The 57,484-nt window shown below is 64.9% G+C and carries 47 protein-coding genes (1 of these 47 cut by a window edge); 19 read left to right on the forward strand and 28 right to left on the reverse strand.

The genetic code is table 11. From position 1 onward, the window contains the following. Positions 1-80: 80 nt before the first annotated feature. Positions 81-680 carry an HPP family protein gene (locus Q5H93_RS12795; protein WP_305006931.1) on the reverse strand — a complete coding sequence of 200 codons (600 nt, stop codon included), beginning with the start codon at positions 678-680 and terminating at the stop codon, positions 81-83. Positions 681-779: 99 nt separating this feature from the next. After that, a complete protein-coding gene (locus tag Q5H93_RS12800; RefSeq protein WP_305006932.1) occupies positions 780-1,214 on the reverse strand; it encodes a hypothetical protein in 435 nt (144 codons plus the stop codon). 598 nt (positions 1,215-1,812) lie between these two features. On the opposite strand from Q5H93_RS12800, the gene Q5H93_RS12805 reads away from it, so the two are divergent. After that, positions 1,813-2,121 (forward strand): DUF7677 family protein, encoded by a 309-nt coding sequence (locus tag Q5H93_RS12805; protein WP_305006933.1) that lies wholly within the window; start codon positions 1,813-1,815, stop codon positions 2,119-2,121. A 96-nt stretch (positions 2,122-2,217) separates the two neighbouring features. Here Q5H93_RS12805 and Q5H93_RS12810 read toward each other — a convergent pair whose 3' ends face one another. The 3 genes from Q5H93_RS12810 to Q5H93_RS12820 form a co-directional block, all read right to left on the reverse strand. Next, the gene (locus tag Q5H93_RS12810) at positions 2,218-2,721 is read right to left on the reverse strand and encodes a hypothetical protein (RefSeq protein ID WP_305006934.1); all 504 of its coding nucleotides are present in this window, start codon (positions 2,719-2,721) and stop codon (positions 2,218-2,220) included. Between the two features lie 15 nt (positions 2,722-2,736). After that, a complete protein-coding gene (locus Q5H93_RS12815) occupies positions 2,737-3,237 on the reverse strand; it encodes a hypothetical protein (protein ID WP_305006935.1) in 501 nt (166 codons plus the stop codon). Positions 3,238-3,467: 230 nt separating this feature from the next. Next, on the reverse strand, positions 3,468-5,666 hold the full coding sequence (locus tag Q5H93_RS12820) for a TonB-dependent receptor (protein ID WP_305006936.1): 2,199 nt from the start codon (positions 5,664-5,666) through the stop codon (positions 3,468-3,470). 197 nt (positions 5,667-5,863) lie between these two features. On the opposite strand from Q5H93_RS12820, the gene Q5H93_RS12825 reads away from it, so the two are divergent. The 4 genes from Q5H93_RS12825 to Q5H93_RS12840 all read left to right on the forward strand — a co-directional run bounded on the left by Q5H93_RS12825 (position 5,864) and on the right by Q5H93_RS12840 (position 10,386). Further along, the gene (locus Q5H93_RS12825) at positions 5,864-6,322 is read left to right on the forward strand and encodes a DUF6530 family protein (protein ID WP_305006937.1); all 459 of its coding nucleotides are present in this window, start codon (positions 5,864-5,866) and stop codon (positions 6,320-6,322) included. A gap of 71 nt (positions 6,323-6,393) precedes the next feature. Then, positions 6,394-7,848, forward strand: a complete 1,455-nt coding sequence (locus Q5H93_RS12830; protein WP_305006938.1) for a class I adenylate-forming enzyme family protein — start codon at positions 6,394-6,396, stop codon at positions 7,846-7,848. A gap of 21 nt (positions 7,849-7,869) precedes the next feature. Then, a complete protein-coding gene (locus Q5H93_RS12835; RefSeq protein WP_305006939.1) occupies positions 7,870-8,964 on the forward strand; it encodes a DUF3419 family protein in 1,095 nt (364 codons plus the stop codon). A gap of 231 nt (positions 8,965-9,195) precedes the next feature. Next, a complete protein-coding gene (locus Q5H93_RS12840; protein ID WP_305006941.1) occupies positions 9,196-10,386 on the forward strand; it encodes a phosphotransferase in 1,191 nt (396 codons plus the stop codon). 270 nt (positions 10,387-10,656) lie between these two features. On the opposite strand, the gene Q5H93_RS12845 is transcribed toward Q5H93_RS12840, so the two are convergent. The 4 genes from Q5H93_RS12845 to Q5H93_RS12860 are packed head-to-tail and all read right to left on the reverse strand — an operon-like array spanning position 10,657 to position 15,203. Continuing rightward, on the reverse strand, positions 10,657-11,733 hold the full coding sequence (locus tag Q5H93_RS12845) for a hypothetical protein (protein ID WP_305006942.1): 1,077 nt from the start codon (positions 11,731-11,733) through the stop codon (positions 10,657-10,659). Next, the gene (locus Q5H93_RS12850; RefSeq protein WP_305006943.1) at positions 11,726-13,393 is read right to left on the reverse strand and encodes a PEP-utilizing enzyme; all 1,668 of its coding nucleotides are present in this window, start codon (positions 13,391-13,393) and stop codon (positions 11,726-11,728) included. Before Q5H93_RS12850 ends, Q5H93_RS12845 begins: the two co-directional genes overlap by 8 nt. A 15-nt stretch (positions 13,394-13,408) precedes the next feature. Beyond that, a complete protein-coding gene (locus Q5H93_RS12855) occupies positions 13,409-14,317 on the reverse strand; it encodes a PEP/pyruvate-binding domain-containing protein (RefSeq protein WP_305006944.1) in 909 nt (302 codons plus the stop codon). A 4-nt stretch (positions 14,318-14,321) separates the two neighbouring features. Then, positions 14,322-15,203 carry a UbiA prenyltransferase family protein gene (locus Q5H93_RS12860; RefSeq protein ID WP_305006945.1) on the reverse strand — a complete coding sequence of 294 codons (882 nt, stop codon included), beginning with the start codon at positions 15,201-15,203 and terminating at the stop codon, positions 14,322-14,324. A 479-nt stretch (positions 15,204-15,682) separates the two neighbouring features. On the opposite strand from Q5H93_RS12860, the gene Q5H93_RS12865 reads away from it, so the two are divergent. Together Q5H93_RS12865 and Q5H93_RS12870 are read left to right on the forward strand one after the other, a co-directional pair. Next, positions 15,683-16,993, forward strand: coding sequence for a PAS domain-containing protein (locus Q5H93_RS12865; RefSeq protein WP_305006946.1), 1,311 nt, complete (start codon positions 15,683-15,685; stop codon positions 16,991-16,993). A gap of 49 nt (positions 16,994-17,042) precedes the next feature. Continuing rightward, a complete protein-coding gene (locus Q5H93_RS12870) occupies positions 17,043-17,399 on the forward strand; it encodes a hypothetical protein (RefSeq protein WP_305006947.1) in 357 nt (118 codons plus the stop codon). A 145-nt stretch (positions 17,400-17,544) separates the two neighbouring features. On the opposite strand, the gene Q5H93_RS12875 is transcribed toward Q5H93_RS12870, so the two are convergent. After that, on the reverse strand, positions 17,545-18,315 hold the full coding sequence (locus Q5H93_RS12875; protein WP_305007197.1) for a TatD family hydrolase: 771 nt from the start codon (positions 18,313-18,315) through the stop codon (positions 17,545-17,547). A 156-nt stretch (positions 18,316-18,471) separates the two neighbouring features. Between Q5H93_RS12875 and Q5H93_RS12880 the strand changes: the two genes are divergently transcribed. Further along, positions 18,472-18,861, forward strand: a complete 390-nt coding sequence (locus Q5H93_RS12880) for a BlaI/MecI/CopY family transcriptional regulator (protein ID WP_305006948.1) — start codon at positions 18,472-18,474, stop codon at positions 18,859-18,861. Then, a complete protein-coding gene (locus tag Q5H93_RS12885) occupies positions 18,851-20,326 on the forward strand; it encodes a POTRA domain-containing protein (RefSeq protein WP_305006950.1) in 1,476 nt (491 codons plus the stop codon). Before Q5H93_RS12880 ends, Q5H93_RS12885 begins: the two co-directional genes overlap by 11 nt. Before the next feature lie 81 nt (positions 20,327-20,407). Here the strand turns inward: Q5H93_RS12885 and Q5H93_RS12890 are convergent, their stop codons facing one another. From Q5H93_RS12890 to Q5H93_RS12905, 4 genes are read right to left on the reverse strand one after another with little or no spacing between them, the layout of a single operon-like run. Further along, positions 20,408-21,508 (reverse strand): glycosyltransferase, encoded by a 1,101-nt coding sequence (locus Q5H93_RS12890; RefSeq protein WP_305006951.1) that lies wholly within the window; start codon positions 21,506-21,508, stop codon positions 20,408-20,410. A gap of 3 nt (positions 21,509-21,511) precedes the next feature. Continuing rightward, the gene (locus tag Q5H93_RS12895) at positions 21,512-22,300 is read right to left on the reverse strand and encodes a polysaccharide deacetylase family protein (protein ID WP_305006952.1); all 789 of its coding nucleotides are present in this window, start codon (positions 22,298-22,300) and stop codon (positions 21,512-21,514) included. After that, positions 22,297-22,854: a hypothetical protein gene (locus tag Q5H93_RS12900; protein WP_305006953.1), complete on the reverse strand. Its 558-nt coding sequence runs from the start codon at positions 22,852-22,854 to the stop codon at positions 22,297-22,299. Before Q5H93_RS12900 ends, Q5H93_RS12895 begins: the two co-directional genes overlap by 4 nt. Before the next feature lie 18 nt (positions 22,855-22,872). Then, entirely contained in the window at positions 22,873-24,033 is a 1,161-nt protein-coding gene (locus tag Q5H93_RS12905) for a glycosyltransferase family 4 protein (protein ID WP_305006954.1), read from the reverse strand. A 290-nt stretch (positions 24,034-24,323) separates the two neighbouring features. Between Q5H93_RS12905 and Q5H93_RS12910 the strand changes: the two genes are divergently transcribed. Beyond that, positions 24,324-25,409: a GumC domain-containing protein gene (locus Q5H93_RS12910; RefSeq protein ID WP_305006955.1), complete on the forward strand. Its 1,086-nt coding sequence runs from the start codon at positions 24,324-24,326 to the stop codon at positions 25,407-25,409. Next, on the forward strand, positions 25,406-26,872 hold the full coding sequence (locus tag Q5H93_RS12915; RefSeq protein WP_305006956.1) for an O-antigen ligase family protein: 1,467 nt from the start codon (positions 25,406-25,408) through the stop codon (positions 26,870-26,872). The genes Q5H93_RS12910 and Q5H93_RS12915 overlap by 4 nt, the downstream gene beginning before the upstream one ends. Positions 26,873-26,877: 5 nt before the next feature. Here Q5H93_RS12915 and Q5H93_RS12920 read toward each other — a convergent pair whose 3' ends face one another. The 5 genes from Q5H93_RS12920 to Q5H93_RS12940 form a co-directional block, all read right to left on the reverse strand. Then, positions 26,878-28,188: a PP2C family protein-serine/threonine phosphatase gene (locus Q5H93_RS12920; RefSeq protein WP_305006957.1), complete on the reverse strand. Its 1,311-nt coding sequence runs from the start codon at positions 28,186-28,188 to the stop codon at positions 26,878-26,880. Between the two features lie 123 nt (positions 28,189-28,311). After that, positions 28,312-29,445: an ABC transporter permease gene (locus Q5H93_RS12925; protein WP_369811017.1), complete on the reverse strand. Its 1,134-nt coding sequence runs from the start codon at positions 29,443-29,445 to the stop codon at positions 28,312-28,314. Beyond that, entirely contained in the window at positions 29,446-29,703 is a 258-nt protein-coding gene (locus tag Q5H93_RS12930) for a hypothetical protein (protein ID WP_305006959.1), read from the reverse strand. It lies immediately after the preceding gene. A 57-nt stretch (positions 29,704-29,760) separates the two neighbouring features. Next, positions 29,761-31,308, reverse strand: coding sequence for a carboxylesterase/lipase family protein (locus Q5H93_RS12935; protein WP_305006960.1), 1,548 nt, complete (start codon positions 31,306-31,308; stop codon positions 29,761-29,763). A gap of 97 nt (positions 31,309-31,405) precedes the next feature. Further along, positions 31,406-31,945 (reverse strand): c-type cytochrome, encoded by a 540-nt coding sequence (locus tag Q5H93_RS12940; RefSeq protein WP_305006961.1) that lies wholly within the window; start codon positions 31,943-31,945, stop codon positions 31,406-31,408. Between the two features lie 153 nt (positions 31,946-32,098). Between Q5H93_RS12940 and Q5H93_RS12945 the strand changes: the two genes are divergently transcribed. Both Q5H93_RS12945 and Q5H93_RS12950 read left to right on the forward strand, forming a co-directional pair. Next, positions 32,099-33,247 carry an acyltransferase family protein gene (locus tag Q5H93_RS12945; protein ID WP_305006962.1) on the forward strand — a complete coding sequence of 383 codons (1,149 nt, stop codon included), beginning with the start codon at positions 32,099-32,101 and terminating at the stop codon, positions 33,245-33,247. A gap of 73 nt (positions 33,248-33,320) precedes the next feature. After that, on the forward strand, positions 33,321-33,863 hold the full coding sequence (locus Q5H93_RS12950) for a dihydrofolate reductase family protein (RefSeq protein WP_305006963.1): 543 nt from the start codon (positions 33,321-33,323) through the stop codon (positions 33,861-33,863). Positions 33,864-33,865: 2 nt separating this feature from the next. Here the strand turns inward: Q5H93_RS12950 and Q5H93_RS12955 are convergent, their stop codons facing one another. Further along, positions 33,866-34,909 (reverse strand): glycosyltransferase, encoded by a 1,044-nt coding sequence (locus Q5H93_RS12955; RefSeq protein WP_305006965.1) that lies wholly within the window; start codon positions 34,907-34,909, stop codon positions 33,866-33,868. A gap of 185 nt (positions 34,910-35,094) precedes the next feature. Further along, entirely contained in the window at positions 35,095-36,030 is a 936-nt protein-coding gene (locus tag Q5H93_RS12960) for a lysylphosphatidylglycerol synthase domain-containing protein (protein ID WP_305006966.1), read from the reverse strand. Positions 36,031-36,111: 81 nt separating this feature from the next. Here Q5H93_RS12960 and ruvC point away from each other — a divergent pair, with 81 nt between their 5' ends. Then, the gene (gene ruvC, locus Q5H93_RS12965; RefSeq protein WP_305006967.1) at positions 36,112-36,762 is read left to right on the forward strand and encodes a crossover junction endodeoxyribonuclease RuvC; all 651 of its coding nucleotides are present in this window, start codon (positions 36,112-36,114) and stop codon (positions 36,760-36,762) included. A gap of 141 nt (positions 36,763-36,903) precedes the next feature. On the opposite strand, the gene Q5H93_RS12970 is transcribed toward ruvC, so the two are convergent. From Q5H93_RS12970 to Q5H93_RS12980, 3 genes are all read right to left on the reverse strand, one after another. Continuing rightward, positions 36,904-38,646: a T9SS type A sorting domain-containing protein gene (locus Q5H93_RS12970; protein ID WP_305006968.1), complete on the reverse strand. Its 1,743-nt coding sequence runs from the start codon at positions 38,644-38,646 to the stop codon at positions 36,904-36,906. 435 nt (positions 38,647-39,081) lie between these two features. Beyond that, positions 39,082-39,336, reverse strand: a complete 255-nt coding sequence (locus Q5H93_RS12975; protein WP_305006969.1) for a hypothetical protein — start codon at positions 39,334-39,336, stop codon at positions 39,082-39,084. A gap of 171 nt (positions 39,337-39,507) precedes the next feature. Beyond that, positions 39,508-40,485 (reverse strand): hypothetical protein, encoded by a 978-nt coding sequence (locus tag Q5H93_RS12980; protein WP_305006970.1) that lies wholly within the window; start codon positions 40,483-40,485, stop codon positions 39,508-39,510. Between the two features lie 615 nt (positions 40,486-41,100). Between Q5H93_RS12980 and Q5H93_RS12985 the strand changes: the two genes are divergently transcribed. Beyond that, on the forward strand, positions 41,101-48,507 hold the full coding sequence (locus Q5H93_RS12985; RefSeq protein ID WP_305006971.1) for a beta strand repeat-containing protein: 7,407 nt from the start codon (positions 41,101-41,103) through the stop codon (positions 48,505-48,507). 129 nt (positions 48,508-48,636) lie between these two features. Here the strand turns inward: Q5H93_RS12985 and Q5H93_RS12990 are convergent, their stop codons facing one another. After that, the gene (locus tag Q5H93_RS12990; RefSeq protein ID WP_305006972.1) at positions 48,637-49,428 is read right to left on the reverse strand and encodes a PhzF family phenazine biosynthesis protein; all 792 of its coding nucleotides are present in this window, start codon (positions 49,426-49,428) and stop codon (positions 48,637-48,639) included. 208 nt (positions 49,429-49,636) lie between these two features. Here Q5H93_RS12990 and Q5H93_RS12995 point away from each other — a divergent pair, with 208 nt between their 5' ends. The 3 genes from Q5H93_RS12995 (at position 49,637) to Q5H93_RS13005 (ending at position 52,769) form a co-directional block, all read left to right on the forward strand. After that, complete coding sequence (locus Q5H93_RS12995) at positions 49,637-50,206, forward strand: RNA polymerase sigma factor (protein ID WP_305006973.1); 570 nt, start codon at positions 49,637-49,639, stop codon at positions 50,204-50,206. After that, a complete protein-coding gene (locus Q5H93_RS13000; protein ID WP_305006974.1) occupies positions 50,203-51,978 on the forward strand; it encodes an outer membrane beta-barrel protein in 1,776 nt (591 codons plus the stop codon). Before Q5H93_RS12995 ends, Q5H93_RS13000 begins: the two co-directional genes overlap by 4 nt. Positions 51,979-52,070: 92 nt before the next feature. Continuing rightward, a complete protein-coding gene (locus tag Q5H93_RS13005) occupies positions 52,071-52,769 on the forward strand; it encodes a hypothetical protein (protein ID WP_305006975.1) in 699 nt (232 codons plus the stop codon). A gap of 77 nt (positions 52,770-52,846) precedes the next feature. On the opposite strand, the gene hutI is transcribed toward Q5H93_RS13005, so the two are convergent. Next, entirely contained in the window at positions 52,847-54,118 is a 1,272-nt protein-coding gene (gene hutI, locus Q5H93_RS13010) for an imidazolonepropionase (RefSeq protein ID WP_305006976.1), read from the reverse strand. 456 nt (positions 54,119-54,574) lie between these two features. Between hutI and Q5H93_RS13015 the strand changes: the two genes are divergently transcribed. Further along, on the forward strand, positions 54,575-56,113 hold the full coding sequence (locus tag Q5H93_RS13015) for a T9SS type A sorting domain-containing protein (RefSeq protein WP_305006977.1): 1,539 nt from the start codon (positions 54,575-54,577) through the stop codon (positions 56,111-56,113). A 144-nt stretch (positions 56,114-56,257) separates the two neighbouring features. On the opposite strand, the gene Q5H93_RS13020 is transcribed toward Q5H93_RS13015, so the two are convergent. Beyond that, positions 56,258-56,689 carry a BLUF domain-containing protein gene (locus tag Q5H93_RS13020; protein WP_305006978.1) on the reverse strand — a complete coding sequence of 144 codons (432 nt, stop codon included), beginning with the start codon at positions 56,687-56,689 and terminating at the stop codon, positions 56,258-56,260. A 163-nt stretch (positions 56,690-56,852) separates the two neighbouring features. Beyond that, positions 56,853-57,484: the end of a glycosyltransferase family 39 protein gene (locus Q5H93_RS13025; RefSeq protein WP_305006979.1), read on the reverse strand. The gene runs 928 nt beyond the window's last position; the window shows 632 of its 1,560 coding nt (coding positions 929-1,560); the start codon falls outside the window, past its right edge — the gene reads right to left on this strand; the stop codon is at positions 56,853-56,855.

Raw genomic sequence — 57,484 nt, forward strand, 5'->3', positions numbered from 1 at the left:
TCCCAACTCCCAACTCCCAACTCCCAACTCCCAACTCCCAACTCCCAACTCCCAACTCCCAACTCCCAACTCCCAACAACTTACACTCCGGGGGGATTCTGCCTTGCGTAGCGGCGCCAGATTTTATACCAGTGCCGGTTGAGGGGATATTGGCGGGTGGGCGAGATGTTATTAAATACCAGGGCTACCAATAATAGGATGCAGACGCCGGCCAGCACGGGCATGAGGACGTAGCCGTAGCCGAGGGCTTTGAGTTGGGCCGAGCCGACGTTGGCGATGAGGGCGGTGGCGCCGCCGGGCGGGTGCAGGGTTTTGGTGATTTGCATGGCCACGATGGAGAGCGACACGGCCAGGGCGGCGGCCAGCCAGAGCTCCTGCCCTATCAGCTTGTAGATGGTGACGCCGATGAGGGCGCTGAGGACGTGGCCGCCGAGCAGGTTGCGGGGCTGGGCCAGGGGGCTGTTGATGGCGCCGTAGATGAGCACGGCGGAGGCGCCGAAGGAGCCGACGAGCAGCAGGGTATCCTGCGGGCCGAAGAGGTAGCGGCTGAGCAGGCCGATGGCGGCCAGGCCGGTGAAGGCGCCGAGGAAGGTGAAGAGGTGCTCGCGGGCGTCGAAGAGGGTTTCGGCGTAGATGACGAGGCGCACGCGGCGGGCGTGGTGGCGGAGGCGTTTTTTCATGTGGTTGTAGCGCGAACTTTAGCTACCGCTGACCTGCGGTTGTAGTTCGCGTCCCAGAACAACTTTAACGGCGTGGGGACGCGAACTACAAAGTTCGCGCTACCATCGCGCTACCGGCTGCTGGCGGAGCCAGGCGCGGGCTTCGGTTTCGCTGAGGCAGGGGTGGTAGGGCAGGCCCATCTGCCGTGCCCGGGCCAGCACGGGCACGGTGGAAAGGCGGGCAAATACCTCGGCGGGCAGCACGGCGGCCACCTGCGCGAAGCCGCTGAAGCGGGCCTGGCGGGGCAGCCATTCCTGGGTGAGCCAGTGCTTGGCAGCTTCGGCGAAGGGAGCGGCGCGGAGCTCATCGTTGAGCAGCTGGGGGGCGCGGGTGTGGCGCTGGGCCCAAGCCAGCTGCTCGAACACGGCCTGCACGCCAGCCAGCTCGCGGGGGCCGGGCTGCCACTGCAGGCACAGCAGGCCGCCGGGCTCGTGAGTGAGGCGGGCCAGGGCATTAGTGAAGAGGATGGCGGGGACGGTGGGGGGCACAAGCATGGCACGATGCACTAGGAGGACGAACAAACGAGAGCGTAAGGGCGTGCATCATGGACGGGGGGCTGGGCCTGGGAGGATATACCCCAAAGGTGGGCGGAGGGGGCAGCCGGCGACAAGTGAAACCGGCAGAGGGGGCAGGTTTGGCGACGGAGAGGGGGAGTTTGGGGACGGGTGGCGGGGAGTGGGAAAGGAGCTTCGGTCCGGCGGGGCGGGGGCTACGGGTAAACATGATTTTCCGGGCACCGTTCGGCAGTCGATTAGGAGCTCCCGGGAACGGAATAGTGCAAGCCGGAAATCAATTTGGAGCTTTCGAGGGATGATTGAGAGGTTGCCGGAGGTGATTAGGAGCAGGGCGGATATAGTTTGGAGGCTGCCAAAACCGCCTTGGAGGGGTCGGCAACGTATTTTCAGCAGCAGTTAAGGCACTTGGAGGTTTAGGAAATGAGGCTGGGAGGGGCCGGGGTGGGTAGCGGGGGCGGCGGGGAGAAAAAAGGCGGGGATTTTGTATAAAGGCAGGATGAGGCTTTCGCTGTTTTTGTACTTTTGCAAGCCAGCTGACTTTTGAGGGCGGTGGGTGATGACGAAGTAGATTTGCCGTATGAAACTGAGCTCTTCGGTCAGCGGCGCGTTGCGCACCTTTGCGTACTTCATGGCGAGCGGCACCCATGAGCTGCTCAGGGGCATTGAGTACCTGGACCTGTATGGGGAGGAGCCCAGCGCCATCGAGCAAGCGTTTGCTATTTATGCCAACGTGCTGGAGTTGGATGCAGAAGGCGAAGTACTTAATGCGGCCTATGCCGAGCAACGGGCCACCCAGTATATCCGCGCCTACTGCGACCCGGAAGTTGTGGTAGAGCCGCCGTTTGAAGATTGGGAGCTGGCCCTGCACCCGCCACTGCGCGCCTAGCCGCTACCCGGCAGCGGGCGGGGCAGTGAAGCGCGCTCCACGCAAAAAGCCCCGGCTCGTGGTGGAACCGGGGCTTTTTCTGCGGCGCGGCATGGCCTACTTGGTGAGGTTGAACTGGCCTTCGCTGATGGTTTTGCTGGTGACGGGGGTGCCTCGGTCGTCGGCCCGCAGCGAGAAGGTGCCGACTACGCTGGTGGGCGAGATGCTGGTGATGGTGACGGTGCCGCTGCCCTGGCTGGGGCCGCTGGCGGCGTAGATGCCGGTGGTGCCGTTGCCGACCACGGTGTACATGCCCATGTTGATGGCGGTGCCGCTGGCGGGGGCGTTGAGGCTGTAGGTGCCCACGGCCTGGGGCACGTTGATGCCGATGGAGCGGGTGACGCCGCTGGCCGTGTGGCTGCCGGAGATGGACACCATGTTGGTGGTGGCGACGACGTAGAAGAGCGGCTGCGTGGCGGTGTAGGTGGTGCCGCCCTCGGTCCAGCGCAGGCCGGCGGCGGGGGTGGCGGGGGTAGCGGGCGCGGGGTCGTCTTTCTTATCGGACGAACAGGCGGCCAGCGTGAGGAGCAGGCCCAGGGCGGGGAGGCGGAGGAAGTTCATACGGCACGAAAAGGCTTAGCGCTTGATATTGAACTTGCCGTTGGTGAGGGCTTTGGTGGCGCCGGCGGGCGCGAAGGCTTCGCCGGTGAAGGTGAAGGTGCCCACGATTTCGGTGGCCGTGACGCTGGTGACGACGACGCTGCCCGAGCCATAGGAGCCCGAGGCGACGTAGCTGGTGGTGGTGCTGCCGATGGTGGTGGCGTAGCTGGCCAGGGTGCCGGTGGTGCCATTGGCGCCTACGGCGTAGGTGCCGGCGGTGGCGGGCACGTTGATGGTGACGTTGTAGGTGTCGTTGTTGGGGGCTTTGTACTGGCCGAGCAGGGCCATGGCGCCCCCGGCTACCGATTTGACCACCGTGGTGGAGGCGTAGTTGGTGCCGTCGGTGGTCCAAGTGAAGCCGTTGGTGGGGGTAGTTGGGGTGGGGTCGTCTTTCTTATCGGACGAGCAGGCGCCGAGCGCGACGAGGGCGGCCAAAGCCAGCGGACGTACGACGGAGGAGAAACGAAGGGGCAGCATAATAAGAGAAAAAAGATAGGTGAAACAGGCACTTAGCAGCCGTGCTGTTAAGTTTGACAAAGGTAGATGTGGCCCCAAGGGCCCTACCATACCCACCAGCCCGCATTTTTGGGTCCGTGCCAGCCCGGAGGTGGCGGTCATGCTGAACGCAGTGAAGCATCCTCTCGCGTTCGAACGAAATCGTTGAGGCGTGAGAGGATGCTTCACTGCGTTCAGCATGACAGTTCTGCTTAGTCGGGCGCGGTTTCCAGGTCCACCTTGGCCTTTTTGTTAATGGAAATGAACACGCCCACGAACAGCATCTGGGGCACGGGGGCCGTGACGGCCACGCGGTTCCAGTGGCCGCTGGCGTCGGGGGCGTCGGCGTAGCGGTAGCCGAAGATGTTGCGGCGGCCGAGCACGTTGGAGGCCGAGACGTGGATGATGGTGAACTGGCCGAAGAGCGTGGTGAGGTAGCTGGCGTTGAGGCTCAGGTCGTGGAAGGCGGGGGTGCGGCCCTGGTTGTAGGCGGCGGTGTTCAAGTCATTGTAGCGGCGGGGGCTGCCGTAGCTGTAAGTGGCGCTGAACTGGGTGTGGAGCTTCTGGGCCCAGTATTTGGCCACGACGCTCAGGTTGTGGGCGGCGGCAAAGGTGGGCACGGCCGCGGTAGGGTCGGCGCGGTATTGGCGGCGGGTGTCGAGCAGGCCGTAGCTGACCCAGTAATCGACTTTACGGAAGGTGGTTTTGTCGCGCCAGAACAGGTCGAGGCCCTGGGCGTAGCCGGCGCCGGCGTTGCGGTAGGCGGTGGGGTTATAGGGGTTTTGCGGGTCGAAGGTGACGAGGTTGCGGTAGGTTTTGCGGTAGATTTCGGCGCGCAGGGTGCGGTTGTGGGCGATGCGCTGGTAGGTGAGCAGGAGGTGTTCGGACTGCTCGAATTTCAGGTTCGAGGTGAAGCGGAGAAGGTCGTTGGTGGGGGTTTGGTAGAAGCGGCCCCAGGCGGCGGAGAGCTGGCTGGCGGCGCCGGTTTGGTAGGCCAGGGCCAGGCGGGGGGCCAGGCTGCCTTGATTTAGCAAGGAAGAATATTCGGCGCGCAGGCCGGCGCGGGCGGCCAGGCGGCGGGCGGGCACGAGGTCGCTTTCGAGGAAGGCGGCGGCGCGCTGCTCGTCGAAGCCGAGGTGGCGGGGGGCGGCTTCGGGGGTGGCGCGGTACTGCTGGCGGTAGTGCTGGGCGTAGGCCTCGGTGCCGAGCTTGAGGTTGAACCAGGTGCTGGCCGAGTCGTTGGTGAGCACGAGGCGGGCCACGGCTGACTGCTCCAGGTCGCGGATGGATTGCTGGTCGGGGCGGGTGAGGTTGTCGTCGTGGGTGAGGGCCAGGCCGGTATTCAGGCTCCAGCCGTGGCGCAGGGGGCTGCGGAAAGTGATGTTGAGGTAAGCGTTGTCGTTTTGGAGGGCCACGGGGCGGCCATTCTGGAGGTATTCGGGGTTGGCGTCGGGCTGGCGGATGGCCATCTGCTGGTGGCTCACGGTGCCGTACACTTTGAGCATGCCGGCCTGGCCGGTGCGGTGGCGCAAACTGAGCGAGCCGCCGCGGGTTTGGGGCGCTTTATCCCAGCCCTGGCCGGGCACGGCGAGGGCCACGTAGGGCGCCAGGTTGGTGTAGTCGGCGGTGAGGGCCAGGGAGGTGCGCTCCCAGCGCTTGGTGCGCGAGAGGCTGCCGCCGAGGCTCATGAGCGAGATGCCGGTCTGGGTTTCGGCGGCGAGGTCGTCGGAATTGAGGCCCACCACGGCGCTCAGGGCCTGGCCGTACTCGGCCGAGTAGCCGCCGGTGCTGAACACGGTGCCCTTGAAGAGGAAGGGCGAAAAGCGGCCGCGCGCGGGCACGGCGGGCACCGAGCCGCCGTAGGGGTTTTGCACGGGCAGGCCGTCGAGGTAGGTTTTGGTTTCGGAGGCGGCCCCGCCACGCACGAAGAGCTTGCCCTCCTCCCCCACCCGGGTGGTGCCGGGCAGGGCGTTGAGGGCGCCGGTGATGTCGCCGACCGAGCCGGCGGTGGTCACGATGTCGAGCGAGCTGAGCACGGTACCGCGCTTTTCGTCGCCGGCCTCGAAGGCGCCGGCCGTCACGACCACGTCGCCGAGCTGGGCGCGGGTGGGTTTGAGTTTGATACCCGGCATCGTGATGGGGCCCTGGCCGAGCGTGCAGGGCAGCTCCTGCGGCTCATAGCCGATGAGGGTGACGACGAGCGGCAGCGCGCCGGTCTGGTCGGTGCTGAACTCGAAATGGCCCTCGGGGTCGGTGCTGGCGCCGTCGAAAGTGGTTTTGAGGAACACGTTGACGCCAGGCAGCGGCTGGCCGCCGGCGTCGCGCACGGTGCCCGACAGGCGAGTGCTTTGGGCCAAGGCGGCGCTGGCGAGGCTAAGCAGCAGAGTGAGGATGAGTAGCGGAGTTTTCATGGCCCAAAGGTGGGCGGCGGGCCTATCGGCGGGCTACTTTTTGTTGCCGAAGCGTCGGGCGGAGCGGATGAAGCGTCATTTTTTGGCAAATATAGTAAACATATGGATTTACACTGTATATTTGTACCGGCAGCCGGGATACTGCTTACTCAGCCCCCGGCTGGTCGCGTTTTTTTCATTGTTTAATTTTTGCACTTATGAATCAACCAATCCCAACCCACCTCTCACATACTCCCCTCATCCGGGTTGAGAGTTACAATCACAAAGACGGCGCGTACCATCCTAATGACACCGATGCTAAAGGTTTGTCAATTGGATTAGCATCTTGGGACAAATCGGAAGTTTCGCTTAAAGTATGGCGCTATACTGGCGAGATGTGGAGCCGTCAAGCAGAAGAACTACCTTGGCATCGGCCGCTAGACTTATCTATTCTACTGCTTTCGTCGATTGCCCATTCCTATCGGGCAGATATACCTGCATCAAGCCTACAAGAGTCTGGCTCACCGCAGAATTTCGCCCAGCTAAAAGCTTATTTTGAGTCCAATTCACAAGAGCCAAAGCCAGGCGAGACTACAGAATTAGAAGAACTCAAAAGAAGAATCCGCGAACTACGCAACATTTTGGAACTGGCTGCTGATGCACTAGGTATCAATTAGGCCTAGTTCGCGATTGTAATTTCAAGGCCTCGGCAGAGTAAGATGCCGGGGCTTTTTTATCTGAAGGCCCGATGTCCGCCAACTTCTACGCCCACATCGCCACAACCCTGCGCGCCCAGCCAGCCACTACGCTGCTCACCTGGCCCGCCCTCACGCCCGCCGAAGCAGGCGACTACGTGCCGCCCGCCCACTATTCCGGCGCCGAAATAGCCGCCGCCGTGGCCGCCATGCGCCAGCGCCTGGCGGCCGCCGGGGTGCAGCCCGGGCAGCGGGTGCTGCTGCTGGTGCCCGTCAGCTTCGAGCTGATTGGGGCACTGCTGGGCGTGCTGGCGCACGGCGCAGTGGCGGTGCTGCCACCTGCCAAAGCCAGCCCGGGGCAGCTGCTGCGGCTGGCCCGGCGCGAGCAGTTGGCAGCAATTGTATTAGCGCGGTCGCCCGGGTTTGAGTTTTGGCTGACGAGCAAGATTTTCAGTCTGAAACTGCTGGATGCGCGGAAGCTGACCGGCCACTTTTCCGACCTGCCTCCGCAAGCAGTGTTGCCCAGCCAGCCGGCGCTCATCACCCACACCTCCGGCTCCACAGGCCAGCCCAAGCAGATTGTGCGGACGCACGCCGTGCTCAGCGCCCAGCACGCGGTGCTGAAGCAGATTTTTCCGCCCTGGCCGGGGCAGCAGGACTTTCCGCTGTTCCCGAACGTGCTGCTGCACAACTTAGCTAGCGGCGCGGCCAGCGTGTTGCCCCAGGTGCCGTGGGGCAATTTTGCCGACTTTCACCCGCCGCTGGTGGCGGCGCAGTTGCGAGATTTCGAGGTGCATACGCTCACCGGCAACGTATTCTATTTCCAAAAGCTATTACCGGAATTCCAGCAGGAGCCGGGTGGCTTCCCGGCGGTGCGGGCGCTGGGCGTGGGCGGCTCGCCGGTGCCCGAGTGGCTGGTTCACAAGCTGCAAGTAGTGTTTTCGCAGGCCACGATTTACGTCATTTACGGCTCGTCCGAAGCCGAGCCGATTGCCGTGCGGCCGCTCACGGCCCGCGCCGAAAGCCCCGCGCTGGGCTATGCCGTGGGGCCGGTGCATCCGTCGCTGGAGCTGCGGCTGGAACCTCTGGGCGAGTTGGAACTACCCGGCGGCGAGCGCCGCCCGGTGGGCGAAATCCAGGTGCGCGGGCCGCACGTGGCCAGCCCCACGCCCGGCAACTGGCTGCGCACCGGCGACTTCGGCTACCGCGCCGCCGACGGCCAGCTATACCTCACCGGGCGGGCGGGCAACGAGGCCTTGCGCTACGGCGTCCAGCACTATCAGCTGGAGCATGTGCTTCAGCATTTGCCGGGCGTGCAGCGCGTGGCGGCGCGGCCGGGGGCGGCGGGCTTTGCCGTGTACGTGCAGGGCGAGGCCACCGAAACGGCCATCCGGACGGCGCTGGCCGCCTACTTCCCGGCGGCAGTGTGCGCCGAAGTGCATTTCCGGGCCGAGCTGCCGGTGGACCACCGCCACCACTCCAAAATCCGCTACGGTGAGCTGCACTAAGAATGACAAAAGCTCCTGATTATGAATTCTGAATTCCAGAACGTCGCCCTCGACCAGCTGCGCTACTCGCTGGTGTGGGAAGGCAGCACCACGCTCTACCGGGCGCTCGACATTCAGCCCGACGACCACGTGCTCGTCATCACCGGGGCGGGCTGCAACGTGCTCAATACCCTGCTGCACCCCCCCCGGCAGGTCACGGCCATCGACCTCAACCCCGAGCAAAACCGGCTGCTGCGCCTGAAATGCCACGTCATTCAGCACCACGAGTACCCGGTGTTTCGCGGGCTGCTGGGGCTGGATGGCGCGGCTGCGGTGGCAGCGGCCTGGGCAGTTGTGCGGCCGGATTTGCCTGGGGAAGAACAAGAGTTCTGGGAGGCGTTTTTTGCCCAGCACCCCGGCGGCTTACTCGGCGCGGGGCGGCTGGAAATGTACGTCAATGCCTTTCTACCCACCCTGGCACCGGCGCTGCAAGCGCAGCTGCGGCAGCTGCTGTCTTTTGGCGATATAGCCAAGCAGCAAGCTTATTTCCAATCAGTAATTGAATCACCGGATTCCACTTTTCGCCCACAGTTCATCGAGTACTTCGACGCCGCCAACCTGAGCAAAGGCCGCGACCCACGCCTGTTTCGCTACGCGCAGGAGTCGGGCGGGGCGCTGTTTTACCGGCGTCTGCAGCGGCACCTGGGGAAGGTGTTGCTGCGCGATAATTTCTTCTCGCGCTTTTTCTTTTTTGGGCCGACGGGGCTGCCGGAAGATATTCTACCGCCCTGCTACCAAAGTGGCAGCTATGCGGCGTTGCGAGCGCAGCTGCCCAGGCTGCAAGTGGCCACGGGCGAGGCCACGGCCTACCTGTTATCGGACGCCGGCCGGCGCATTACGAAGGCCAGCTTGTCCAATATTTTCGAGTACGTGAGCGAGGCGGAGTTTGAGCGGGTTTGTCGGCAGTTGGGGGAGAATTCGGCACGGCGGCTGCGGCTGGTATTCTGGAATCTGCTGCAGATGCAGGCGCCGGGGAGTAGCGCGTCTGTTCCGTTGCTGGAAGAGTTGTCGCGGGAGTTGTCGGCGGCGGAGGCCTGCTTTTATTTCGACAGCGTGCGGGTACTGAGCTGGGCGTAGGAGCGCGGCTGGGCTAAGCAGATTTTTAAAGTCCGATTTCAGCCGTCTCATCAATTGGACTTAAGGTCTGTTTTTCAATAGTTGATGATGCAATTTATTTTCAGGCAACCTTCACCACATAATATCTGAAAAGTCCCTAAAACCAAGCTAATTTTCCGCCGCCAGGCATCGAACGGGCCAACCTCGCAGTTATTTCGGGCAGTCAAACTTCTCACTCACTCCCACCCCATCATGAAGCCCGCCGACTATTGCAGCCCCGCCTTTCTGGAAATGCTGATGCGCCGCCACGCCCCCACCCGCGGCATCCGGGTAGAGCGCGTGCGGCCGCTGGATTTGGATAGCTCGTCCAGCATTCTTTCGGCCCTCACGGCGGGCACTTCCGGGCAGCCCGTGGGCCACTTCGGCCTCGAAGTGCAGCTGCGGGCCGACGGCCAGCCGCGCACCGAGCGGCTGGTGCTCAAGCTCAAGCCCCACGGCCGCGAAATCTCGACCATGCTGGCGGGCCTGGCCCAGGCCAACGGTGGCAAGCTGGCCGCCATCTACCCGCGCTTCCAGGCCCTCACCGGCTTCGAGCATACCCACTGGCGCGAGCTACAGGCCTACGCCCAGCCCGACCCCAGCGGCCTGCTGCCCCAGGTGTGGGCCAGCTACGCCGACCCCACCACCGACACCTACCTGCTTCTACTCGAATATCTTGACGAGAGCCGCACCGTGGAGCTGCTGAACTCCGTGATGCAGCCCGAGCGCTGGACCGACGCGCACATTCGGGCGGCCCTCACGCAGGTGGCGGCCTGGCACGCGGCGCACCTCGCCCCCACCCTGGCCGCCCAGGTCAACTACGGCCTCGACGTGCCCTCGGCCAACTTTATGCAGCAGCTGGCCCCGCTGTGGTCGGCGCTGCTGGGCAATGCCGCCGCGCACTGCCCGGCGCTGTACAGCCCGGCGCGAGTGGCGCGGCTGCAACAGGCCATTGCCCATATCCCAACTTACTGGCAGCGCCTGGCGCAGCACCCCAAAACCCTTGTACACAACGACCTGAACCCGCGCAACACCTGCTTCAAGCGCGCCGCCGACGGGCAGCTGCGCTTCTGCGCTTACGACTGGGAGCTGGCCACTTACCACCTGCCGCAATACGATGTGGTAGAGCTGCTGGCCTTCGTGCTCGATGCCGACCGCTACCACCTGCGCCCCACCTACCTGGAGCACTACCGCCGCGAGCTGCACGCCCGCACCGGCCAGTTTGGCGATGCCGCGCTCTTCCGCGAAGGCTTCGAGCTGGCGGCGCTGGATTTCGGCCTGCACCGCCTGGGGATGTATATGATGGCGCACAGTCTCAGCCCATACCCGTATTTGCCGCGGGTGGTGGACAGCTTTTTTGACACTATTAAGGAGCTGGAAGTTGCGCCCCTGGCGCGAGTTTAGGCGCAGCCGTAACTCGTGCCTACTATCACGGGAGGCTGCGCCTCCCCCGTTAGCGCCGTTAGGGTTGGTAGAGCCAGCCGTTCTGTTGCGAGGCGCAGCCTCGCCCGAATGTTTGGCGCCCCTGGCGCGAGTTTAAGCGCAGCCGTAACTCGTGCCCACTATCACGGGAGGCTGTGCCTCCCCCGTTAGCGCCGTTAGGATTGTTAGAGTCAGCCGTTCTGTTGCGAGGCGCAGCCTCGCCCGAATGTTTGGCACGAGTTACGGCTACGCCTAAACTCGCGCCAGTCGCGCCAGTCGTTCAAACAGTGCATAATGCGCCGTTTCTACGGGCAAATCCTTTGTGAAGCGGAGCGAATAGTTATCAGCCCGCATGAGGCAGAAAATGGCCTCCTCATAGTATTGCTGAAAGCTGCGCATGGCGTAGGCGGCCAGCAAATCCTGCAGGCCGCGCTGCCGGAAATCGGGGTGCACCCCCACGGTCTTCACCAGCAAGGTTTTGCGCGGCAGGCGCGGGTAGTCGCGCTCAAAAACCGGCGCCACATCCGGGGGTAGATTCAGGCCGTGATAGTTGGGCTGGCACAGGCTAAGCGCCGCCAGCCGCCCGCTGGCCTGGTCCCGAAACAGCACCGACGAATGCGGGCACAGCCGCGCCGCAAAGGCCGGATTATATAGGGCATCGAATTGCGCCCGGGGCACGGCTTTGTAGGCCGGGTTCTGGCTGAAAACCTCGTGGACGAGCTGATACAGCTCGTCGGCCAGCAGTGGCCAGGTGGCGGGCGTTAGGGCAATGAAATCGAAGGGAATGCGGGTTAATTCTTCTAAGGCAGGCTGCTTTTGCTGGTAGGCCAGCGGCACGTCGACGGCCTGCAGGCGGCGGCTTTCGAAGTGCAGTTTGGGGGTGAAACCCAGGCTTGCCAGCAGGCGCGGGTAGTACGCCGGGTTCACCGGCTCGCGGTCGAACTGCTGCCAGCTGGGCGCGGGGTCCAGCCGCAGGCGGTAGCGCTGGAACGTATTGAAATGCAGCGGCCCCACGATGCTGGTTTTGCCCAGCCAGTCGGCATCGGCGGCCAGCACCGCGAAGGCTTCCGCGTTCAGCGCCGCGTCGTCCGTCGTTTCCCAGAAACCGAAATAGGCCGCCTCGCCAGCGAGCGGAAAAAGCCCGACCAGCCGCAGATTCTGGTGGTCGGTGTAGATGATGATTTCGTGCTGCGCGGCTTCTTGCTCAAACAATTGCCGCACGGCCGCGGCATCTTCGGCGGGGGCAAACGGCTGGTCGGCATACAGCCGTCGGGGTAGCTCAAAAAAGCTGGCAGGCAGCTGGCCGGTGTAGGGAATACGCTCAAGCATGGGCCAGTTCAGTTTCGACAACTACTTCTATTTCACCGCTGCTGCCGTCCATCGCCAGCTGCTGGCCCGAGCGCAGCCGCTGGCACAGCCCGGGAATGTTGATGATGGTGGGAATGCCCAATTCGCGCAGTAGAATGACGGAGTGCGACAGCGCCGAGCCGCGCTCGATGAGCACGCCCCGGCAGGTCGGAAACAGGGCGGCCCAGCCGGGGTCGGTGCGCGGGGCCACCACGATGCGGCCCGCCACGGCTAGGCTGTCGCCGGCCTCGGTGATGACAACGACCTCGCCGCTGACGCGGCCGGGGTAGCAGCCGGTGCCGCGCAGCCGGGTGTCGCTGGGGTCGGTTTCGGGCGGGCTGGCGGGACGGCCGGGTAGCGTCACGCGGCCAGGCACGGCCTGCCGGCGGTAGGCGGCAAATTCCTGCTGGCGAGCGGTTACCAGGGCCGATTGGTCGGGCCGGGCCGGGTTTTCGGCCGCTTGCCGGATTTCGGTTTCGGTGAGGTAAAACACATCCAGCGCCGTCGGCAGTTGCCCGGCGGCGGCCAGCCGCTGGCCCAGCGCCCGGTACAGCGCCCGGTACATGCCGAAAAGATGGGTGCGGTCGAGGCGCAGCTCTTCGCGGCGGGCCAGCGCCGCCTGGAGTTGCCGCAGGCTGCGCCACACGCCACCCGCGCGGCGCCACCACGGCTGCCGGCGCAGCAGGCTTTGTAATTCGGCTGTCGCGGCTTCGTGCAGGCGGCTGGTTGCAGCTGGGCTGGCAATGGGAGATTCCTGGCTCAGATAATTGTTCAGGTATCTGTAAAACAGGTTTTCATCCGTGCGCATGGTTTCGGTTTCGAGCTTCAGCTCGCCGATGCTGCGGTCGCCGTACTGGGCAAGGTATTCGTCGATTACTAGGTGTAAATCGGGTGCTAGCTCCTGAATTTGCCGGGACAAACCAGGCGGTAATTCGCGCAGCAGCGGCACCAGCTGCGGGTAGTGCGCGCGCACCTCGCGGGCCAGCGCCTGCATGGCGTGGGCGGGGCGGGCGCTGGCCAGCTCGGCGGTGGCGGCGGCAAAGTAGCGGCTCAGAAACTCGTCGGGGTCGGCCACGCCGGCCCGGCGCAGGCGGCGGGCTACGTCGCCGTTCAGCATCATCACCCGGAAATCGTTGATGATGGGCGTGGTCCACTGGTCGAGCAGCGTGCGGTCGAGCCGGGCTTTTTCGGCCAATAGCTCGGCGGCGCTTAATTTGCTCAATGGCAGTTGGTAGAAACGCTGGTACTGCTGCTCAAACTGCTCCTGAAAGGCCTGCACCCGCCGGGGCAAACTGGCAAAAGCCGCCAGCAGGCGCGTCATATTCAGGGCCAGGCGGGGCAGCAGGCGCAGCTTCTCGGGCAGGGTTTTGGCGGTGCTTTGCACGAAATCAACGGGCTCGTCGAGGCCCATCATTCGCTCCATGTCGGCCTTGTTCTGACGGAACGACGGCAGCAGCTGCAGGCCGCGGTACCAGTTATTGATGTTGTAGTAGATGCGGCCCTGCACTAGGCCCAGCAGCTGCGTCACCACCGGCTCGTGGGCGGCGATGGTGGCGGCGGGCAAGCCCAGCGTGCGCATGGTCTGGCGGTACACGGTGGCGTAGGCGCGCTGGGCGAAGCTGAAGGTCAGCGGAGTAGTCACGCCGCAATAGCTTTCCTAGATGTTGGCGTTGTCGTATACCACCACTTCGGGGATGGGCTGGGTGATGGGCCGCGTCTGCACCAGCCACAGGTGTTCGTGGTCCACCACAAACTCCACATCCTGCGGCTGGCCCAGCAAGAACTCCAGAAACGCCCCCGCCTGCCGCAATTCGGTTAGTATTCTGGCTGACAGACAGGGCTGCGCCTGCTGATTTTCGGGCACCGGCGCCAGGACCGGGGCCGCGCCGGCCAGCGGCTGCACCTGCTCGGTTTTCAGGGCAATTTTGCGGTGCACCTCGCGCCGGCTGGCTTTGTCGAAGTAAAACTCATCCGGCTCCAGCGCGCCGCCCACCAGCCCCTCGCCCAACCCCCACACGGCATGAATGGCCAACTCCTGCGGATACTCGGGGAAAGTACTGAACAGCACGCCCGCGGCCGTGGCGGCCACCTGCCGCTGCACAATCACGGCCGGCCGCGCCGCCAGGGTCAGGCCTTTCTGCCGCCGGTAGGCCAGGGCGCGGGCCGAGTAGGCGCTGGCCGCACAACGGCCCACGGCCGCCAGCACCTCGGCCAGCGAGTGCAAGCCCAGCAGCGAGTCCATGAGTCCCGGGAAGGCCGCTTGGGCGCCGTCTTCGTCGGCTACCGACGAGCGCACGGCCACGCCCGCCGCGCCCCACACCGCCAGCACCCGGCCCAGCGCCGCCTGCGTGGTCGCGGGCAATTCGAACTGCGCCAGGGCTTGCTGCCTCGCTGCCAACCCGGCTTCGTCGGTGCCCAGGCCCGTCAGCGCCGCATCGAATACCTCGGCCGGAATGACCACGAAGCCCGGCACCGGCAGCCCCAGGCGCCGCAGCCGAAACAGGCCTTCGGCCTTGCCGCCCACGGTAGTACCAGCCGGCACCGCGGCCTGGCGGGAGTCTATCAATCCATTAGTTACCATAGCCGTGAACGTGAAAAATCAAAGACAAATAACTGCACAGCATGAACAGCGACACCAGCACCTCGGCCCGCCGAAACCAGCCTTCTTCCGGCTGGCGCAGCGCCCGGCCATACACGCCCAGCGTGAGCACCAGCAGCCCGCCCAGCACCGCGTAGGGCCAGGCCGGCGCCCCCAGCAGCCGCAGCAGCCAGGCCTGCACGGCCACCCCGCCCAGCAGCACTAGCACCACGCCCGCCACCGCCCCACCTAGGCCCAGCACCTGCGAATACGACTCTACTGTGGGCCGCTCGGCGGTGGGGGCGCGGGTTTTGCGGGCCAGCTCGAAGGCGAAGCCGCCCAGCAGGCTCAGCAGCATGAGCAGCAGTAGCTTCGCGTCGCCGTGCGACACGTAGGCCAGCCACAGCCAGGCAATTACCAGCGGCATAATGAGCATGTGCGTGAGGGCATAGAGCAGCAGCCGTGCCCGCAGCCACTGCGGCGCGCCAAACTCGTAGCGCATCATCAGACTGTAGGCCAGCGCCAGCGCCCAGCCCAGCAGCGCCGCCCCACCCCGCGTGGCCGACCAGCCCAGCTCCAGCGCCGCGCCGACCCAGGCCAGGGTGCGCAGTTGCGGCAGCGTCACGAGGCCGCGCTGCAGCACGCGCTGCGGGTGGTTTTGGGCGTCGAGGGCGAAATCCTTGATTTCATCGAACACCCGCAGGCGAAAGAAAAACGAGATGGCGACGGCCATGCCCAGCCACTCGCTCCCCCCCAAGGGCCGCCCCACCCCCACCGTGCCCGCCACCGACCACACCGTGAGAAACAGCACGGCAAACAACGCCATATTGACCGGGGGGAAACGCTGGCGCAGGTAAGCCCAAAAGTTGCTCATACTCATATTGAATGCCGGTAGCCGGCTGGGTAACGGCTACGCAGTCGCAAAGAGAATACCTGACCGCAGATTTCCCAGCTCGTCTTGTGGCTACAGGGGACTTTTCCGCAAATACGCATTCGCTAGCAAAGTATTGCAATTCAATTGAAATCGAGCCATTAAAAGGACTTTTTTAAGTATCCTTTACCCAAGCCACAAGCAATTCTACTTCTGATTTCAGCCATTTTAATTTAAGTAATTTTCAATGTCTTATTTCTTAGAAAAAGTCAAATTCAGCAGCCTTCGCCCTGACGGGCACGTAATAAACCAGGGGAGAGCTGTTTTTACGGCATTCATCCTGGCCTTTCTAGCTCTTTGGAATACACTGCAGCGTTTGAATACCGGGCGGCCGGGCAATTTTACGGTTGTACTTTTACCGACTAATTTACCTTTCTACTGCGGCCGCCCCCGGCGCCTTCGCCTACCGATTAGTCTGCGTCATGCCCACTCCTGCCCTGCCCGTCGATTACCAACGTCTGTTTCATCAACTGCCCGAGAACTTTCTGCTCATCGACGCCGATGCGGCGGCCACTATTGTCGACAACACCGATGCCCACGTGGGCGTGTCGCTGAAGTCGCGAGCCGAGGTGGTGGGCAAGGCTTTTTTTGAGGCCTTTCCCTCGCCCGACCAAAACCAGGGCGACGAGATTCGCCGCTCGCACGAGCACGTGCGCCAACACCGGCAGCCCCACCAGATGCCCGTTATTCGCTACGATTTGGAGCGGCCCGGCGAGCAGGGCGGCGGCTTTGAGGAGCTGTACTGGCAGGCCACGCACTACCCCGTGCTGAACGAACAAGGTGAGCTGCAATACATTCTGCAGCGCACCCAGGACATCACCGAGCAGTACCGCGCCGCCCAGGCCGCTGAGGCTGCCAAAAAAGCCCTGGCCGAAGAGCAAGAGCGCACCCGCTTCATGCTCGAAAACCTGCCCGTGCTGGTGTGGACGGCCGGCCCCGACGGTGGCCGCGACTACTTCAACAGCCGTTGGCTGGCCTTCACCGGCCGCCCGATGGAAGCCGACCTCGGCAGCGGCTGGCTCGAAAACCTGCACCCCGACGACCAGGCCCGCGTGAGCGAAACCTGGCACCAGTCGGTGACCACCGGCGCCACTTACCAGGTAGAGTACCGCCTGCGCCGCCACGACGGCCAGTACCGCTGGATTCTGGTGCGCGCCACCCCGCGCCGCAACGCCGACAACGAAATCACGATGTGGGTGGGCGGCGCTACCGACATCCACGAGCAGCGCCAGATGGTGCAGGAGCTGCTGGAAGCCAACGAACAGCAGGGCCTGTTGTCGGAGCAGGCCTACGAGCTTTATCAGAAAGCCGAAAGCCAGCGCGAAACCTACTACAACCTGTTCATGCAGGCGCCGGCCATGATTTGTGTGCTGCGCGGGCCCGCGCACGTCTACGATTTTGTGAACCCGGTGTACCAGCAGATTTTCCCCGGGCGCCAGCTGCTGGGGTTGCCCGTGGCCGAGGCTTTGCCCGAAGTGGTGGACCAGGGTATTATCGCCATTCTCGACAAGGTGTACCAGACCGGTGAGTCGTTCTACGGCAATGAACTAAACCTCAAATTCATTCGTCCCGGCGAAAGGGAGCCTTACAACGGGTACTTTAACTTCACTTATCAGCAATTCCAGGAGCATGGCCAAGCAGCTGGTATCATGGTGTTTGCCTACGATGTAACCGAGCTGGTGGTAGCCCGCCAGGCCCTCGAAGGGCTGGCCGGCAACCCGCCCACTGCCTAAGCCCGGCGTCCGCCTTTTTTGCTTTTTTCCGCTTACCACTCCCCACCGCATGGCCCTTACCTCATTCGACTTTCAGCAAGCCCGCGTCAAGCAGGTGCTGTTCAAGTCGCGGCTGCGCTCGGTGCTCTACGGAGTACGCGAAGCGGAGCCGGAGCTTTTCTCCCTGCGCGAAAACCCGCTGGGTCAGTGGCTGCAAACGTCCGTGAAGCCCACGCTGGGCGCCCAGCCCGAGGTGTATGAAATCGAGCGCGTACTCCAGCAAATGCTGCAAACCGGCCACGATTTGGCCCGCCGCTACCAGAGCGGCTTCATCGAAGAAGCCCGCAACGGCCTCGACCAGGTGAATGCCTACGCCGACCAGATTGAGCTGCTGCTCACCGGTTTGGAACGGAGTGCTGCTGCTTGATTTTACTGGGATGAGGATGTAAAAAGAACTGTCATGCTGAACGCAGTGAAGCATCTCGTCCACGTAGCTAATCCCAGACGTTAAGGTTTACTACCACAAGCGAGATGCTTCACTGCGTTCAGCATGACAGTTCTTTTTCTTCTGCTTACCCCAAACCAAACAGCTCAAACGCATTCCGCGTCGTAGCTTCGGCCACATGCTCAGGCGTTTCGCCCAGCAGCGTGGCCACACGGTGCAGCACCAGCGGCAGGTAGGCCGGCTCGTTGCGCTTGCCGCGGTAGGGCACCGGGGCCAGATAGGGGCAGTCGGTTTCGAGCAGCAGGTGCTCCAGGCCGATGTCCGGCAGCGCCTTATCGGCACCGCCGTTTTTGAAAGTGGCTACGCCGCCGATGCCCAGCTTAAAGCCCAGCGCAATAACCTCTTCGGCTTCTTCCTTCGAGCCGGAGAAGCAGTGAAAAACCCCGCGCAAGGTGCCATCCTGGGCTTCTTTTACCAGGGCTACGGTTTCGGCGTGGGCTTCGCGGGTGTGCAGCACAATGGGCAGATTGAACTGCTTAGCCAAGCGCAGCTGAATGCGCAGGGCCTCCTGCTGCTCAGCGAATAAGGTTTTATCCCAGTACAAATCGAGCCCGGCCTCACCCACGGCGGCGAAGGGGCGGCGGCCCAGCCATTCCTCCACTTCGTAGAGCTGTTTCTCGAAATTCTTACCCACGGAGCAAGGGTGCAGCCCCATCATGGCAAAGCAAACTTCGGGCGCCCGGGCTTCGAGCGCCAGCATGGCATCGATGCTGGAATGGTCGATGTTGGGCATGACGATGGTGCGCACGCCAGCGGCAATGGCGCGGTCGAGGGCCGCGTCGCGGTCAGTTTTAAATTGCTCGGAATAGAGGTGAGCGTGCGAATCGGTGATGTGCATAGTGGTGCAAAGGTCGGCAGCCGACGACGATTTGCGCCAACCCGTCGCCGCCGCAAAGTAGATGAAGAACGAACGGCGCAACCCCAAAACGCTTTTGTCCGTTTTACAACTTAAAAATAAGTTGTGAAACTTAAAAACCCGTTTTACCTTTGCCACATGGAGGAACTAACTAAAACTGAGGAGCGCATCATGCACGTGCTCTGGAAGATGAAGAAAGCGTTTGTGAAAGACGTCATCGACCAGCTGCCCGACGACCCCAAGCCACCCTACAATACTATTTCGTCGGTGGTGCGCATTCTGGAGCGCAAGGGCTACGTGGGTTTTAAGGCCTACGGCAAGACGTATGAGTACTTTCCGCTCATCAGTAAGATGGAGTACCGGGCGGCCAGCTTCCGGCGGTTGCTGACGCAGTATTTCGATAATTCGCCCACGGCGCTGGTGTCGTTTATGGTGGAGGAAACGCTGAGCCAACGCGAGAAGCAGCAGCTGCTGGATTTACTGCATCAGTCTGAGAAACCCGATGAGCCCGCCAACGATGCCCGCTAGCCTGTTATTCTACCTGGCGGCGGCCAGCAGCTGCCTGGCCGTGTTCGGGCTGCTGTACCGGCTGCTGCTAGCCCGCCTCACCACGTTCACCCTGAACCGGGCGTATCTGTTGGGAGCACTGGCCGGCAGCTTGTTGCTGCCGTTGCTACCGCTGCCGCGCGCCTTGGCGCAGCTATTGGTGGCCGCCCCTGCTCCGGCTGGGCTGCCAGACTTTGGGCTGCTACGCCTTAGCTGGCCGGCGGCGGCGCCAGTCGTGCACGCTGCTACGCCAGCCAGCCCGACAGTGGATTGGCTATGGCTGGGTGCGTGGCTGGTGGTGGGCGTTTATGTGGTGGGAGCCTTGCGCAGGCTGCTGGTCAGCGTTCGGCACGTGCGTGCTTTGCGGGCGCTGGCGCGGCAGCATCCGCAGATGCAGCGGGCCGGCTGCACGCTGGTGCAGCTGCCGGCGCCCGACCGGCCCGCCTTCTCGTTTGGCCGCTACGTGTTTTTGTCGCCCATGCACGAGGCGCTGAGTGCGGCCGAGCGGCAACAATTGCTGGACCACGAGCAAGTACACATCCGCCAGCGGCACACCCTCGACCTGTTGCTGGCTGAAGCAGTAAGTATTGCGCTGTGGTTTAGTGGCCTGGGGGTGTATTTCCAGCGGCAGCTCAAAGTCGTGCACGAATACCTGGCCGATGCGGCGGTGGTGCGGGAGCAGGCCAGCATCGTCGGCTACGGCGAGCTGCTGGTGCGGCTGGCGGCGCAGCAGCCTGCCTTTGCCCTGGCCCACTCGCTGGCCGAAAAACCGATTTTTCTTCGAATCCAAATGCTCACCCAAAAACCTTCCTCTCTCATGCAAAAGCTCCGCTTTCTCCTGGTTTTCCCCGCCATTGCCCTGACCTGGGCGGCAACGGCCAGCATTGGCGCACCCGGCACCGAGCCGGTGACGCCGACAGCCCAAACCACTACCCCGGCCCCTAATGGCCGCATTGGCCGCATCAGCTGGCAGGGTAATACGCTGGTCTCGGCGACCGAGCTTACTAAACTCCTGGGCCTGAAGCCCGGCGACGCTTACGACTCGGCGGCCGTGGCCCAACGGCTAAACTACCGCGCCGATGGCCAGGATGTTAGCTCACGCTATATGGACCAGGGCTACCTGTTTTTCTCCGTCACGCCCAGCGTGGTGCGGCAGGCCAATGGCACCGTTGATTTAACTTTCATTCTCAGCGAAGGCCGCCCGGCGCAGCTCGGCAACATCACGATTGCGGGCAACACCAAAATCAGCAGCGCAGCCCTGCTGAAACTCATTCCGTTGCGCTCAGGCCAGCCGTTTAGCCGGGCCAGGCTGCTGGAAACGCAAGCCATTCTAGCCAAACAAGGGCAGTTTGACCCGAAAAGGACAGCCGTTAACCCGATGCCCGTAATGCGCCCGGCCCAGGCTACCGACCAGGTAGATATTGCGTTGGTTGTGGTTGAGAAGTAAAGCGGCAAAGCTGCGTTTATCCAGCTGGTGGCAAGCGCTTCGCAGCAAGGGCACTGATGTCATGTCAGTGCCCTTTCGTTTTTAGTAGCGCCGCCCTTTCCACTCCACCTGAGGCCGCAACAGGCGGTAGGCCAGCAGACTGACCGTCAGCCCCAGCGTATACAGTTCGAACAGCGGCAGCAGCGACCAGCGCAGCCGCAGCCCCGCCCGACGGTGCGCGGACATCAGCAATAGCCCCTGCACCAGCAGCTTACTCAGCCACACGCCCGCCGCCAGCGCGGGCGCCAGCCAGGCCAGCCCCGCCAGCACCGGCCAGATACCGCTGAAAAACGCCAGCTCCAGCCGCAACCTTAACGGCGCCCCCTCGATACCCGCCAGCCAGCGGCGGCGCTGCCGCAGCAGCCCCCCCCAGCTGCGCATGGGCAAGGAGTCGGCCCGGGCCGCGGCCTCGAATACCTGCCGGAAATCAAAGCCTTGCGCCAGCACCGCCCGAAACAGGGCATAATCTTCGGTAACGGAGAAGGGCAGCGCCTCGTAGCCGCCGGTGGCCTCGTAGGCGGCGCGGGTTACGAGCATGTTGTTGCCCATGGCCGTGACGGGGCGGCCGGTGTCGCTTATCATCTGCAGCAGGGCCAGCGAAAACAGCCAATCGAGGCCCTGCAGCTGGTCGAACAAGCGCGGCCCGCGCACTGCTGTAATGCCCGTGACGGTACCCACGCCCGGCGTGGCGCGGGCCAGCAGGGTTTCTATCCAATGGTCAGGCAGCTGGATATCAGCATCGGTGATGAAGAAATAGTCGGCCGTGGCGCAACGGGCCAAATGGGCCAGCACATTGGCCTTACCCCGCGCCTGGCCCATGTTTTCGGCGATGCGCACTACCTGAAACTGCCCGGCGAAACCGCGCATAGCGGCCTCGGCCACGGCAGCGGTGCGGTCGGTGCTGGCGTCGTCACCCACCCAGATTTCCATTAATTCAGCCGGGTAACTTAGCGCTCGCAGGCTGGCCAGGCAGCGTGGCAGGGCCTGCTCCTCGTTGCGCGCCGCAATGAGAATGCTCACGCGGGACAACGTCGGGGGCAGCGGAGCCACCGGGCCCGCGCCGCGTCGGCTGGCAAACCGCCACGCCGCCCCCGCCAGCGCCAGCAGCCACAAGGCACAGAAAACCAACAATACGTATTCCATTTCCTACAACGTCTCAAACCGAAAGCCCCGCCCGGCAAAATGCGCCAACACGCGGGGCAGCACGTAACGCAGCCGGGCGCTGGCCTTGCGGCTGTCGTGAAACACCACAATATCGCCGGGCCGCATGGCGGCCAGGGTCTGGCGCAGGCACTTTTCGGGGGCCAGGTCGGGGTCGTAGTCGCGCGTCAGCACCGACCACATAATGATTCGATAATCAGACTTTAGCGCTTGAATGAGCGAGCGGGTGAGCCGACCGTAGGGTGGGCGGAAGAGAGGTTGGGAATCCAAAGAAGCTGAGAATACTGAGGTTGTGGCTTGGCTTTGGGTGTTCGGTACTGGGTGTTGGGTGTTGGGGGTTGGGGGTACGGATTGCCCCAATACCGAATCCCCAACACCTAACACCCCGTCATCACTGTTATCAAACACTACCCGCAGACCCTGCTGGCACTCTGACACTTCGCTCAAATACTCTTTTCCTGTTACCTGCCAAGCACTTCGGTGGTGCTGCGTATGGTTGCCCAGCCGGTGGCCGGCGGCCAGGGCGGCGCGGGCTATTTCGGGGTAGCGGGCCACGTTGTCGCCCACGCAGAAGAAGGTAGCGCGGGCGTCGAACTGCGCCAGCTGCTCCAGCACCCAGGGCGTTTCGTCGGGGATGGGGCCGTCGTCGAAGGTGAGGTAAATAACTGGGGCACCAACTACTGCAGGGGCGGCCGTCCACTCGCAGCCGGGCAGCAGGGTGTGCAGCAGCTTGGGCGGGCGGGTCATCACTAGAGCCTCCAGCCACTTGCTCATGAGCGCACGATTCGCATGTAGGGCACGTCGGCGCCGGGCAGCGGGCCCAGCACCGAGGCCAGCACCTTGAGGAAGGCCTCGGCGGTATCGGGGCGGCCACCGGCCGGGCCCCGGCCCAGGTGGTGGTGGTAGTCGCCCTGCCACTCGCCCACCACGGTGGGGCTGCCGTGGTCGGTGCTCAGGCCCAAAGTGGCTTCGAGGGTGAAGTAGCGCGGGCGCGCTTCGGGCAGGTCGTCATCGGCTTCGTCGGGCTCTTCGCCCAGCTCCTCATCATAGACCAAGGCGGCAAAGTGCGCTTCGGTAGTGGATTGAGGGGCTGGCAGATGCACCAGCGCCGTGACGCGCCCCGCCACCTCGTGCCAGCTCAGGCGCAGGCCGCGGGGCGGCACCCGGTCGGCGGGTGCGAGGTCTTCACCGGCCTTGTCCCACACGTAGAGCAGCAGGTCGCGGGCCAGGGCGGGGTCGCTCAGTTCGCGGCGCACGGCATCGGGGCGGCGCCAGACCAGCTGGGGCAGCAGCACATGAACGAAATTGTAGGGATGCGGACGGGCCATGCGAGGGGCAAAAGTACGCTATTTCGTTTGAGCTGCCACCTCCGAAATGGCCTCCTGCACGGCTTGCCACAGCACCGCCGCGCTGGCGTCCCACGAAAAGCGCTGCACGTTGGCCAAGCCACGCTCGCGCAGCTGCTGGCGCAGCGCCGCGTCGTGCCAGAGGCGGCCCAGGCCGGCCGCAATGGCGGCGGCGTCGAAGGGGTCAGCCAGCACGGCGGCACCCGGTCCGGCCACTTCGGGCAGGCAGCTGGCGTCGGAGGTGAGCACCGGGCAGCCGCTGGCCTGCGCCTCCACAATGGGAAGGCCAAAGCCCTCCAGATAAGGCACAAACACCGTTGCCAGCGCGGCAGCGTAGAGGTCGGCCAGCTCGGCATCGCTCACCCGGCCAGTGAAATGCACGGCTGCTTGGTGCTGCATCTGCTGGTAAGCGTCAAAAATCGGCCCGGCCTTCCAGGCCCGGCGCCCCACGATGAGCAGCTGCGCTTCGGCAGCAGCCGGCCCCTGCTGCTGCTTGAATAAATCGAAGGCCTGCAGCAGCTTGTCCAGATTTTTGCGGGGATGCAGAGCCCCCACGAACAGGAAATACGACTGCCCGCCACTGAATCGGGCGCGGGTGGCGTGCTGTGCCGCCGGCGGCTGCGGCCGGAACAGTTCGGCCGGCGCGTTGTATGCTACGCTGATGCGCTCGGGCACAACACCATAGGCCTGCCCAATATCGGCCTTGGTGGCTTCCGACACAGCCACCAATCGGGCCGAGGCAGCTACAAACCGAGGCATGAAAAAATGGTAATACCTGCGCTGCAACAGGCTCATATCAAGCGGAAAATGCCTGAAAGCCAAATCGTGAATCACCGTTACGCGGGGTACGCGGGTAGCCAGCGTAGTGAAACCGTCGGGGCTCAGGAAAGCGGCCGGCCGGTGCCGGGCCAGCCACCAGGCCACCGCTCCCTCAAACCAGGCCGCGAACAGCAGCGGATGCCGGGCCGACGGATACAGCACATGCGGCACCACATTGGGGCCAAGCACGTAACGCGCATCATAGGCCCGGTCGAAAAGGAAGTGAAAGGTGACTTCCGGGTGCTGCTGCACCAGCCGACGCAACGTTTCGTGGCTGAAGCGACCAATTCCTTCCAATTGGTTGCCTGGCAGCAGAAAACGGGTATTTACGGCAATGTGCATATGAAATAAATAGTCGATAAAAGCATCACGCCAAGCATTTTATCTGGCGCGCAAACTCCCTGACGAGCTACTGCCGCAGCATAGCGGAGATACCAATGGCGGCTTCTCCGCGTTGGGGCTGCTGTAGGTGCCACAACCCGGCAGCTGGCTGGGCTGCCGGCCCCGCAAAACTACAGCAGCGGCCCGGCCACGGCGGCGGGTCGGCCCATTTCGGGTTATCTTTGCCCTGCCGTCGAACCGTCAGCTACTCATTACAAAGCGGTACGGGGCTAATTGTCTTTTCGTCATTTATGTCTGCATCTTCGTTTTCGCTGGTTGGCCTGGGGCCAATAATTAACCGTTGGAAGTCCCTGGTGGGTGGCGCGGTGGTGCTCGCCGCCATCATCAGCACCGTGGTGGCGCTCGTGCTGCCCAATGTGTACAAGTCCACCTCCGTATTTTTTCCGACTACTCCGCAGACTTCTGACCCCGACCGCCTGCTGGACGAAAGCACGGAAAACCGGCGGACGCTGGAGCTGACCGGCCGGGCCGAAGACCTCGACCGCGTTATCACCATCGGGGAGTCGCAGCCACTGGCGGAGATGATTATCAAGAAGTACAACCTCCACAAACACTATGAAATAGGGACGCCCGGCGACGATGCCTCCGACAACGCGGTGCTCTCTGAGTTCAGCAGCAACCTCAGCATTGTACACAACGAGCGCGACGCCATCGAACTGACGTTTATGGATACCGACAAGTTTTTGGCCGCCCGCATTGCCAATGATATCGTGCAGGCCATTGACTCGATGAACCAGCAACTGACGTACGAAAACCGCCGTAAAGTTCTAAACCTCTACCGCTTGCGCTACGAAACCATCAGCAATCTGTACGAGAAAAACCGCCGGGCCCTGGTGGCCGCCCGCTACCGCAAAGGCGTGTTTGGGCTGGAGATGCAAGGGCGCTACCTGGCCAAGGAGATTATCAGGGTTGAAACTGAGCTGCGCAAGGCCGAAGCCGGCGGGGGTGGCAATGTGACCGCCCTGCGGCGGGCTATGCACGGCCTCACCCGCGCCGATGGCGGCAACGTCATCAATCTGGAAAACTTTACCAACGGCGGCGACTCCGTGAGCATGCTTGCCGACCGCACCAACAACCTGCAGAACCGCCTCGTGTCGGCGCAGGCTGCCTACGAAACCGCCACGCTTAGTATTAAAGGGCAGGTTTCGAGCCTCTACGTAGTGCAGAAAGCCTATCCGGCCACCAAGAAAGTGAAGCCCGTGCGCTGGCTGATTGTGGTGGGCTCGGTGCTCATCACGCTGGTGCTGTCGGTGGTGGTGGTGTCGCTGCTGGAGCTGTTTCGCCATCAGCGGCAGCGCGGGGAGGCTGGCTCGTGAGCAGCCTGTGGCAACGGCTGCGGCGCCTGGAGGCCGAGCAGCGGTTTTTCATCGTCTTCGTCACGCTGCTGCTGCTGGGCGGCGCGGGCGCGGTTTTGCGGCACGATTTGTCGTTGCTGCTGCCGGGAGTATTGCTGGCTGGCGGCGCAATAGCCTTTCTGGAATGGCGGATTCTCTATTACCTGCTGTTTTTTTCGCTGCCGTTTTCGCTGGAAATCGGGCTGCCGGGCGGGCTGAGTATGGACGTGCCTTCCGAGCCGCTCATGTTGGTGCTCATGGCCTGCGTGGGCCTGATGCTGCTGCTGGGCAAGGGCCGGCTGCCGCAGCGCGAATGGCTGCACCCGCTGATGATAGTGCTGGCGCTCATGCTGCTGTGGGCAGCCGTAGACACGCTCTTCTCGGTTGATATCACCAAGTCAGTCAAGTACCTGCTGGCCAAAACCTGGTACATTATGCCGTTTTTGCTGGGGACGCTGCTGCTGGTGCGCCGCCCGGCGCAGGTGTGGCAGCTGGTGGCCGTGTACGTTACGAGCACTTGCCTGGGGGTGCTGTATGTGGTCAGCCGCCATGCCGGGCGTGGGTTCAACTTCGACGAAATCAACTGGTCGCTTAAGCCGTTTTTTCACAACCACGTCATCTACGCCACGCTGCTGGCCACCCTCATCCCCTACGTGCTATATGCCTATCGGGCAACCCCTAACAAAGTCGTTCGCCTGGCCTGGATAGTAGCGTTGCTGGTGCTGCTGTTCGGGCTGTTCACGTCCTACACGCGGGCTTCCATGCTGTCGCTGCCGATTATCGCCATCTACTACGGGGTGCTGCGCCTGCGCCTGACCAAAGCACTGTTGCTGAGCGCGGGACTGGCGGCGGGCAGTGCCGCCACCTATTTCATGCACAACGATAGGTATATGCTGTACGCGCCGGAGTTTGAGAAGGTGATTTTCAACGGCAAGAACTTCAGCCGCCACCTTGAGGCGACCTACAACATGCAGGACGTATCGGGCATGGAGCGGGTGTACCGCTGGGTGGCCGCAGCGCGCATGATTGCCGACAAGCCCTTGGTAGGAAGCGGCCCTTCGACCTTTTACCCCGAGTATAAAAACTACACCGTCAGAAGTTTCCGGACTTACGTAAGCAACAACCCCGAGAAATCAACCTCGCACAACTACTTCCTGCTGCAGCTGGCCGAGCAGGGCATTCCAGGGTTTGTACTGTTTGTGGTGCTGGTAGCTTTCACGCTGCTCACGGCCGAGCGGCTTTACCACCAAACGGCCCGGCATCCGGCCCTGCGCCGCGTGGTGCTGGCGGTTACGCTGTCGCTGGTAGTTATTCTTTTCCACCTGCTGCTCAACGAGCTCATCGAAGTCGATAAAATCGGCGCCCTGTTCTTTGTGGGGCTGGCCCTGCTGATTCGTCTGGAAAGCTGGGTAATAGAAGCCAACCAGCTAACGAATAAGGAGTAACCCGCTTACTTAAACCAGCAGCTCAGAATGGTAATGTCGTCGGCAAACTTATCACCGTTGACGTTGAACTTCTTACACGCTTCCAGTAGCTGCTGATTGAGCTCGGCCAGGGGCAGGTGGCGGTGGCTTTGCAACACCCGTAGCACGCCTTCTTCGCCAAACTCATTGCCGTGGGCGTCGAATATCTCGGTTAGGCCATCGGTGTACAGCAGCAGCAGCGACTGCGGCTCGATGACCACCTCCCCTACCATCAGCATCGGCAAATCTTCCATGATGCCGAGGATGATGGTGCCGTGGCTGAGCTGTTGGACGGTGCCGTCGGGGCCCAGCAGCATGGGGTCGTTGTGCCCGGCATTCACGTATTGCAGGCGGCGGGTGCGGCGGTTGTAAACGCCCAGAAAAGCGGTGATAAACTTCTCACCGTTCGCATTTTCAAACAGCAACGTGTTTAGCTCCGTTACCACCGCCGTGAGCTCGCCGCCCTGGCGCAGCATGGTGCGCAGGCCGGCCTGGAAGTTCGACATCAGCAGCGAGGCGGGCACGCCCTTGCCGCTCACGTCGGCTACGCAGAGCAGCAGGCGGTCGGCGTCGATTTCAACCACGTCGTAGTAGTCGCCGCCGATTTCGGCGTGGGGGCGGTACTCCTTCTCAATCAGCAGGTCGGTATCGTTGGGCAGGCGCTGGGGAAACAGCCGGTTCTGCACGTCCTGGGCAATTTCGATTTCCTTGCGCACCGCCGCATCGCGGATGCTCTGGTCCTGCAGGCGGCGGTTTTCGATGGCTCCTAGCAGGGTATTAGCCAGCGCCGTCAGAAATTTTATCAGCTTCTGGCGGTCGTAGTTGCGGCGCAGGCCGCCAATGAACACGTAGCCCGCCACCTGCTGCTGGCGCAGCACCGGAATCAGCATCTCGTAGCGCTCCCAGTCGGGGCCGAGGTTAAAATCCTCGATGGAGCGCTCCTCGTCGATGTGCCCGGCAGCCACCGCAGCCGGCAGCTGCAGGTGTTGCAGCTCGTCTTCGGGGCGGCCGAGGGCCATTTTGGCCTGAAAAGTGTCGCCCTGCCGCACGAACAGCAGCAGGTGCTCGACGGCACGCTGGCCCTCCAGGGTGAAGTGCAGCATGCGGTAGAGCACCTCCACACTGTGGTGGCTGGCGGTCATGTGCTGAGCCAGGCCGAGCACCGTTTCCAGTTCGAAATCCTTGATGATGAGGTCGCGGCGCAGCTGCTTCAGCTGCTCGTCGCGCGCAGCCAGCGCCTGCGCCCCGGTGAGGTCGGCGGGCTTATCGGGGGTAATAGGAGCAGTGGCGTGCGGCATGCAATCAAGGGCGGACTTGGTAGAGAGAGGACAAGGTAGCAAATAGCTGGGTGAAATACCGGTTAATTTTTATCGCCGCTCCCCATTTGCCTCACCTCAATCAAACTCAAAGATGGCGCGAATTTACCCGATTATCGTCGTTTTCGGGTCGTAGGCGTCGCGCAGGCCGTTGCCGAGCAGGTTAAAGCTCAGCACCAGCAGCGAGATAGCCAGACTGGGCCACAGCGTGAGCCACAGGCCCGCCTCGGTGCCGAGCAGGTCGTAGCCTTCCTTCACCATCAGGCCCCAGCTGGGCGCGGGCGGCTGCACCCCCAGACCCAGAAAACTCAAGCCCGCTTCGAGCAAAATGGCGGCGGCAAAATTACTCGTGGCCAGCACGATGAGCGGACCGCGCAGGTTGGGCAACAGGTGCCGGACGATGAGGCGGCCGGTGGGCAAGCCCAGCACCCGCCCGGCCTCCACGAAGGTGGCCGAGCGTAGGCTGAGCATCTGGCCGCGCACCACGCGGGCCACGTCCACCCACATGGTGAGGCCCACGGCTACGAAGCTTACCCACACGCCTTTGCTGTCGAGCGCCAATGAAATGGCGATGACCAGCATGATGCCGGGAATGCTCCACACCACGGTCATCAAGCCCAGCAGCAGGGCGTCGATTTTGCCGCCGAAGTACCCCGCCAGCGCCCCGATGGCCATGCCCAGCACCATCGAAATAAGCACCGCCACCAACCCGATACCCAGCGAGATGCGCGTGCCCAGCAGCAGGCGGCTCAGCTCGTCGCGGCCGGCTTTGTCGGTACCCAGCCAGTAGGTAAAATAACGGGCGACGGGAGTGGCAAGCTCACTTTCGGGGAAGCGCTGCTCGGCCAGAACTGGGCTGCCGGGAGGGGACCATAGCTGGTAGGTAGCAGTGGCGATTTTCACCGAACCAAAATGAAGCACCGGAATTTCTTCGGCCGTTGGCTCCTGGCCGTGCAGCCAGGTGCTGAAAATGTTAGAAGCCGGGCGTAACGAATCGGGCAGGGACCGCCGCATCAGCCGCACCCGCAAACCCGGTGGCTGCTTCTGCAGCTGCACAAAGCCGTGGTTGGCATTGGGCGAATTATCCGGCAACACCCAGTAGCCCAGCAGCGCCACCAGCGCGCACAGCGCGATGAACACCGCCCCGGCCACGGCGGGCCGGTTCTGGAGCAGGCGCTGGCGCACGTAGTAGCCGGGGGACCGGGCGGGTGCGGGGGCAACGGGGGCCACGGTCGCCATCTAGCGGGTGTTGTGCTGGAGCAGGCCTTCCTTCGAGGCCAGGTAGGCGGCGTCGCGGGCGATGGCGCCGAAGGAGGTGGTTTCGTAGGCCAGCTCGGTGTCGGGGTCGGGCCAGTAGCTGCGCACGAGGCCCTGCTCCAGCAGGCCGCGGAGGAGGTTTTCGAGCTCGGGGGCGGGCAGGCCGGTTTTGTCGAGCAGGGTGCGGAAGGGGGTTACGAAGTACAGCTCGTCGAGCAGGTCGTATTCGGCGTCGGTCACGGGAAGGTAAGGCAGCGGGGTGCGATGCTGTCGGCGCAAAGGTAGCGGCGCGGCCCGCTAGCGCCAGTAGCCTTGCATGGGAAAGCTGGCGTCTTCGTAGGGCGCTTTGCTTAACTCGGTCTGGCTGTCGGCTTTGAAGACCATCAGCATTGGGCGGGCGGGCGTGTACATGGGCCAGTCGGGGCCGGGCCGGCCGCTGCGGATGAAGCTAACCCAGTGCGCGTGCATCAGCGCGGCCAGGGCGGGGTTGGCGGCTTTGCCGGGGGCGGTGGAAGGCGCGGCGGTGGCTTCGGCCGAGCTGCCCCGGGGTGCATTCCACACAAAAGCCAGCTCCTGGGCGTGGATGGGTCGGGTGGTGGCGTCGGCGTAGTCGAAGCGGTAGAGCCAGGTGGGCAGGCCCTGCGCGGCCAGCTGCCGGGCTAAGCGGTAGGTGGCGAGGCGGTAGAGGTAGTCGGTAAGGGTGGTGTTCCAGGCGTCCAGCGCGTCAGGAATAGTCTTTTGGCGCTGCTGGTAGGCCTGCCACACCAGCGGGCCGTTGTGAGTGCCGAATACTTTATCGAGCGCGGCGGCGTTGGGCGTGGCCAGGATGGAGCCCGCGCCGCTAAACAGCCGCGCCTCCTCCAGATTGGTGCCCAGCAGCACCCGCACGGGCGGCGCCTGCCGGCGCAGCAGCTCCAGCGGCGGCGCCGGGATGGTGCGGCCGTCGAGCACCGGGCCGAAGACCTGCAAGCCGCCCGCGCCGCTGGTAAACCGGGCCTGCGCCCGCACCAGCGAGTCGGCGGGCAGGGTGAGCAGGCGCTGGGCGGGCCCGCCCAGCGCCTGCAGCAGCTGCCGCGCCACCGCGCCGGCGGTGGCGGTGTCGCGGATGGCCTGCACGGCGCCGCTTTCCAGGATTACCTGCTGAAACAAGCCTTTGGCGGCGGGCGTGGCCAGCAGGGCGCCCACCAGCTTGGCCCCGGCCGACTCGCCCATCACCGTCACGCGGCGCGGGTCGCCGCCGAAAGCGCTGATGTTGGCGTGCACCCAGCGCAGGGCGGCCACGGCGTCGAGCAGGCCGCAGTTGCCGGCTTGCTCGTAGCCTTTGCCCAGCGTGGCGCCCAGTTGCAGGAAGCCCAGGCTGCCGAGGCGGTAGTTGAAGCTGACCACCACGATGCTATCGCGGGCGGCGAAGGTCCAGCTGTCGTGGTCCTGGCCCGAGCCGCCGGTGAAGGCGCCGCCGTGCACCCACACTACCACCGGGTGCTGCTGGCGGCCGTTGTTTTGGGGCGCCCACACGTTGAGATAGAGGCAGTCTTCGGCGCCCTGCGTGCCGGTGGGACCGGCCTGGGTGGCCCGGGGACCGAATTTTATGGCGGCCAGCACGGCGCTATGCGGGCGGGGCGGCTGCGGCGGGCGGAAGCGCAGGGCGCCCATCGGCGGCTGGGCGTAAGGAATGCCCCTAAACACGTGCAACGGGCCCTCCTGCAGGCCCTGCACCGGGCCCTGCTTGGTGTCCACTATCCAGTTGGGGCCCTGAGCGTGGGCCGATAAGCTGGCACCGGGCCAGGTTAGCAGGAAACACAGCACCAGGGCCCAACGCGGGGCCGCGGCTTGCAAAAAACGCATAAGCAGAAAGTAACAACCCGAGGCAAACAACACCGCCGACCAGCCGCGCCAAGCCGCAAGCTAATCGGCTGGTAAAAGTAGTGCCGCCCGCCGGGTGCTAGTCCACGACTACGCCTTCCGCACTGGCTATTGCCATCCCCCCTTCCTGCGAGGCCACGTAGGCAATAATAGCCATGATTTCCTCGTCGGTCAGGTTGAAGCTGGGCATCTGCTGCTTCTGGTACTCCTCGAATAGCTTCACGGCGTAGGCATCGCCGCCGGCCACCATTTTGCTGGAGTTTTTTACCCAGGGAATAAGCCAGGCGATGGGGCGCCGCCTTGTGATGCCCGCCAGGGCCGGGCCTACCACTTTGTCGTTCACGGCGTGGCACTGGGCGCAGTTGCCTTTGAACAGGGCATCGCCCGCATCTACTACTGCCGCATCGGCCGCACTCAGGATGGCCCGCGAAGGGTATAAAGAAGGTGTGCCACACCACCCGGCTACCGTATCAGAAGGTGTTTCCGTGACATCGTGCTTCGCCGCTGGCTGTGAGGCAAACCCTACGAGGCTAACCGCATTAAGCAGCGTGTAGCCGAGCAAGACGACGATGGCGGCCATGCCCGCCGACAAGGCAAATCCGGTGGAGTTAGTAGCCATCGTGCACAAGGGGTTGAGAGTTGACACTAAACTACTACCTAACCGGCCAGCCTCTGGTTTGGTTGGCATCCAATGGCTTTTCAAGGCCGTTTTTTTGCCAGTTGCCGCAGTGGCGGCGCGTACCTTTGGCTTTTGGCTTTGCTTTCCTGAATTATGGCCACGCCCAGCGTTGACCACTCCCCCGCCCGGCGGCATTTTCACTCGCTGGAGGCGCTGCGCTTCTTCGCCTTTTTGAAGGTGTACCTGCTGCACGTGCCGCTCAATGTGCCCTCGCCGGTGCTGGGCTACCTCAAGCGGGGGGGCGGCATCGGGGTGCAGTTCTTCTTCGTGCTCAGCGGCTTTCTCATTACCTACCTGCTGGTGGCCGACAAGCAGGCCAACGGGCAGGTGGGCGTGCGCCGGTTTTTCGTGCGGCGCAGCCTGCGCATCTGGCCCTTGTTTTATGCCGGGGTGCTGCTGGCCTTCCTGCTGCCCGAGGCCTGGGCCGAGCGCTGGGGCCTGCACATGATGGGCGGCGGCTACGTGCCCGACTGGCGCTTCTCCTTCACCTTTCTGGAGAACTACAAAATGCTGCTGATGGACAACTTTCCGCGCGTCACGCCCCTGTCGGTGTTCTGGTCATTGTGCATCGAGGAGCACTTCTACCTGCTCTGGATGCTGATGGTGTGGCTGCTGCCGCTGCGCCGGGTGCCGGGGTTTCTGCTGGCCTGCGTGCCATTAGCTTGCCTGGCCCGCTTCGTGGAGCCGTCCATCTTCCACAACTCCATGATTGACACGAATGATTTGCTGACGCACCTCGACGTGTTTGCCGCCGGGGGCGCGCTGGGCTACTGGGTGGCTACGGACTACGCCGGTTTCTCGGCCCGCCTCAATGGCCTGCCGCTGGCACTGCGCTACGGCTTTATCGGATTGGTGCTGACGCTGGTGGTGTTTCAGGCCGACTTGCTGCCCTACGTGCCGGGCAGCGTGTTCAACGTGTTTCGGCCCCTGCTCATTGCCGCGTTGTTTGCGGGGCTGGTGGCGCAGTTTCTGCCTGAGGGCTCGGTTATCCGGCTGCGCAGCCGGGTGCTGCATTACCTGGGCAGTATCAGCTACGGGCTGTATGTGTGGCACATTGTGGTGGTGCACGTCGTGTTTCAATATTGCCTGAAGCATAACATTGCGCTCGATACCTGGTCGCAGGCGGCAGCGATGGTAGTTATTACTTTGGGCGGCTCGGTGGGACTGAGTGCGCTATCGTTCCGGTATTTTGAGGCTCCGTTTCTGCGGCTGCGCGATAGGTTGACGGGGCGGGCGGCGTAGGTGGTAGTCCGGTAGGGCGAATGCAGGCCAGACCGTTTATTTGCGGTCCGATTCATCTCTTTTCTCTTCCGCTATGAGCCGCAAAGTCATTCTCTACATCGCCATGAGCCTCGATGGCTACCTCGCCAAGAGCAACGACAACATTGATTTCCTGACGCAGGTGGAGCGGCCGGGCGAAGACTACGGCTACGCCGACTTCCTGAGCACCGTGGACACTGTTATCTGGGGCCGCCGCACGTACGAGAAAGTCCTAACCATCAGCCCTGAGTATCTACACCAGGACAAGCAGGTGTACGTGCTGTCGCAGTCCCGCACCGGGCAGGCGGGGCATGTCACCTTCGTGCCCGATGTGCAGGAGTTGATAACGACCCTCAAAGCCCGCGAAGGCAAGGACATCTACTGCGACGGCGGCGGCGAGATAGTAGCCGCCCTGCTCCGGCACGGGCTGATTGATAGGCTGATTGTCTCCGTCATCCCGCATTTACTGGGCGAGGGCATTCGGCTATTCCGCGACGGGCGGCCCGAGCAGGCGCTGGCCTTCAAGCGCAGCATCAGCTACCCCTCGGGGCTGGTGCAGCTGTGGTACGATAAGGCCACGGCCACACCTGCGGAATAACGTCAGTTCTGAACCGCCCTCCCCTTCCACTGGTACCCGCCGCGCCAACCGGCCACCCCCACGGCCAGCGCATACGGCGCATACAACAGCTGCAGGGGCAGCAACAGGGCCAGCCAGCGCCGCCGTTGCAGGAAGGCCAGCACCGGGGTTAGCAGCCAGGCATCGGCGGCGAGCTTGAGGAGCCAGGCGGCGGCCACCCAGGGCCAGAGGGCGGGGCGGGCCAGGGCCACGCCCAGGCCCGCGGCGAGGCTGACGTTGGCCCCGAGCACCAGCAGGGCCAGGTAGCGCGAGGCGGGGCTTTGGTAGTGCCGCCACTTGCTAGCCCAGCGCACGCGCTGCCGCAGCAGGGCCCGCACGGTGGGCGGCGCGGCGGTGCGGGCCAGGGCCGCCGGGTGCGCCAGGAAATGCGCGGTACCGGGGAAGGCAGCGTGGACCTTATGGAGCAGGAACTCATCGTCGCCGCTGGCCAGGTGCTGGTTGTCGAAGTAGCCGCCGACGGCCTCGAAGGCAGCGCGGCGGTAGGCCAGGTTGGAGCCGTTGCACATGGTGGGGTGCTGGCGGCCCAGGCAGGCGGCGCCCACGCCCACCAGCCCGGCAAACTCCAGGCCCAGGAGGCCCGTGAAAAAGGTGGGCGGCCCGGTGAGCAGCACTGGGCCGCTGATGAAATTGGCGGTGGGCTGCTGCTGGATAAAGCCGGCGTAGGCGGCGAGCCAGCCGGGGCCGAGGCGGCAGTCGGCATCGGTGCACACGAGCCAAGGGGCGCGGGCCCGGGCCAGGGCGGCGGCCAGGGCGGCTTTTTTGCCGGTTTCGGACGGCGGGAGGGTGATGAGGTGCAACGCGAACGGGGCCGTGGCCGCCGCGGCCAGCACCAGCGCGGCGGTGGCATCGGTGGAGTGGTCGTCGGCAATCAATACCTCGAAGTGGGCGGCGGGAAAGGCCTGGGCGGTGAGGTCGGCGAGTAATAGCGGCAGGGCTTCGGCCTCGTTGCGGGCGGCAATGAGGATGGAAAAGGCGGGCGCAACCTCACCCCCTGACCCCCTCTCCAAAAAAGAGGGGGCACCGGTTATGCCTGGTCCGTTTCCTATACTATCCGCCAAGCCCCCCTGCGCATGACCGGCTCCCCCCTCTTTTTTGGAGAGGGGGGTCGGGGGGGTGAGGTGCCACCCGCCGCGTAACCACCCCATCACCACCGCATACAGCCCCGGCAACGCTAATAATCCCAGCCCCCCAATCATCCCTTCCCCCGCTTTTGGCGCAATACCCGCACCCCCGGCACCAGCAGCAGCCCCGCCGCACTCGGCAGCGCGATATTGAGTACCCACAAGCTCAGACTAGCCGACAGTACCGGCAGCGCCGGCTGCCCCAGCAAGCCGAATAAATGCGTGGCCGACAGCTCGCGCACTCCCACGTCGGCCAGGGCATTGAGCGAGGGCACCAACGACTTCAGGAGGAAGGTACCGGCCACGGCGGCCAGCCCCGGCCCCAGCGGGCTGCCCACCCCGTAGGCGTAGAGCAGCAGCAGAAACTGCCCGCAGAACACCCCGTAGCGCAGCCCCGCAATGGCCAGCACCGCGTGCAGCGCCCGCACCGGATACGTCGGCATCACGGCCAGCGCGGGGCGGAAGCGGCGCAGCGGCCGCCACAGCCCCAGGGCCGCCACCAGCAGCCGCGAACGATACAACGGCAGCAATACCGCCCCGCTGAGTAGCAACGCCAGCACCACCAGCCCGAGGCCCAGCGCCGGGTAGCCCCGCACGTAAAATTTCAGGAGAAAATACAGCAGCCCGGCCACCCCGCCCAGCACCGTGACCACCAGCTGGCAGTAGCGCCCCAGAAACACGGCGCCCAGCGCCCGCACGCGCTTGCTTTTGAGCTCCAGGATGCGGCCGGCATAGTCGCCCACCCGGTTGGGGGTGGCGAAGCCGAGCGTGAGGCCCACCATGACGGCCCGGAAGCTGCGGCCAAACGTGACCGGCTCCAGGTGCCGGGCCAGGCGGTGCCACTTCCAGGCTTCGAGGCCCCAGTTGAGGGGCACCAGGGCCAGAGCCAGCAACACCGGCAGGCGGCCGGCCCCGCTCAGGGCCGTGCTTAATAGTTTGCGCCAGGCCCGGGCCGTGTCGGGCTCGGCAAAGACGGAGTTGTAGAGCAAAGCCAGGGTCAGCAGCATGACGCCGATTTTGCCCAGCGTAATCCAACGGCCCCAGCGGCGTGGTTCTTTTGGCGGGGTTGGGTCGTAACTTTGGGTGGTATGCCCGCCCCCACTCGTCCGCGCCCCGCGCCGGCCCCCGATTTGCTCCCCAAGATTATCCTCGGCGTCGACCCCGGCACGCAGATAATGGGCTACGCCGTGATTGAGGTGCGCGGCCAGCGCGTGGACGTGCTGTGCTACGACGTCATCAACATGAAGGCCCTGGGGTCTAACCATGCCGTAAAGCTAAAGCGGATTTTTGACCGCATGCTCGAGCTCATCGATGAATACCTGCCCGATGAGCTGGCCATCGAGGCCCCGTTCTTCGGCGTCAACGTGCAGAGTATGCTCAAATTGGGCCGGGCGCAGGGTGTGGCCATCGCGGCGGCCCTCTCGCGCCAGATTCCTTACGTGGAGTACGCGCCCACGAAGGTCAAGCAGTCCGTGACGGGCTCGGGCTCGGCTACCAAGGAGCAGGTGGCCCACATGCTGCGCCAGACCCTGACGCTGCCGCCGGTGGCCGAGGCCAGTAAGTTTCTGGATGCTACCGATGCGCTGGCCGTGGCCATGTGCCACCATTATCAGAAGGGCAACAACGCGGGGGCGGCGGGCAATAAAAGCTGGGGGGCGTTTCTGGCGGAGAATCCTGATAGGCTGGGCGCGGCTACTACCAAGAAAAAGGTGGTTAAGCCGGCTGCGCCGCGTTCCTGAGGCAGCGGGCGGCAACCTCACCCCCCGCCCCCCTCTCCAAAAGAGAGAGGGCACCGGTCTTGCGCCTGATAAAAAACGTCTGGCTCCCCCTCTTTTTTGGAGAGGGGGCCGGGGGGTGAGGTTGACGGCAGACACCTGCCCCTACTCTAGCACCAAGCGCTTCGTGACGGCACCGCCGGGGAGCGCGACGCGCAGCCCGTACACGCCGGCCGGCAGGTGGCGCAGGTCGAGGGTGGTGCTGGCGGTGGTGCGCTGCAGCACTACCTGGCCCAGGGCGTTGCGCAATTGTACGGCGGCAGGACCGGCGGGCAGCTCCAGGCGCACGCGGCCGGCGGCGGGGTTCGGAAACAGCTGCACCTGGGTAGCCAACGCGGCGGTGGTGGCCGTGAGCGTGGGGGTGGCCGTGGCCACAAAAGCACGGGGCTGGGCCGACACCCCGGCCAGCACCGGCACGTTGCCGAAGGTGGCGGGTGGTACCACGCTGCCCAGCAGGTAGGTAAAGCCCCCTAGGGGCACCACCGCGCCGGCCGTTTCGTTGCCGGTGCCGCCAGCGCCCAGCGTCCAGGCAAAGCTGGCCGAGGGGCCGGCATCGTCGAGCCGGCTCAGGAATACGTCGGAAGTAGTGGTAGGGCCGCTGTTGAGCAGCGTGCGGCTGCCGAAGCTGGCGCTGGCGCCGCCAAAGGTGCCGCCCAGGTACAGGGCCGGGCCCTCGGCGGCGAGGCTGGTGCCGGTGTCGGTGCCGCTGCCACCGCCGCTGAGGGCCCATACCACGCTGGGGCCGGTGCCGGTGTCGGTGAGCTTGGTGATGAAGGCATCGGTGCTGCCGGCGCTGGTGAGCGTGGCGCCCCCCGTGAGCACGAGGCCCACGGAGTAGGTGCCGGCGGCGTAGAGGGCGCCATTGTGATGCAACAGCTGATTGGCGCGACTGCCGACGGTGCCCACGTTCGTAGTGCCCAGGCGGCTGGCCCAGGTAAAGCGGCCGCTGGTGCCGGTATCGGTGAGCCGGGCCAGGTAGGGGTTGGGGATGAGGGCGCCCGACGGAATGCTGGCGGCCCCGAAACGCCCGCTGCCGGCGAGCCCGCCGGCCACGTACACAGCGGTGCCCTCCACGGCCAGGGCCTGGGCCGTGATGCCATTGATGCCCACTGCCACTTCGACCCAATCAACAATAACGTCGCGGCCGGCATCGGTCAGGCGGCCCACAAACAGGTCGCGGCTACCGGCCAGGTTGCTATTGAGGATGAAGCTGCCGAAATGCAGGGCCGCATTGAAGATGCCAGCCACGTACACCGACGTGCCACTCACGGCCAGGGCCGTCACGGGGGCAGTATTCGAGCTGGAGCGAATGGGCTGCACCCACGTCCAGCTGGCGCTGCTGCCGGTGTCGGTGAGCTTGGCCACGTAGCCACCCATCCCGCCGGTAATGTTGTAGGGCTGGCTGCCAAAGTTGGTAGTGCTCTGGTTAAAGTTGCCGGCCACGTAGATGCTGTTGCCCGCCACGGCCACGGCGGCGGGCTGGTTGTCGCTGGTGCCGCCGGCGCTGCCGTTCACTTGCACAGCCCACACGAAGCTGTTGGTGCCGGGCCGGAACCGGGCCACGTAGGTACACCGGCCGCTGGTTACATTATTACTGAGCGTGGTGCTGCCAAACGTTACCGTGCCCGTAAACGAGCCGACGAGTATCAGGTCGCCCCCGCTGGTGGGGGTGCTGGCTATCACATTGGCTGTGGCGGGCACGTAGATGCTGCTCAGCGAGCTGTTGGTAGCCGTGGCTACGGCCTGCCAGCCGGGCACCTGGGCGCGGGCGGGGGCAGCGGCCAGCGCGCCGGCCAGCAGGGCCAGCCCGGTCAGGCGCAAGAGGGACGGGGGTAGCAGTGGTGTCATATAAGGGAAACGAAGGTGGTGAGGGATGCGCCCCCGGACGGCGGCGGAGCCAGGGGGCAGATGGGCGGTAAATGTAGCAGAATAATCTGAACGGGCGCCAGTCAGGTAGTTGGGCAGGATAATGTAGTGCTGGGGGTCGGGCGGCAACCTCACCCCCTGACCCCCTCTCCGGGGGAGAGGGGGCACCGGTCTTGCGCCTATCGAAAAATTTCTGGTGGGCCCTGGCGCCAACCTCACCCCCTGACCCCCTCTCCAAAAAAGAGGGGGCACCGGTCTTGCGCCTGATAAAAAACGTCTGGCTCCCCCTCTTTTTTGGAGAGGGGGCCGGGGGGTGAGGTTGGCCCGGGCAGAGAAGCCCTGCGCAGGGCCCCGACTAAAAAAGAAGCCTCTCCCCGGTTCCGGGGAGAGGCTTCTTTGCTGGTTAAAAGCGGCTGCTTATTGCTTGGCAGGCACCTGGTCTACCACGCCGTTGGCGGGCTGGTCGCGCACCACGGCGGTGTCGCCGTTTTCGGGCATGGCGGTGTTGGCACCGTCGTGGTCGGGGGTTACGGCACCTTCCACGGCTGCGCCGGTGGCGTCGGCGGCGTTTTCAGTGGTGGCTTCGGCATTCTCCTGTTGCTTATCGGTGCAGGAGGCGGTAGCGAAGGCCAGGGCGGCGGCCACGAACAGGGTGTTGAGGGAGATTTTCATACGTACTTGGTTGGAAAGGTTTGGTACGTCCCTTCATAAGCGCAGCCCGCAAAGGTAACCCGTAAGGCTCAGTTTACCTGCAAGTAAGTCTTTGCTGCTAAGGCGTAAAAAAGTTGGCGCGGGGAGTAGGAATGAGCGCGGCGCCGCAAGTGCTGGGGCGCTGGCCCACCCCTACCCCAGCGTCACCTTATACTGGCCCAGCTCGGAGGTGGGGTTGTGCACCAGCAGGTAGGGCAGCACAGTGGGGTCGCCTAAGCCTTGCAGCTTCATTTTTTGCTGGGCGCCGGGCACTATCTCCACCACGCCGGTGCTGGGAAACTCGGTGGGCGAGGCGCTGAGCGCGAAGCAGAGCCGCACGGGGCCGGGGTTGGCCAGCACCAGGCGCTTGGTGGCGGCGGGCAGGGTGTCGGCCACCACATCGGCCGTGAGCTGGGGCTGGATAAAATCGGCGAAGGTGCTGGCGTGGCTGCCGTTGCTGACGCGCAGCAGCAGGGCGTGGTTGGTGGCCGCCTGACGCTGCTTGAGCTGCTCGGGGGCCGGGTAAGCCTGCACCACGGCACACTCGTTGAGCCAGAGCTGCTGGTTGAGGGCTTGCTCGGCCGTACTGCTATTGAGGCGGCCGGTGTTGACGGCCGTTTTCTCGGTGGTCTGCACTTTGCGGTCGTCCCAGTAGGCCTTGATGGCCCCGTTGATTTCCTCGGTAATTTCCTTGGTTACCAGCGTCGGGTTGGCTTTCAGATTCTTGCTCATCTCGTCCAGGCGCTCGGCGGCATTGGTGTGGTTGAGCTCGGTGGTGAAGTATTCGACGTGGGTGGTAAAAATCTTTTTCAGCAGGCTTTTGTCGCCCTGCACGCGTTTTTTTACGAGCGGAGCGTTGCTGCCGATGGCGTAGCGCACGGCGGCGAGCTTTTCGTTGGTGCTGGCCGTGGCGCCGGTCTGCTGGCTCAGGCTGGAGCCAGTGCTGCCCAGGGCGGCGCTCAGGGCTTCGCAGCAGGCGCGGGTGAGGTCGATGTGGCTGGCAAAAATGGCCGCGTCGAGGGCTTCGAGGCGGCTGGCCTCGTCCAGGCCAAATACGATTTTGCGGGCGGGGGTGAACGTGGGGTTTTCGAACGGATTTTGTTGAAAAGCGCCCTCCAGAATGGTGGTCATTTGCAAAAAATTAAAGATGAGAGAAAGACATTCGGCACAATTGCCGGCCAAATGTAAACGAAGCGACGCAAAAAACCAATATGTTTTATCGTTTTCGCATCGTTCTCATCCTTAGGGGCCGGTCTGGTTTCGCAGCGGAGCCAGCCGGGCGGCTTGCTGCCGTGCTTTTTTATGCTGACGCCCCCCTCTGGCAGCTGGCAGGGCCGACCGCTAAAAAAAGCCGGGGCCACGCGCTGCTTGCAGTGCTCCCTACTAAAAAAAGGAGGGGCAACGAACTGCCTGGAGTGCCTGCCAGTAAAAAAAGCAAGGCTAACTAGCTGCTTGTAGGACCAGCCAGTAAAAAAAGTGCGCTTACCGGGCTGCTTGTAGCACCTGCCAATAGAAAAATAGCGAGCAACAAGCATCTGACCCTAGCTCTGCATGCAAAATTTCAGAGCAATAAGGGGCTTGTCAGCTATAAAGCAGCTAGCGGCTGGGGCCAGGTGGCCGGGTCGGTACGCAGCCGGCAATGCCCGGGCGGCTACCGGGCGGGTTGGTAGCTGTGCAATAGTTGCTTGCCGGTCGATTTGTGGGCCTTGGGCAGTACATTTGTTTAAATCATCCACCGTTCCACTTATGATGTTACCCCTTACTACTCCTGCCCGCTCTACCGGCGGGTTTTTTTCGTGGCAATGCCGGGCAGGCGGGCTGCTCGCGCTGCTGGGGCTGGCGGCCCTGCCGGCCCAGGCCCAGCTCACGGTAACGGGCAGCACCCCCGCCGCGCTGGCCCCCACCGCCCCGGTGACCACTGGCGTGGGCGTCACGTTTAGCCAGGCCCCCACGGCGGTATCGGCTACTAACATTAAAGTAATTGGCAGCCAGAGCGGGCCCCGGCCGGCCGGCCCACCCACCGTGAGCGGCACCACGGCCACGCTGCCCCTGGCCAGCAGCTTCCTGCCCGGCGAGGTGGTGAGCGTGACCGTGCCCAGCACGGTGCGCAGCAGCGCCGGCCTGGCGGCCCGGCCCTACGTGTACCAGTTTTCGACCGCAGCGGCGGCGGCGGCGGCCGTGTTTCTGAACCGGCAGGAGGCCAACCACGGCCCGGGCTTCGACACCCGCGATGCCACCGTGGTCGACCTCAACGGGGACGGCCTCAACGACCTGGTGTTTGCCATGGATGACGAGCTCATCGTGCGCCTGGGACAAGGCGGTGGCAGCTTTGCAGCCAGCAGCTACTATGATTTAAATCCCAACGCCAACAACCTGTCGCTGGCGGTGGGCGACGTGACCGGCGACGGCCGCCCGGACGTGGTATCGCTCTTTACCTTATCGGGCAGCGGCGGCCCCTACCTGCGGGTGCTGCCCGGCACTACCACGGGCTTCGGCCTGCCCACCAACTTGTCGCTGAGCGCCGTGCCTACCGACCTGGTGCTGGGCGACGTGAACGCCGACGGCCAGCTGGACATCGTGCTGAGCAATGCCGCCGCCAACTCCGTAACTGCCGTGCTGGCCACGGGCAGCAGCCTCATCCCCCGCACCTATGCCACCGGCACCACGCCCGGCCCCCTGGCCCTGGGCGACCTCGATGCCGACGGCCGCCTCGACCTGGTGGTGGGCACCAGCACCGGGTATAGCGTGCTGCTGGGCGGCACGGGCACCACGATATTCGGCACCGCCACCAACTACGCCACTGAGCGTCCGCAGCAGGTGTTGCTGCGCGACGTGGACCTCGACGGCCGCCTCGACCTGGTGAGCACCGCCGCCGGCTCGCGCCTGGCCTCGGTGCGGCCCGGCCAGGCCGGCGCCACCTTCGGCCCGGCCCAAACCTACGACATGGGCCACACCGTACGCCAGCTGGCGCTGGGCGACCTCAACGGCGACGGCCGCCCCGACCTGGCCAGCGTGAGCCAGAACAACGGCGGCACCACCGAGGGCACGCCCGGCCTCAACCTGCGCCTGAGCACCGGCCCCGGCACCTTTGGCCCGGCCTATACCTACGCTACGGGCACGGCCATCAGCCGCCGCGAGCTGGCCATCGGCGACCTCGACGGCGACCAGCAGCTCGACCTGCTCACGATTGGCACCTCGGCTCCCGGCAGCCTGGGCATCGGCTCGGGCGTGTCGGATGTGCTGCTCAATGGCGCGGCCATTGCGCCGGTCATCACCTCGCTGAGCCCCGCCTCGGCCCTGCCCGGTGCCAGCATCACCATCAACGGTAGCAACCTGCAGGGCATCTCCAGCCTTACCTTCAGCAGCTTCAACGGCACCACGATTACCGTCACCGGTTTCGGCATAAACGCCGCCGGCACCCAGCTTACCGGCGTGGTGGTGCCCACCGCTGCCCAGACCGGCCCGCTCACCGTGACTACGGCCGGCGGCAGCGCCAGCAGCACCTTTACTCTCACGGCCCCTGCCTTCCGTTTGCTCGACTACGCGCCGGGCCCCGCCGCCACCCTGGCGGCCGGCGCGCCGCTGGAGCTGGTGTTTTCGCAGATGCCCACCGTGGCCTCGCTGGCCGGCATCCGGGCCTACGGCGTGAGCTCGGGCCGCACGCGCGCCGCCGGCCCCGCCACCGTGAGCGGCCTTACTGCCACGGTGCCCCTGACGGGCCCGGCCTTCGAGCCCGGCGAAGAAGTGCGCGTGGTGCTGCCCCCCAGCATCGTGAGCAGCAACGGCGCCAGCCTCGCGCTGGCCGACTTTACGCTGCGCATGGCCTCGGGCGTGAGCTCGGGGGGCTTCGCCAACCGCACCGATTCGAACACTTCCAGCAGCAAGTTCATGACCGTGGGCGACGTGACCGGCGACGGCCAGCTCGACCTGATTACAGCCAACCTGCAAGCTTTTACCATCTCCGTGCTGCCCGGCAACGGCCAGGGCAGCTTTGGCCCCAAAACCGACTACCCCACCACCCACCAGCCCATTACGGTAGCGCTGGGCGACGTGAACAACGACGGCCGCACCGACATGGTAACGGCCAACCCCTACTGGACCGGCACCGTCGACGGCTTTACGCTGGATATCTTCCTGGCCCAGGCCGGCGGGGGCTTCGGCAGCGGCAGCAGCTGCCCGACCTCGGGCAGGCCCACTTCCGTGGCCTTGAGCGACGTGGATGGCGACGGCCTGCTCGACGCCATTGTTTGCGCGCAGTCGAACCCGACCAACGGCTCGCTGGGCAGCGTGAATGTGATGCGCAATACCGGCAATGCCTCGCCGCGCTTTGTGAGCGTGGGCGTCTACACGGTTGACTTCGCCCCCAGCCACGTTACCCTGGGCGACCTCAACCACGACGGCCGCCTGGATATTGTGACCACCAACAGCGGCGGGCAAAGCTTCTCGGTATTGCTCGCCCAGGCCGGGGGCGGCTACGCCACGGCCGTGGATTATTTTACGGGGGTGGCCTCGGTGCGTAGCGTGCTGGGCGACATCGACCGCGACGGCAACCTCGACATCGCCACCGTGAACTTCGGCGGCCCGAGCACTATCAACGGGGCCTCCATTGCCGTGCGCCTGGGTACCGGTACCGGCACCTTCGGCGCCCGCACCCTCTACAACGGCAGCAGCTACACGTTCCAGAACTTCGACATGGCCGACCTCAACGGCGACGGCATCCTCGACCTGATGACGGCCTCCGTCGGCCCCAATGCCGCCCCGCTCCGGCAGGTACTGGTGAACCTGGGCACGCCCGCCGGCACCTTCGGCCCGGCCGTGGTGTACCAGAGCGTCGGCCGCCCCGGCAGCGTGCTGGCCGCCGACGTGGACCGCGATGGCCGCCTCGACCTGGTGGTGTCGAACCCCGACCAGGGCACCGGCATGACGTCGGTGTTCTTCAGCGTGCTGGCCCCCACCATCAGCAGCTTCACCCCCACGAGCGGCCCGGCCGGCACCACCGTCACCATCACCGGCACCAACCTCACCGCCACCAGCCAGATTACCATTGGCGGCGTGGCCGTGGCCCCCGGCTTCGTGGTAAACGCCGCCGGCACCCAGATTACGGGCGTCGTGGTGCCCGCCCTGGCCCTCACCGGGGCCCTGGCCCTCACCACCCCCGGCGGCACCGTTACGGCCGCCACGCCCTTCACCGTGACCGTGCCCGCCTACGATGACTGCGCCGGCGCCCTGCCCCTCACGGCCAGCGGCACTTGCGTGCCCACGCTGGCCAGCGTGGCCCTGGCCACGCAGTCGCAAGCGCCCACGGCGTGCAGCGCGCTTACCTCCACCACGGCCCGCGATGCCTGGTTTAGCTTCGTGGCCACCGGCCTCACGCCCACCGTGCGCGCCACCAGCGTGTTCAATGGGGTACTCGAAGTATTTAACGGTGGGGCCTGCGGCAGCCTCAGCAGCCGCACCTGCGCCAATGCCGTGGCCAACGCGGGCGTGAGCGGCACCGAAAGCATCACCCTGACCGGCCTCACGACGGGCACGCGCTACTTCGTGCGCTATTATCCCTTCACCAGCACCAGCGTGCCCTTCCCCACCGATGGCAGCTTTAGCATCTGCCTCACGGTACCGGCCCCCAGCATTACTTCTTTCACGCCCGGCACGGGCACGGCGGGCACGGTCGTTACCGTGTTTGGCCTGAATCTGCTTACTGCCTCCGCGGTAACTGTGGGCGGGGTGCCTGTGACGGGCTTCACGGTGAACGGCGCCGGCAACAGCCTCACCTTTACCCTGCCGGCCGGCGTGGGCACCGGGGTTATTGCCATCACGACGTCGGGCGGCACCGCCACCAGCAGCACCAGCCTGGTAGTGGCCTCGCCGCAGCTGGCCGTGACGCAAGGCGCCACCGCCTACCCTAACAACGGCCCCACGCCCTACACGTTTGCGGCCCGGAGCACGGGTACCGTGTCGGCCGCCGTTCTTTTCACGCTCAGCAACCCCGGCACCCAGGCCCTGACCATTAGCGGCATCGCCACCACGGGCGACTTTGCCATCAGCGGCGCCGTGCCCACCAGCGTGGCGGCCAACGGCGGCACGGCCACGGTGGGCGTCACCTTCGGCCCGACGGCCGACGGCGCCCGCACCGGCACGCTGGTTATCACCTCGAACATCGGCACCTACACCGTAGCCCTGGCCGGCACCGGCCTGGCGGCGCCCCCCACCATCAGCAGCATCAGCCCCAACCCCGTGGCGCCCGGCGGCACCGTCACCATCACCGGCACCAACCTGACGGGCGCCACCGTGCTCGTGGGCAACACCAGCATAACGGGCGTGACGGTAGCGGCCAACGGCACCAGCCTCACCTTCGTGGTACCGGCGGGCCTGGCCGCGGGCACCATTCAGGTGACGACGCCCGCAGGCACCGCCACCAGCACCAGCAGCCTGTGCGTGCGCTACACGCCCACCGTACAGGGCGCCTCGGCCTGCCCCGGCAACACGGTGGTGCTAAGTGCCGACGGCGCGGCCGGCAATACCTACAACTGGTACGCTACGGCCACCAGCGCCACGCCACTGTTCACCAGCACGAACACCACCTTCGTTACTCCTATTCTGACGACGACCACCTCGTACTACGTCGCCATCAGCTCCGGCCCCGGCTGCGAAGGCCCCCGGCAAGTGGTGACGGCCACCATTAACCCCGCCCCTACCGTGGTGGTGAGTGCTGGCGGCCCCACTACTTTCTGCCAGGGCGGCAGCGTGGTACTCACCGCGAGTGGCGCCGCCACGTATTTGTGGAGCACCGGCGCCACTACGGCCAGCATCACCGTGAGCACGACGGGCAGCTATACCGTCACCGGCACCAGTGCGGCGGGCTGCGCGGCTACGTCGGCAGCCACGGCCGTTAGCGTCACGCCCACCCCGGGCATCCCCATGGCTACCCCGGCTGGCCGCTGCGGCCCCGGCGCGGTCACGCTCACGGCCAGCGGCGCTCCCGCCGGCGGCAGCTACGCCTGGTACACCCAGGCCAGCGGCGGCACGGCCATCGCGGGCGTCACCGGCGCCAGCTACACCACTCCCAGCCTGAGCACGAGCACCACGTACTACGTGAGCGCGCTCAGTAGCACCGGCTGCCCCAGCCCCCGGCAGGCCGTCGCGGCTACCATCAACGCCGTGCCCACCGTGACGGTGAGCACCGGCGGCCCCACGACCTTCTGCCAGGGCGGCAGCGTGACGCTGACCGCCAGCGGGGCTAGCTCCTACCTCTGGAGCACCGGCGCGACTACGGCCAGCATCACCGTGGCGGCTGGCGGCAGCTACATCGTTACCGGCACCACTGCCGCGGGCTGCTCCGCCACCTCGGCCGCTACTGTTGTTACCGTCAACGCCCTGCCCACGGCCACCATCACTGCGGGCGGGCCCACCACGTTTTGCCAGGGCGGCAGCGTAGTGCTCACGGCCAGCGGCGGCACGTCCTACTTGTGGAGCAATGGGGCTACTACGCCCAGCATCACGGTTACAGCCAGCGGCAGCTATACCGTCACGGCCACCAATGCGGCCGGCTGCTCGGCCACCTCTTCGGCCACGGCCGTCACGGTAAATGCCCTGCCCACCAGCGTGGCCGTGACGGCCAGCGGCCCGACCAGCATCTGCCCGGGCAGCAGCGTGACCCTCACCGCGAGCGGCGCCAGCACCTACTTGTGGAATAATGGGGCCACCACGGCCAGCATCACCGTCAGCACCGCTGGCAGCTACAGCGTCACGGGCACCAATGCGGCCGGCTGTTCTGCCACCTCGGCCCCCACGACGGTCAGCGTAGCAGCCCCGCCCACGGTGACCATCGCGGCGGGTGGCCCCACCACCTTCTGCCCCGGCGGCAGCGTAGTCCTGACGGCCAGCGGCGCCACATCTTATGTATGGAGCACCGGCGCCACCACGGCCAGCATCACCGTCAATGCCAGCGGCAGCTACACGGTTACCGGCACTAACGCCGCCGGCTGCACCGCCACCTCGGCGGCCACCACCGTCACCGTGGACGCTTTGCCCACGGCCACCATCACGGCCGGTGGGCCGACCACTTTCTGCGTGGGCGGCAGCGTGGTGCTCACGGCCAGCGGCGGCGTTTCTTACCTCTGGAGCAATGGGGCTACTACGCCCAGCATCACCGTGAGCACGGCCGGCAGCTACACCGTCACGGCCACCAGCGCCGCCGGGTGCTCAGCCACCTCGGCCGCCACGCCCGTCGTTATCGAAGCCCTGCCCACGGCGACCATCGCGGCCGGGGGAGCTACCACGTTCTGCCAGGGCGGCAGCGTAGTGCTCACCGCCAGCGGCGGCACGTCCTACCTCTGGAGCAATGGCGCCACCACGGCCAGCATCACCGTGAGCACGGCGGGCAGCTACACCGTGACCACCACTAATGCGGCCGGCTGCACGGCCACCTCGGCCGCCACCACCGTTACCGTCGATGCCTTGCCCACGGCCGGCATTGCGGCCAGCGGCGCTACCACGTTCTGCCAGGGCGGCAGCGTGGTGCTCACGGCCAGCGGCGGGGCCTCCTACCTGTGGAGCACCGGCGCCACCACGGCCAGCATCACCGTCAATGCCAGCGGCGCTTACACCGTCACGGCTACCAATGCCGCCGGCTGCGCCGCCACCTCGGCCGCCACGGCCGTTACCGTCGAGCCCCTGCCCGCCACGCCCGTCATCACCCAGGCCAGCCCCGGCACGCTCACGAGCAGCGCCCCGGCCGGCAACCAGTGGTACCTGGGCGGGGTGGCCATCCCCGGCGCGACGGGCGCGACCTACGTCGTGCCCGGCCCGGCCGGCAACGGCAACTATACGCTCGTCGTCACCTCGGCCACTGGCTGCGCCTCGGCTGCCTCGGCCCCGGTGGCGGTGGTTATCACGGGTACCGCGGCCGCCAGCCGCGGCACCATGCTGGAGCTGTTCCCCAACCCGGCCACCAGCACCTTCACCGTGCGGCTGGCGGCGGGCCACGCGGCCAGCGGCGGCGTGCTCTACAACGCCCTGGGCCAGTCGGTGCGTACCCTGCCGGCCTTCACGACCAGCCTCAGCGTCGATGTACAAGCTCTGCCCACCGGCGTCTACGTCCTGCGCCTCGACTGCAACGGCCAGCAGCTCACCCGGCGCGTCGTGGTGGAATAAGCCATTGTGCTTACCCACCAAAAGCCAAGAGGGCCACCGGCAACGGTGGCCCTCTTGTCGTTATAGGGCATTGCGGGCGTTATCGTCAGCTACGGGCCGACCAACGTGGCGCCCCCGCCGGCCCGCATTTCAAAGCAGCAGCTCGCCCACCGCGTAGGTCACGGCGTAGCCGCTAATGTCAACCCGCTCGCCGCGTAGGCGGCACCACAAATCGCCGCCGCGGGGCGAAACCTGCCGCGCCCGCAGCTCGGTTTTTCCCAGCCGCGCGGCCCAGTACGGGATGAGCGTGCTGTGCGCCGAGCCGGTCACGGGGTCCTCGTTCACCCCCACCCGGGGCCCGAAAAAGCGCGACACGAAGTCGATGCCCTCGGGCCCCGGCGCGGTGGCGATGACGCCGAGGTACTCCACGTCGAGCAGCCGGGTAAAATCTGGCCGCAGGGCCTGCACCTGGGCCACCGAGCCGAAAAGCGCCACCACGTCGCGGGCCGCCAGCACCTGCAGCGGCGTGGCCCGCAGGCCATCCGCGAGGCCCGTGGGGTGCGCGGGCAGCTCCTGCGGCGGGCGCGAGGGGAAGTCGAGCGTGAGGCGGCCGCTGGCCTCGCGGCGCACCGGCAGCGGCCCGCTCTGGCTGTGAAAAGTGAGCACCTCGCCCCCCACCTCCCGGTGCCGCCACAGCACGTGGGCCGAGGCCAGCGTGGCATGCCCACACAGGTCGATTTCGGCGGCGGGCGTAAACCAGCGGATGTCGTAGTGCCCGGGCTCGTCGGCGCGGGGCACGAGGAAGGCGGTTTCGGCCAGGTTGTTTTCGGCGGCAATCTGCTGCATCAGCTCAGTGGGCAGCCAGCTGTCGAGGGGGCACACGGCCGCCGGGTTGCCGGCAAAAAGCGTGTCGGTGAAAGCGTCGATGTGGTAAAAGGTCATGGCGAAAGAGATGGGGCCGGCTGGCGTCGGCCGCCGGCAAGAGTTGGAGATGTCGGCAGCAAGCTAGCGCTTCCCGCTGAAAAAGAAATAAATTTACGGAACGCGCAACCGCGCCGCCTTGCCATCGGTCAGAAGTGCAGAAGCCGGCGCGGCGAACGTTGCGCAGCTCCCGGCGCCGGCTTTGTTGCGCCTGATTTTCTGCCTGAGTATGCCGCCACCGCTACCTGCGATTGATGAAGCCTTGCTGGCCGCCTGTCGGCGGGGCGAGTCGGCGGCGCAATACCAGCTGTACCGCAAACTTTCCTACAACCTGATGGGCGTGTGCCTGCGCTACTGCCCCAGCCGGGCCGAAGCCGAGGACGCCCTGCAAAATACGTTCGTCAAAATATTTACCCGCCTCGACCAGTACCGCGGCCAGGGCCCCTTCGAAGCCTGGGCCCGCCGCATTGCCGTCACCACCTCGCTGCACGCCGTGGAGCAGCACCGCCTGCGCCACCCCGCCCCCGGCGCCGACCTCGACGACCTGGCCGACGACCTGCCCGCCGCCGAACCCTCGGCGCTGGAGCAGCTGGCCGCCGCCGACGTGCTGGCCCTGCTCGAAACGCTGCCCCCCGGCTACCGCACCGTGCTCAACCTCTACGCCGTGGAGGGCTACTCGCACCAGGAAATCGCCGAATTACTCGGCATCGCTGAGGGCACTTCCAAATCGCAGCTGGCCCGCGCCCGCCGCCTGCTCGAAAGCCGCCTGGTGGCGCAAAATTCCTTTCAATTGCCATGACCGACCCGAAACCCGACCCATTATTTGATGCCTTGCGCGAGCAACTGGCCGACTACGGCCAGGAGCCGCCCGCGCACCTGTGGGCCGGCATCCGGCAGCAGCTGCCGGCGCCGGTGGCGCTGCCGCAGCGGCGGCGGCGCCGGGCCTGGAGCGTGGCGCTGCTGGCCCTGCTGCTCCTAGTGACGGGCGTAGTGAGCTGGCAGGCTTGGGAGCTGAGCCCCCTGCGCCGGCCCACCGTGGCGGGTCAGGCTGACCGGCGCGCGCCGGATGCCCCCAATGGCTTGCCAACCCCGGCCGGGCCGCGCGTGGCCACCACCAGCACCTCACCTACGGCAGCCGACGCAACAGTGGCTTCGGCCACTACTACGGCCTTAGCGGCTACGCCAGCTACTGCCGCCGCATCCTCGAAAACACCTGCTTCAGCATCTACCACGCCAGCAACAACTACTGTGACTACCAAAGCCGCGCCAGCAGTGGCCACTTCCTCAGCACCGGTGGCTGCCACCAGGAGCTCGGCAGGCGACGCACTGGTTGAGGTCGCTCGCGCGAGTCGCTCGGCGGCCATCAGCGCGGCCGGGCCGACACCGTCCAGCAGCGGCCCGACCAGGAATACCCGGGCCGCAGCAGCGGCTCATTCCTCCGTATCAACTGCCACTGGTGCTCATCCTTCGGCGCGGCCTGGGGCGGCTGGCCGGATTTTGAAAGCACAAACCTTCGCCACCATAGCAACCAGAAAAATCCGCTCTGGCGCAGCCCGCACGCAACTACCCCGTGACCTGGCAACTGCCTCTGGAGCTTCGAAAAGCATTCACAATTCGACTCGACCAGTGCCCCACCCAACCCTGACGACGGCAAGCGCCAGCGTTGAGCATGACCAACCCACAACAACTGCTGCCAACACTATTACGCCAGCCAAAGGCCAACCGCTACGGGCGGCTGCGGCTGACCAGCCCGCCGCAGCCGCCGTTCTAGCCTTGGCCTACGACCAGCTGGCCCTGCGCCAGCCCACCCTGCCCGCGCCGCTTCTTTCGCCGCTGCCCGAGTCTCCCGCTCAGCCCATCCAGCGTAGCATGGCTGCGGTGCCCCCACCGGCGCGTTGGGTCGCGCAAACATTGTTTGGGCCCGCTCTCACGGGGGTCCGGCTGGGCTCGCCGAGCCGCACGGCAGGCAATGTGCCCGCCTCCTTCGTCACGATGGTAACCGATGAGGAGCAGGCGACGCGTAGCGGCAGCGCGCAGTTTAGTCTACGGCACAACTTCAAGACTCACTGGAGCCTGAGTGCCGGCCTAGGCGCCGCCGAGTACGCCACCGAAAGCACCCTGCGCCAGCGCTACTTCCCTAACATCACCTCCAGCCTCGACCCATCCGCTGTGCGTATCGACTCGTTCGTGGTCGTGCGTAAGTATCGTAAATCTTACCAGTTTTTCAGCCTGCCCGTACGCCTGGGCTACGCCTGGCAGCCCAGCCTGCGCTGGCAGCTAGGCCTGCTGGCTGGCGCCGAGGCCACCTACCTCTTCCACGCCGCCGAAATTACCACTGTGCCGCTCATGACCGGCACCTTTGCCAGCACCAGCGCCGCCACGCGGCAGTGGGGCCTGGGCAGCAGCCTGGCCCTCGAAGCGCGCTACCACTTCAGCCCGCGTTGCGAGTTGCTGGCCCAGCCCACTTTCACCTACCTCCTCACCCCCCTCAACCGTGAGCGCATCGGCGAAGCCCCCCGCCATCCCTGGGGCGCCGCGCTGCTGCTGGGGGTAGCCTACGAGCTCCGCTAGGCGCCACCTGCAATACCGGAAACAGCTGGCTGGCCAGCAGCAGCTTCCCGGGTTACATCCGGCGTCTCTTCATCCATCTTTCAACCTTCCCCATGAGAAAGCATTTCCCCGCCCTGCTTGGGCTGGCAGCCACCACTTTGCCCTTTACGGCCTGTAATGACGCCCAACCCCTGCCCACTCCGTCGAGCATCGTGCCGCTGATTCGCGCCACGGTAGCGGCCGATGCCGATACATTTGATTACCGCCGGGCCGTGGCCAGCATCAATAATCTGGCGCTGGAGCCCAATCCCAGCCGCCCGGTTTGTCGCTTCACCATCACCCGGAATTACGTCGGCGACGACATTATTATCCGTAAGGTTTACGTGTACAAAAGCCTGCGCCGTGGTTCGGTGCCTGCTGCGTACCAGTATAGCAGCCGGGCCCTGGCGCGGGAAGTCACCCAGCTGCCCGCCACGCTCAGCTTCGACAGCCAGGATGCCCTGACCGGGATATACCGCATTACGCTTCCCAGCACTGGCACCAGCACCGACTCGCTTACGGCAGGGCCGAGGTCGGGCTGGCGTTCATTCATCCCGCCTAACTCCGGCAATCACAACAGTATTTTCAGCATCGACGCCATCATTTTCACCTTCGAATACGATGTCGAAATCAACGGCCAGACGCAACACGTTGCCCTCGACCCCACGCACCAGGTGACCCTCGAATACCCAAGTACGCGGTTGCTGGAAGTTTTCGACGGCACGCCCATAGGCGCGCCCTACTCGGTGACGGTGCCTTTCGTTAACCTTTAGTTGTCAGGCAAAATCAGTGGCCTGACAACTAACCATCCTTCTGCGCAACGCCCTGGCCCTGGCTGGGGCGTTGCTGTTTATACACTCGCCGTTGCCAGCACCTGCCCGCCCACAATCACCTCGCGCACCGGGTTTTCGCCCAGCCAGTACGGGATTTCGCTCACGCTGCCCACGTTCAGCACCAGCACATCGGCGCGCTTGCCCACTTCGAGCGAGCCGATTTCGGGGGCCAGGTTGAGGGCCCAGGCGGCGTTGAGGGTGGCGGCGGCCACGGCCTCCTTGGGCGTGAAACCCATTTTGAGGCAGGCCACCGAGAGGGCCAGCCACAGGTTTTTGCTGGGGCAGGAGCCGGGGTTGAAGTCGGTACCGAGGGCCAAGGGCAGGCCGTTGTCGATGAACTGGCGGCCGGGCGCGTACTTTTCCTGCCGCAGAAACAACGGCACCAGCGGCAGCAGCACGGCCACGGTGCGGCCCTCAGTTTGCTGCGCGATGCGGGCGGCGGCCTCGGGCGTGAGGTAGTCGCAGTGGTCGACGCTGGTGGCGCCCAGGGCGGCGGCCATCTCGCAGCCGCCCAGGTCGTGCAGCTGCTCGGCGTGGATTTTCAGCCCGAAGCCCATCTTGTGGGCCTGCTCCAGATAGTACCGCGATACGTCGAGCGGAAACGCGCCTTCCTCGCAGAAAATATCGACGAACGCGGCCTCCCCTTTCAGGTCCGACAGCACGTCGTGCAGAATGAAATCGACGTAGGCGCGCGGCCCGGCGGCCTTAAACTCGGGCGGCACCACGTGCGCCCCCAGGAAGGTGGGCACCACCCGCAGCGGCTGCTGGCGCCCGGCCGCCCGGGCCACCCGCACCAGCCGCAGCTCGGTGTCGCGGTCGAGGCCGTAGCCGCTCTTGGCCTCCACGGTGGTCACGCCGTAGCGCCCGAAGCCTTCCAGGTGGTGCAGGGCATTGGCCAATAATTCTTCCTCCGAGGCTGCCCGGGTCTGCCGCACGGTGCTCAGGATACCGCCGCCGCTGGCCAGGATGTCGAGGTAACTCTCACCCCGCAGCTTGCGCTCGAACTCGTGCGCCCGGTTGCCGCCAAACACGAGGTGCGTGTGGCACTCCACAAGGCCCGGCATCACCACCCGGCCGGTGGCGTCGATGAGCTGGGTGTCGGCATCAATCTGCGTCGCATCCAGCTCGCTCATAGGCCCCACAGCCGCAATTTGGGTGCCCCGGCAGGCCACGTAACCGTTTTCGATGATGTGCCAGCTGCCGAGGTCGGCGCCGGCCAGGGGGCGGTGGGAGTCGGCGCCGGCCAGGGTGAGGACCTGGGCGGCATGTTGGAGAACGAGGGTGTACATAGGGCAAAGGTATGGGTGGTGAGGAAGTGAGAACGAAGCTCCCCTCCTTGGAAAGGAGGGGATGTCAAGCCGCAGGCTTGACGGGGGTGGTTCGCCCGGTCGCGCCACCTGGGCTTTCGGTAGGCAAAGCCAGTTGTAGATGAATGAAGTGGTTTTTCAAAAAGGGAATTACTGCATTGTTCTGACGGCGCGACCGGGCGAACCACCCCCGTTCGCTGCTCAGCGCAGCTCACATCCCCTCCTTTCCAAGGAGGGGAGCTGGTCGTTCTATTCCACTCGCCGGGCCCACGCCGCCATTCGCCGAGGGCTATTTCACTTGTTGCCCGCCCGGCCGCCGTTCGCTGGGCAAATACCCCGACTGGGCGAAATATCCCATTTAAGGGGGGTAAGCAGGGCGAAATTTGTATCGAATTCAACGCTCAAGGAATTCGGACAACCCGCTTAAACTCCTTCGCCATGACCTCCACTTCGACTCGCTTTTCCTGGCTCACCGGCTTGCTGCTTGGCCTGACTACGTCGCTGGCCGTCGCCCAGGCGCCCGTTTCTTACTTCGTTTCCTCGGCCGCCCCGTCGGCCGATAACAACCCTTCGGTGCTGCGCCGCCTGCAGCCCAACGGCCAGCTCGCCACCGTGGGCACCGTCACCAACGAAGACGGCCAGGGCGTGGTAATGAATGCCCTGGGCTACGACTCGGCCGACCCCTACCATGTGTACGGCATGGAGGTGAATGACAACGGCACCGTGACGCCGCCCACGTTCTACAAAGTGAGTATGATTAATGCCTCGGCCGTGGCCATGGGCACCCTCACGCCCCCACCCACCCCGCGCACCTCGTTCCCGAACCTGGGCCTGAGCTTTATCCTGCCGCAGCTGGGCGACGGCGCGCCGGGCTCGCGCTACTACCTGGGCGGCGCCACCGTGCGCTACAACCTCTTCACCGGCGCCGTGTCGGACGTGAAGTTTTACGTGGGCCTCATCAACCTGACCGTGGCCCCCGGCACCATCCCCGCCTGGAAACAGGTGACGATGGTCGACGCCGCCACCAGCACGTTGCTCACCAGCTACATCAGCCACGTAGCCAGCGTTATCGCCGACGGCGGCCCCATGCCCACCGACGGCATTCAGGACTGGGTGCTGGACCCCGCTTCGGGCAACCTCATCAGCTACCTGGGCCAGGAGCAACGCTTTTTCCGCCTCAGCAACCTGAATACGACCACGCCCACGGCAGCCATCAGCACGCCCGCCACGCCGCTACCCACCACCTCGTCCATCGGCTACCTGTACCGCGACGGCTCGAACAACGTGTACGCCATGAGCAACGCCACCGGCACCATGTACCAGCTCGACCGCCTCACCGGCAGCTACCTGCGCACGGTGGCCGAAACCGGCCTCGGCGCCACCCAGGGCGATGCCGCCACCGGCCCCGGCGTGCCCACTGCCTTGCCCGTGACGCTCACCAGCTTCGAAGCCAAAGCCCAGACTCGCAGCGTACAGCTCAGCTGGGCCACCGCCACCGAAGCCGACGTGGACCACTTTGAAGTGCAGCGCCGCAGCGATGCCCGCACCGAGTGGCAGACCGTGGGCACCCTGCCCGCCGCCAACTTCGCCAAAGGCAACCAGTACCAGCTGACCGACAAGGCCCCGCTGGCCGGCACCAGCTACTACCGCCTCGCCACCATCGACCGCGACGGCACCGTGGCTTACTCGGCCGTGCGCTCCCTCACTTACACCGGCAGCGCCGCCGCCACCCTCACCGCCGAGGCTTATCCCAACCCCAGCACCGGCACCTTCACCCTGGCCCTGAGCAGCCCGGCCCCCGCCGGCAGCACCGCCGCCCTGCGCGACCACCTGGGCCGCACCGTGTGGCAGGCCGACCTCAGCAACCAGCAGCAGCTGGCCGTGACCCTGCCCAGCCTGCCCACCGGCGTGTACCTGCTGAGCACCACCGCCGCCGGCCACACCAGCACCCAGCGCCTGAGCGTGGTGGGACAATAGACAGTTATGAATTTTGAGTTATGAGTTATGAGTTATGAGTTATGAGTTATGAGTTATGAGTTATGAGTTATGAGTTAAAACCCCGGCCTCCTGAAAGAAGTCGGGGTTTTAACTCATAACTCATAACTCAAAATTCATAACTGTCTACACCAGCACCGCGCGGTCTGCCACAAAATCCTCCAGCAAGCCCATGATTACGCGGCCGGTGTTGTAGGTGGGCGGGATGAGGTCGGCGCGCAGGTGCGGGTCGATGTAGCCATCGAGCCAGGTGAATTCGGCGGCATCGACTTCCAGCAGGCCCATGCTCCAGTCGGGAAATAGGCGGCGGGGCTGGGGGCCGTCGAGCAGAATGGTCATGTTGCTGTGCCGGACATCCTGCCCGATACGGTGTCGAAGCTGCTTCACCGCGTAGTAGTCGCCTTCCAGCAGCTGCATAAACTGCTGGTTGGCATACAGCAGCAAGCCGCTAATGCGGTGTCGCCGGTTGTATCGCTGCGACTGCCGCAGGAGCTGACTGAGCTCCTGCGAGCTCATTTCGTGGCAAGCCCGGCTGCGATAAATTAGCGAATAAACCATAATGACTGCGGAGCCCGCACTGGCAGCCAAGCTACTGCTTTGGGGCTAAATACGTAGCTTTAGTAGCCGCTGCCGCCCCAACCGGAGGTGCAAGGCTGCTCCAGGCTCCGTATTTGACGTAAATTGTCCTACGGTTTTCAGCAGCTACAGGATGCCCGGGCGGCTAGGGACGCGCCTGATTCTCCCAGGCTGCACGGGCCGCCCGCCACTCGTGCTGCAGCTGGGCCAGCAGCACGCTATCGGGCTGCACTCCTACCATGATGGCCGTGCCCCGCTCGCGGGCATAAGGGTTGGTGATGGCCCCGGCGCGGTAGTAGCGGGCAAAATGCGGAGCCAGCGCGTCGTCGGGCTCGTCGTCGATGATAATAAAGGCCTGAAAATGCTCCTGTCCCGGGTACCAGTAGAGAAAGCTGCCATTAAAGCTCTGGGCCGCGGGCAGGGCCCGGTGGCGGTTGAAATAATTGATGGCGGCGGCCTGCCCGTAGTTGGCGCACTGGATGAGGGTGTGGGGGCGCACGGCGGCGGGCAGGGCCTGGTAGGCGGCGCGGGTTTTGTCGGCCAGCTCGCGCCAGCCCAGCATGTCGGCGTAGTCCTGGGGCAGGGCGTGGTTTTGGCCGTCTTCCCAGCGGTAGAAACCCAGGTGCTGGTAGCGCGGAGCCAGGGCGGCCATGTCGGCCGGCGGGCGCAACGGATAGATGAAGATGATGAGCGGCGCCATCAGCGCCAGCGGCAGCACTGCCAGCCCAAGCTGCAAGGCCGTTTTCCAGACTGGAACGGGTTGCGAACCCCGGTGCC

The organism is Hymenobacter aranciens (assembly GCF_030580865.1).
GTDB classification, from domain to species: domain Bacteria; phylum Bacteroidota; class Bacteroidia; order Cytophagales; family Hymenobacteraceae; genus Hymenobacter; species Hymenobacter aranciens.

Coding starts and splice junctions, on each gene's coding strand:
- Q5H93_RS12940 (WP_305006961.1), bottom strand. CDS start 31,945: ATGGCTACTAACTCCACCGGATTTGCCTTGTCGGCGGGCATGGCCGCC.
- Q5H93_RS13020 (WP_305006978.1), bottom strand. CDS start 56,689: ATGGTTTATTCGCTAATTTATCGCAGCCGGGCTTGCCACGAAATGAGC.
- Q5H93_RS12900 (WP_305006953.1), bottom strand. CDS start 22,854: ATGGCCCGTCCGCATCCCTACAATTTCGTTCATGTGCTGCTGCCCCAG.
- Q5H93_RS12870 (WP_305006947.1), top strand. CDS start 17,043: ATGGCCCTTACCTCATTCGACTTTCAGCAAGCCCGCGTCAAGCAGGTG.
- Q5H93_RS12795 (WP_305006931.1), bottom strand. CDS start 680: ATGAAAAAACGCCTCCGCCACCACGCCCGCCGCGTGCGCCTCGTCATC.
- Q5H93_RS12820 (WP_305006936.1), bottom strand. CDS start 5,666: ATGAAAACTCCGCTACTCATCCTCACTCTGCTGCTTAGCCTCGCCAGC.
- Q5H93_RS12885 (WP_305006950.1), top strand. CDS start 18,851: ATGCCCGCTAGCCTGTTATTCTACCTGGCGGCGGCCAGCAGCTGCCTG.
- Q5H93_RS12845 (WP_305006942.1), bottom strand. CDS start 11,733: ATGCTTGAGCGTATTCCCTACACCGGCCAGCTGCCTGCCAGCTTTTTT.
- Q5H93_RS12920 (WP_305006957.1), bottom strand. CDS start 28,188: ATGCCGCACGCCACTGCTCCTATTACCCCCGATAAGCCCGCCGACCTC.
- Q5H93_RS12925 (WP_369811017.1), bottom strand. CDS start 29,445: ATGGCGACCGTGGCCCCCGTTGCCCCCGCACCCGCCCGGTCCCCCGGC.
- Q5H93_RS12810 (WP_305006934.1), bottom strand. CDS start 2,721: ATGAACTTCCTCCGCCTCCCCGCCCTGGGCCTGCTCCTCACGCTGGCC.
- Q5H93_RS12985 (WP_305006971.1), top strand. CDS start 41,101: ATGATGTTACCCCTTACTACTCCTGCCCGCTCTACCGGCGGGTTTTTT.
- Q5H93_RS13000 (WP_305006974.1), top strand. CDS start 50,203: ATGACCGACCCGAAACCCGACCCATTATTTGATGCCTTGCGCGAGCAA.
- Q5H93_RS13015 (WP_305006977.1), top strand. CDS start 54,575: ATGACCTCCACTTCGACTCGCTTTTCCTGGCTCACCGGCTTGCTGCTT.
- Q5H93_RS12805 (WP_305006933.1), top strand. CDS start 1,813: ATGAAACTGAGCTCTTCGGTCAGCGGCGCGTTGCGCACCTTTGCGTAC.
- Q5H93_RS12895 (WP_305006952.1), bottom strand. CDS start 22,300: ATGAGCAAGTGGCTGGAGGCTCTAGTGATGACCCGCCCGCCCAAGCTG.
- Q5H93_RS12950 (WP_305006963.1), top strand. CDS start 33,321: ATGAGCCGCAAAGTCATTCTCTACATCGCCATGAGCCTCGATGGCTAC.
- Q5H93_RS12975 (WP_305006969.1), bottom strand. CDS start 39,336: ATGAAAATCTCCCTCAACACCCTGTTCGTGGCCGCCGCCCTGGCCTTC.
- Q5H93_RS12890 (WP_305006951.1), bottom strand. CDS start 21,508: ATGGAATACGTATTGTTGGTTTTCTGTGCCTTGTGGCTGCTGGCGCTG.
- Q5H93_RS12880 (WP_305006948.1), top strand. CDS start 18,472: ATGGAGGAACTAACTAAAACTGAGGAGCGCATCATGCACGTGCTCTGG.
- Q5H93_RS12800 (WP_305006932.1), bottom strand. CDS start 1,214: ATGCTTGTGCCCCCCACCGTCCCCGCCATCCTCTTCACTAATGCCCTG.
- Q5H93_RS12825 (WP_305006937.1), top strand. CDS start 5,864: ATGAATCAACCAATCCCAACCCACCTCTCACATACTCCCCTCATCCGG.
- Q5H93_RS12945 (WP_305006962.1), top strand. CDS start 32,099: ATGGCCACGCCCAGCGTTGACCACTCCCCCGCCCGGCGGCATTTTCAC.
- ruvC (WP_305006967.1), top strand. CDS start 36,112: ATGCCCGCCCCCACTCGTCCGCGCCCCGCGCCGGCCCCCGATTTGCTC.
- Q5H93_RS12840 (WP_305006941.1), top strand. CDS start 9,196: ATGAAGCCCGCCGACTATTGCAGCCCCGCCTTTCTGGAAATGCTGATG.
- Q5H93_RS12865 (WP_305006946.1), top strand. CDS start 15,683: ATGCCCACTCCTGCCCTGCCCGTCGATTACCAACGTCTGTTTCATCAA.
- Q5H93_RS12830 (WP_305006938.1), top strand. CDS start 6,394: ATGTCCGCCAACTTCTACGCCCACATCGCCACAACCCTGCGCGCCCAG.
- Q5H93_RS12815 (WP_305006935.1), bottom strand. CDS start 3,237: ATGCTGCCCCTTCGTTTCTCCTCCGTCGTACGTCCGCTGGCTTTGGCC.
- Q5H93_RS12910 (WP_305006955.1), top strand. CDS start 24,324: ATGTCTGCATCTTCGTTTTCGCTGGTTGGCCTGGGGCCAATAATTAAC.
- Q5H93_RS12860 (WP_305006945.1), bottom strand. CDS start 15,203: ATGAGCAACTTTTGGGCTTACCTGCGCCAGCGTTTCCCCCCGGTCAAT.
- Q5H93_RS12995 (WP_305006973.1), top strand. CDS start 49,637: ATGCCGCCACCGCTACCTGCGATTGATGAAGCCTTGCTGGCCGCCTGT.
- Q5H93_RS12835 (WP_305006939.1), top strand. CDS start 7,870: ATGAATTCTGAATTCCAGAACGTCGCCCTCGACCAGCTGCGCTACTCG.
- hutI (WP_305006976.1), bottom strand. CDS start 54,118: ATGTACACCCTCGTTCTCCAACATGCCGCCCAGGTCCTCACCCTGGCC.
- Q5H93_RS12960 (WP_305006966.1), bottom strand. CDS start 36,030: ATGCTGCTGACCCTGGCTTTGCTCTACAACTCCGTCTTTGCCGAGCCC.
- Q5H93_RS12970 (WP_305006968.1), bottom strand. CDS start 38,646: ATGACACCACTGCTACCCCCGTCCCTCTTGCGCCTGACCGGGCTGGCC.
- Q5H93_RS12980 (WP_305006970.1), bottom strand. CDS start 40,485: ATGACCACCATTCTGGAGGGCGCTTTTCAACAAAATCCGTTCGAAAAC.
- Q5H93_RS12875 (WP_305007197.1), bottom strand. CDS start 18,315: ATGCACATCACCGATTCGCACGCTCACCTCTATTCCGAGCAATTTAAA.
- Q5H93_RS12935 (WP_305006960.1), bottom strand. CDS start 31,308: ATGCGTTTTTTGCAAGCCGCGGCCCCGCGTTGGGCCCTGGTGCTGTGT.
- Q5H93_RS12990 (WP_305006972.1), bottom strand. CDS start 49,428: ATGACCTTTTACCACATCGACGCTTTCACCGACACGCTTTTTGCCGGC.
- Q5H93_RS12905 (WP_305006954.1), bottom strand. CDS start 24,033: ATGCACATTGCCGTAAATACCCGTTTTCTGCTGCCAGGCAACCAATTG.
- Q5H93_RS13005 (WP_305006975.1), top strand. CDS start 52,071: ATGAGAAAGCATTTCCCCGCCCTGCTTGGGCTGGCAGCCACCACTTTG.